We start from the raw sequence: 57671 nt of genomic DNA on the forward strand, positions 1-57671 counted from the left end.
GCCCGACTCAAGCGCCACCGCGGCGTGGCCACCCGCTACGACAAGCTGGCCGTCCGGTTCCAGGCCGTCCTGACCATCACCATCATCTGCGAATGGCTCTGACCGGGCTTATGAAACACGCCTTAGGGCAGAGCTTGAACGTATCCGCACCGGTAAACGCTGTGTTTTCGCGATGCGGGACGTGTGCGCCGACTTCGAGGCCGAGCTGGTCGAGTTCAACGGCGAGAACAACCACGTCCACCTGCTCGTTAACCACCCGCCCAAGGTGGCCGTGGCCCGGCTGGTCAACTCCCTCGAGGGCGTCTCCTCAGGCCGGTTGCGGCAGGAATTCCCCGACCTCGTGCGGCACTATTACCAGGCCAACAAACGGTGGTCGGGCTCGTACCTCGCAGGCTCCGTTGTCCTTCGCGGATTTTCCGGTGGCGGTCGACGCGGCGGTCCCCCGTGGCGCGGCGGCGGTCGTCGGACCGAGGATGGCCGGAGCCGCCACACCGGCGGCCGCGCAGAGCACGAAGGTTCTCCGCTTCATGCAGGCAATATTGACATGCATGCCGGCTCGACAGGGGCCGGCGGGCCGGCGGGCCGATGACCGTTTCTCAGAGACGCACGTCGAGCAAGAGAGGCGCCTCCACCTCGCCGTCGAGCACCTCGGCGAGAACGGCCTTGTGTTCGGCGTCGATCGGGAAGGGCGAATCCCGGAAGGCCTTCGCGGCCGCCTCGTAGTCGGCACACTCCACGACGTAGACGAAGACCGGTCCGTCCGCTGTCGAGAGCAGGAGACCCTGTTCGTGGGTGACGCCTTCGTTCACGAAGGTCTCCCGGATCTCGTCGGCCCGGCGCATGCCCTCGGCGAGCCAGGCCTTGAGCCGGTCGACCTTCTCCGGCCGCACCCGCGACACCTTGATCTTGATCATCGACATCCTCTCCACCGCGTGCGGGACCGCCACGGCCGACGAAGTTCCCGAGCGGAGCGGCCTGACCTGGTCAGGCTAGGTCACCACCGGCTTTCGGCTTACGGAGTGTGACGCGGGACATCCCACCCCCACGTCCAACGGATGGGAGGTCTGGGGTCGGCCACGGTTGCTACTCGTTCCCGGCCAGCCGATGCGACAACCAGCGGTTAGCTGGATGGAGCGCGATGGCAGCGAGGTACTCGTCCAACTGGCGAGACAATCGCGGCGGCGCGTCGGCACCGGTCGCCGGCGGGCCGTCGTCAGGCGTCGTGTCGGCTCTCGCTGAACGCCTCAGCTCGCCGCGTCTGATCGATTCGGCAACCACGCGACTCACACTAGGCCAACCTCACCGAGCGCGTATGAGATGGCAACGTGCCCTGGCTCGGCAGGTCGTCGCTGTCGACGGGACTGTGGGACCCACGTCCCGGGCGGTGTGATGGACGGCCGGGCAGTTTCGCAGGTGGGCCGGCTGGCGGGCCGGCCCGCCAGGGGGCTCATGCGGCAACACCCTTGGCCGCCGAACAGGCCGCCGCCGCGCAGCGAGCCTGGACTGACGTTTCGAGCAGGTAAGGCCAAGTACCGGGGCGGGAAGGCACCCGCTCAGCACCGGCCGGCGAAGAATGAAATCGTGACCCGGACCGGCGGCTTGCCACGCTCGGTGATGTCCAGCGGAACGCACCGGTGGCCGACCACGTAGAAGCCGCCGACGTACGCGGTGTCAAAGTCTTGGCAGCCGTGGAATGTGACCGACTGAGCGGGCTCGTAGGCCCAACTCTGCCCGTACTTGAGCCCGACCTTGTGCTTGATCGAATTAGGTACGGCAACCGTCACCACGGCGCCAGCCTTGATCAGAGCCCCAACCTTGTAGCTGTCGCGCTCACCGCCGTTGAAGCCCGCCGGGTCGGCCGTGGCCCAGCTCCGCAGGCCCGGCCAGGAAACGGAGCCGACGATGAGATCGTCATCGGTCGGCAGACCACTGGACTGCATGTGTGCCTCGTTGCTGGCGCAGGCGATCGATCGAGGTGTGGCGAGTGTTCCGGCCGCCTTCGCGGTGCTGTCGGGTCCATCGCTCGTGGGTCCGGCACTCTCAGACGGAGTGCCGTTGGGTGCAGTGCTCCCGGGTCCGGTGGTCGACGGGACTGGTGCCGGGGGCTTGCTGCTGCAGCCGCCCAGCAGCAAGCCAGCGGTCAACGCTGCCGACCAACGAATGCCCGGTGCAAGCGCCATGCGCCTGTCCTCTCTTCATTCCTCCGTCCGAAGCCATGGTTCCACAAGACCAATGCTGTTGACCGGCAGCAACGGTCATGACTGAACGTGATCAAGATGTTGCTGCCGCTGTCGGTGGCCGTCATTTTCGGTAACGGCGGCATCAGCGAACTTGGCCGGCCCGGGCCGCGGCGACTGGTTCAACTCGCGGCGTTCGCCATGGCGCTGCTGCCCACAGTCGTCGCTGCGATGAGCACAATCTGACGATCGGCCGGGGCCGTGTCTGGCCCTGGCAGCCGTCCGACCCGCCTGCGATTGCTCTCAGCCTCGATCCATCGACGCGGTTACAGCTAGAATGCTGGCTGATCATTCCGGTCTCAGCTGGTGCGGCGGGTGCACGGGAGCCGCCGATCGCAACTATTTGGCGCCTGGTGTCGCGGTTCTTATCAACAACCCCTGCAGCACGAGAGTGTCGCCGATGTCGACCGCCTTCGATCACATCCTTTGCCGTCAGTCGCCGTGCAGCGGCGGGCGGGCGGCTACCCCGGTTGGTCCTCGGGCCCGGCGCTGGGGTCTCGCTCCATTTGCCTACTGAAACCATCGTTGGGGACAACGATTGGCTGAGCAGGGGCGCGCAAGCTTCCCGTTCGCAGGTCAGGCGCATCCAGCCTGAAATCTTGGCTGAGAACCGACACGTCGCCACGAATCGAGTAGAACGGAAGCTCAGGTGCGGCGTTCTCGTCGCCTCGGTTGCTGTGCGGGTCAGGGCCGGGTCCGCAACTCCCCGACCCTGACCCCACCGTCCGGCGTGGACAGCAGGCGTCGCCGTGGCGAAGGCGTGCGCGTGGCACGTCGCCCACGCCGACTCACCATCACGAGCCGCCCGCATGCACTCAGCTCCATGTGCCCCACACCGAACTTCGTGCGCTCACGGCTCACCCCGAAGGGCCGCGAACGTCGGACCAGGTTAGGCACCGCCCGACGGGCCGGACAAGGCACGCCGCGGCGATCGCAGGGGTGATTACTGTCAACATCGAAAAGCGGCATGTCGACGTAACACGGCCGACGCCGTGGGCGCTGTTCCGGTTCGGGACGGGCCGTACTGCCCGCATCGGCGGCCGCGCGTTCAGAAGTGCCGGAGCAGGTCGGGGAAGGCGGCCAGACGCAGGACCCCGGAGTCGGTCGGATCCAACTCCTCGTCCTCCAGCACCCAGGTGTTCTCGTTCGGAATGAAGACCGCCTGCATCCCGGCAGCGCGGGCGGGGAGGATGTCCGAGCGCGGCGAGTTGCCGATCATCCACGCGTCGGACGGGTCGAAGCCGTGCTCACCGACGAGCCACCGATACGTGTCGACGTCCTTCTCCCGCACGATGTGCGCGGCCCGGAAGTGGTGCAGCAACCCGGAGCCGTCGAGCTTGCGCTGCTGCTCCTCGCGGTCACCCTTGGTCAGCAGCAGCAGGTCGTGCCGACCGGCCAACTCGTCCAGGGCGTCGGCCACCCCGGGCATCAGCTCGATCCGGCGCTCCACCAGCGCCATGGCCAACTCTTCGATCTCCCGCTGCTCGGTGTCGGTGGCCGGCCGCTCGCGCAACCGCTCCAGGCACTCCGCCAGGCTGCGCAGGAAGACCTTGCTGCCGTAGCCGTGTGCCACCGTGTTGGCCCGCTCGATGTCGTCGAGGATGGCCCGGATCTGGACCCGGTCGAGGGTGGGATGGTCGAGCCAGGCGAAGAAGTCGTCGATCACCCGCTCGAAGACGAGGTTGTTCTCCCAAAGCGTGTCGTCGGCGTCGAAGACCAGCACCTGCGCCCGGCGGCGATCGTTCCCGTCCCACGTCATCGGGTTCCCTCCCGTCCAGGCCGGTCCTCGGCCCGATGCCCCGACCACGCCGGCCACCCGGCGGGTCGGCCCGTTCCGGGCGGGGACTCTAGTCCACCGGCCCGCACCGGCCCAGCGAGTAACCGCGCGGCTATTCAGGGCCGGGCGAAGAGCCGTTGGGCGATCAGCGTCTCCCGCTCCTCCTGCGTGCCCGGTCGCAGCCGCCCGCCCCGGGTCAGCATCACCAGACCGTGCAGGACGCTCCAGCCGACCTCGGCGAGGGTGTCCTGGTCCCGGCCGGCGGTCAGCGGGGCGAGCGCCGCTCGCAGCTCGGCGAAGGCGGCGCGCGGGGCGGCCGGAACCGCGGCGGCGCCGAGCGTCAGGTCGGGGGTGTGGGCCAGCATGGCGTCGTAGACCTCGGGATTGGCGTACGCGAAGTCGAGGTAGGCGCTCACCACGGCGGCCCAGGCCCGGCAGGGATCGGAGACGGCCTGGCGGGCCTCGGTGAGCCGGGTGGTGAGGTCGGCGAAGCCCCGCAGGGCGACCGCCGCGATGATCGAGTCAGGGTTGGGGAAACGCCGGTAGAGGTCACCGACGTCGACGCCGGCCCGCTCCGCGAGGCGGCGAGGGGTCACCGCGGCCCACCCCTCGATCTCCGCGAGCCGCGAAGCGGTCTCGACAATCAGCGCATCCCCGCCGTCGTCTGGTCCGGACACTCCGCCGAGCGTAGTGACTACCACGGAGCGCATCGGAGATGTGACGGATAGTCGACGAAGGGGTGGGCCGGTGAGAGCAGTGGCCCACCCCAGCCGCTCCCTAGATCCCCAGCGCGTTGAAGAGGTAGAGCCAGATCTCACTGCGCGTCGGGAAAGCCGGGATCGCGTGCCGCAGCCGGCGGACCGGGACCTCGCCGACGATCGCGATAGTGGCGGCGTGAAGGAACTCGGCCACCGCGGTGCCGGTGATGGTGACGCCGACCAGCACGTCACGCTCCTCGTCGATGAGGAACCGGCTCGTGCCGCCGACCCCGCCGGCGTACGCCCCGCCCGCGTTCCCGTCGGTCGGCACGTCGACGACGCGTACCCGCAGCCCGGCCGCCTCGGCGGTCGCGGTGGTGTGCCCCACCGCGGCGACCTGCGGCTCGGTGAAGATCACGCGGGGCGAGCCGAGACCGTCGGCCAGGTGGGTGGCGACCATGTCCCGGCCCAGGATGTCGTCGGCCGCGATCGCCGCCTGGTACTTCGCCATGTGCGTGAACAGCGCGCGCCCGTTCAGGTCGCCCACCACGTACAGCCAGTTCACGCCCGGGATCCGCATCCGCTCGTCGACCGTGACGTAGCCGCGGGACTCCACACCGACGCTCGCCAGGCCGAGGTCGTCGGCCTGCGGCTCGCGCCCCACCGCGACCAGCACCTCGTCGGCGGTCACCGTGCTGCCGTCGTCCAACGTGACGGTCACCCGCGTGTCGTCGGCACGGCGGACGGCAGTCGCCCGTCGTCCGTCGCGCAGTTCCACGCCCTGCTCGGCGAGGGACCTGCCGACCTCGGCGCGGACGAAGTCCTCCTCCCGGGGCAGCAGCCCTCGCCCGCCCACCACCAGGGTGACGCGGGCGCCGAGCGAGCTGTAGGCCTGGCTCATCTCCGCGCCGACCACGCCGCCGCCGATCACGATCAGCGACTCCGGAATCGTGCCGGACGTCGTCGCCTCCCGGTTGGTCCACGGCTTCGCCTCGGCGAGACCGTCGATCGGCGGAAGGGCGGGGCGGGTGCCCCCGGCGAGGACGACGGCGAGGCGCGCCTCCAGGATCTCGTCGCCGACCGCGACCTGCTTCTCCCCCGCCAGCCGACCCCAGCCGCGGATCAGCTGGACGCCACGGTCGGTCAGCCACGGCAGCTGCCCGCTGTCGTCCAGGTCGCCGATGAGCTCGTCCCGGCGGCGCAGCACCGCCGGCACGTCCAGCGAGCCCACCGCGGCGGCGGCTCCCGGTACCCGGCGCGCCTCGGCGAGCAGCGCGCCCGGGCGGATCAGCGCCTTGGACGGTATGCAGGCGTAGTAGGAGCACTCGCCGCCGACCTTGTCGGCCTCCACGATCGCCACGTCCAGGCCGGCCTCGGCCAACCGGCCGGCCGCCACCTCGCCGCCGGGCCCGGCGCCGATCACCACCACGTCGAAACTGAGCATGCCCGGATCCTCGTCCACCCGGCCGGCCGGTCGCCCCCGGGGGTCTCCCTGGTCCCACGGGACCAGGGTCGCGGGCGGCACGACATCCGTGCCCGCCGGACCCTCGCCGGCCGGCGCGGCCGGTGCGGGACCAGGGATCGGGCCAGGGTCGTACCCGGGTACGGATGACGCTCGGGACGGTGAGAGTGGTCGGCGGAACCCGAACCGCAGAGAAAGTTGGAACACACATGCCCGCCCTGCTCCGCATCTACCTGATCCGTGGCCTCATCGCGATCGGCTGGGCCGCCGGCTTCGCCGCCGTGCATGACTCGCTCTCGACCCCCACGGTCATCCTGCTGATCGCCTACCCGCTCATCGACGTGGTCGCCTCGCTGCTCGACGCACGCGAGGATCCGGGCACCCCGGCCCGCAAGCTCCAGGTCTTCAACATCGCGCTCAGCGCTCTGGCCGCCCTCGGTCTCGGGCTCAGCGCGGTCGGCGGTATCGGCGCGGTGCTCTTCACGTTCGGCGCCTGGGCCATCGTCTCAGGCGTGGCGCAGGTCAGCGTCGCGCTGCGTCGGCGCACGCCGGAGCTGGGCCGGCAGTGGCCGATGCTCATCGCCGGCGTCCTCTCCGTGATCGCCGGCGCGACCTACCTCCCGGCGGCCGTCGGCATGGGCCCGAGCCTCGACATGCTGATCCTCTACACCGCCGCGGGCGGCACGTTCTTCGTCCTGCAGGCGATCAGTCTCGCCTGGCGGCGACGCCGTACGCGCAGCCTCGCGGCCTGAGCGCGCGAACCGGCACCATCGAGGCGTCAGCGACGCACGGTGAGGATCAGGTCGGCGACCAGCGCCGTCCAGCCCGTCTGGTGCCAGGCGCCGAGCCCCGCGCCGTTGTCGCCGTGGAAGTACTCCGGGAAGCAGAGCAGGTCCCGCCAGTCCGGATGCGTCTGGAAGAGCTGCGCCGCCCCGTAGATCGGTCGCCGCCCCCAGCCGTCCCGGGTGAAGAGCGAGATCAGCCGGGTGGAGAGGTCGTCGGCGATCTCGTCGAGCGTCCGCTTCTCCCCGGAGCCGGTCGGGTACTCGATCCGGAGGTCGTCACCGTAGAAGGCCGCGTAGTCGCGCAGCGCGCTGACCAGCAGGAAGTTGGTCGGCATCCAGATCGGGCCGCGCCAGTTCGAGTTGCCGCCGAAGAGTCCGCTGGTGGACTCGGCCGGCTCGTAGCCGACCCGGAACTCCTGGCCACCGAGGGTGACCGAGAACGGCTCCGCCAGGTGCGCCCGGGAGAGGGTGCGCAGACCGTACTCGGAGAGGAACTCGTCGCCGTCCAGCATCCGCGCGAGCAGCGGAACGATCTGCTCCGGGCCGACCATGGAGAGCAGCCGCTGCTGCCGCCCGTCCGGTCCCAGCCGACGGGCGCCGATCACCCCGGCGTACTCGGGCCGGTTGGTGAGCAGCCAGCGCAGCCGGTCACCGAGCTCCGGAAGGTGGTGCAGCGTACGGGCGGTCAGCCGGGTGACGGCGGCCAGCGGCAGCAGCCCGACGACGGAGCGGACCTTCAACGGCACCTTGGTGCCGTCGGCGAGCCGCAGCACGTCGTAGAAGAAGGCATCCTCGTCGTCCCAGAGCCCCTGCTCGTACGCGGCGGCGGCGATGTAGGCGAAGTGCTCGAAGAACTTCGTGGCGGTCTCCACCCAGGTCCGGTCGTGCTCGGCCAGGATGATCGCGATGTCGAGCAGGTTGAGCGCGTACATCGCCATCCAGGCCGTGCCGTCGGACTGTTCGAGCACCCCGGCCACCGGCAGCGCGGCGGAGCGATCGAAGGGTCCGACGTTGTCCAACCCGAGGAAGCCGCCCTCGAAGACGTTGTCGCCGCCGACGTCCTTGCGGTTGACCCACCAGGTGAAGTTCAGCAGCAGCTTCTGCATAACCCGGGCCAGGAACTCGTGGTCCCGGCCGCCGTCGATCTCGAACACCTTCAGCGCCGCCCAGGCGTGCACCGGCGGGTTCACGTCGCCGAACGCCCACTCGTACGCCGGGATCTGCCCGTTGGGGTGCAGGTACCACTCCCGGAGCAGGAGCAGCAGCTGGGACTTCGCGAAGCCCGGGTCGACCCGGGCGAGGCTGACGCAGTGGAAGGCCAGGTCCCACGCCGCGTACCAGGGGTACTCCCACGGATCCGGCATGGAGATCACGTCGAAGCTGTTCATGTGCCACCACTGGCTGTTGCGCCCGTGCCGGCGCCCGGCCGGCGGTGCCGACGACGCCGGGTCGCCCTCCAGCCACCGCTTGACGTCGAAGTGGTAGAACTGCTTGCTCCAGAGCAGGCCGGCGATGGCCTGCCGCGCCACCAGCGCCTCGTCGGCGGTCGCCGCGGCCGGGATCACGCCGGCGAAGAAGTGGTTGGCCTCGGCCCGCCGCGCCCAGAGCACCGCGTCGAAGCCCGCGCCGAGGTCGGCCGCCGGGGGTGGATCGCCGACCGGCGGCGGGGCGGTGCGGGTGAGTCGCAGCCGGATCTGCCGCTGCCCGCCCGCCGGTACGTCGAGCTCGTAGTGCAGCGCCCCCTTGGTGCCCTCCCGCGCCGGGTTGACGGTCTCCGCCCCGTCGACCACGTGGTCGTTGATGCCGTCCTTCGGGTAGCGGGAGCGGCCCGGCAGCCCCCAGAGCCGCTCGGAGTTGGTCTCGTTGTCGCAGAGCAGCGGGGTCGGCGCGCCGTCGCCCTCCAGCAGCAGCTGGCCGAGCACCCGGTGCTCGCCGACCAGCCGTGCCCCCTCCCCGGTGAGCCTCGGCACCCGGTCGGCGCCGGGCAGCCCCCAGGCCCAGGTGTTACGGAACCAGAGGGTGGGCAGCACGTGCAGGCTGGCCGCCCGGTCCCCCCGGTTCGCCACGGTGACCACGACGCACATGTCCGTGGGCGAGGCCTTCGCGTAGTCGACGGTCACCGCCCAGTACCGGTCGTCGTCGAAGACCCCGGTGTCGACCAGCTCGTACTCGGTGTCGTCCCGGCCGCGCAGCGCGTTGACGGCGACCAGCTCGTCGTAGGGGAAGGCGGCCTGCGGGTAGTGGTAGCGCCACCGCATGAAGGAGTGCGTCGGCGTGGAGTCCTCGTACCACCAGTACTCCTTGACGTCCTCGCCGTGGTTGCCGCCGTCACCGCCGAGCCCGAACATCCGCTCCTTGAGGATCGGGTCCGCACCGTTCCAGAGCGCCAGCGCGAAGCAGAAGGTCTGCCGGTCGTCGCAGACGCCGGCCATGCCGTCCTCGTTCCAGCGATACGCTCGGGACCGCGCGTGGTCGTGCGGGAAGTAGTCCCAGGCCGTACCGTGCTCGCTGTAGTCCTCCCGCACCGTCCCCCAGGCCCGTTCGGACAGATAGGGGCCCCATGCGCGCCAGTCCTGCTCGCCGGCGTCGGCTCTGGCGAGCCGGGTCCGCTCGGCGTCGGAGGGCGGCGCGTCGGAGGGCGAACGGTCAGAGATCACCTGCACATCTTCGACGCCGCCCGGGAACTTGACCACAGGAGCCATTTTCGTCGTGGCGTGTGGCACGCCGCTGCCGGTGGAGGAAAGTTGATCGACATTCGTTTCGGCCCCCAGATCTGCACCGACCTGACCAGCGGCGCGAGCCGGGAGTGGCTGGTGCCCGACGGCGTCGGCGGGTACGCCATGGGCACGGTCAGCGGCCTGCGGACCCGCCGCTACCACGGCCTGCTGGTGGTGGCCGGCGAGCGGCCCGCGACCCGGCGGGTGGGGCTGGTCAGCCTCGACCCGGCGGTGCTGCTCCCCTCCGGCGCGCGGGTACGCCTCGGCGCGCACGAGTGGGCCTCCGGCACGGTGGACCCGCGCGGCTTCGAGCTGCTGGAGCGCTTCGAGCTGGTCGACGGGGTGCCACGGTGGCGGTGGCGGATCGGCGACGTGGTGATCGAGCGGGAGCTGGCCATGCTGCGCGGGCGCTCCTGCGTGGCCGTGGTGCACCGGCTCGTCTCCGGCGGCCCGGCACGGCTGGAGCTCGCCGCCGCCTGCACCTGGCGCGACGCGCACGGCGAGCGCCGGGCCGACGGCCCCGCGCTGCGGGTCGAGCCGGTGGCGGGCGGGGCGGTGGTGGAGGGCGCGTTCCGGCTCGCCGGCCCGAACTGGACGCCCGCCGGGCAGTGGTGGTTCGGGGTGCACCACCGGGAGGAGGCGGCGCGCGGGCTCTCCGCGACGGAGGACCTCTGGTACGCGGGCGGCTTCTCCGGCGCGCTGGACCGGCCCGGCGACACGGTGTCGGTGCTGGCCTGGGCCGCGCCGCTGGAGTTCGATCCGATGCCGGCGACCGAGGTGATCGAGGTGGCGCGCCGGCGCAACCGGCAGGTGGTGGCGCAGGCGTCACCCACCGACGACGTCGAGGCGACGCTCGTGCTCGCCGCCGACGCGTTCGTGGTGCGCACCGACGCGTCGGCCGCGGACGTGGTGGCCGGTTACCCGTGGTTCGGCGCCTGGTCGCGGGACACGATGATCTCGTACGAGGGGCTCTTCCTCCGCACCGGCCGCGCGGAGCTGGGCCGGGCGCTGCTGCGCTCGTACGCGGCGACCCTCTCGGAGGGGATGCTCGCGAACACCGCCGACACGGGCCGGGTGGAGCACAACACCGTCGACGCCACGCTCTGGTTCCTGCACGCGGTCGACCGGCACGTGACGGTCACCGGGGACACCGACCTCGCCGCCGAGCTGCTGCCGGCGCTGCGCGGGGTCGTCGACGCGCACCTGGCCGGCACGCGGTACGGCATCGTCGTCGACCCGGCCGACGGCCTGCTCACCCAGGGCACCACCGACACAGCGCTGACCTGGATGGACGCCCGCGTCTACGGGGTGCCGGTGACGCCCCGCACGGGTAAGCCGGTGGAGGTCAACGCCCTCTGGGCCAACGGGCTGGCCGGGCTCGCCGAGCTGACCGAGGCGACCGGTGGGGACGCCGGGGAGCTGCGGCGGCTGCACGCGCAGGCGGTCACCTCCTTCCGTAAGCGCTATCCCGCGCCGGGCGGCTGGCTGCACGACGTGGTGGACGCGCCCGCGCCGGCGTACCCGCTGGGCGGGGCGACGTACCACGACGACGACTCGCTGCGCCCCAATCAGCTGCTGGCCTGGTCCCTGCCGTACGGGCCACTGGAGCCGGACGAGCCGGCGCTGCGACGGATCGCGGCCGCGCTGCTCACCCCGCTCGGTCCGCGTAGCCTCGCCCCGGACGCGCCGGAGTTCACCGGGCGGCACCGGGGTGGGCCGGCCGAGCGGGACGGCGCCTACCACCAGGGCACCGTCTGGCCGTGGCTGCTGGGGCCGTACGTGGACGCCGCCCGCCGGGCTGGGATTCCCGTCGATGACAACTTCGTCGGCCTGGAAGCCCATCTGGGCGAGTACGGGCTCGGCTCGGTGAGCGAGACGGCCGACGGGCTGCCACCGCACGCGGCGACGGGCTGCCCGTTCCAGGCCTGGTCGGTGGCCGAGCTGCTGCGGGTACGACGCCCAGGTCGATAGCGCTTTACACGAGCGCAACGAGTGTGTCTCCGCTGGTTATCCCAGTACCGGCAGGATGGGAGTCGATCCCACACGCGACGGAGACACCGGAATCGGTGTCGGTCGGCGCGTGCCCGGAGACAACTCAAGGGGGCCGCGTGTCAGCTGACGCCGAAGTGATCGACATCCTGCCCGCCCGGCACCAGCGGGTGCTCATGCTCTCCTGGGAGTACCCGCCCGTCCTCGTCGGTGGCCTCGGCCGACACGTACACGCCCTCTCCGTCGCCCTCGCCGCCGCCGGCCACGACGTCACCGTCGTCACCCGCCACGCCGACGGCGCCCCACTCGAGGAGTACGCCGACGGCGTCCGCATCATCCGCGCCGCCGAAGACCCCGTCACCTTCCCCCTCGCCACCAACAGCCTCCTCGCCTGGACCATGGCCTTCAACCACACCCTCACCCGCGCCGCCCTACGCGCCACCGAAGCCGGCGACTACGACGTCATCCACGCCCACGACTGGCTCGTCGCCCACACCGCGGTCACCCTCGCCGAGCACCTGGCCCTGCCCCTGGTCACCACCATCCACGCCACCGAAGCCGGCCGACACCAGGGCTGGCTCCCCGAGGAGATGAACCGCACCATCCACGGCGTCGAACACTGGCTCAGCAACTCCTCGACCCGGGTGATCGCCTGCTCCGGGTACATGCGCGACCAGGTCGCCACCCTCTTCGACGTGCCGACCGGGCAGATCGACGTGGTGCCCAACGGGGTCGACGACCGCGCCTGGCGGGCCCGGCCGCGGGCGGTCGCCTCGGCCCGGGCCCGGTTCGCCGCCGACGGTCCCCTGGTCGGGTACGCCGGCCGGCTGGTCTACGAGAAGGGCGTGCAGCACCTGGTGCACGCCGTGCCGTACCTGCGGGAGCGGCACCCGGGGCTACGGGTGGTGATCGCCGGCGACGGGCCGTACCGCGACGAACTGGAGGAGGAGACCCGTCGCCTGGCGCTCGGGTCCACCGTCCGGTTCACCGGCTTCCTGGACACCACCCAGCTACCCGCCATGCTGGGCGCGACCGACGCGACAGTCGTGCCGAGCCTCTACGAGCCGTTCGGCATGGTGGCCCTGGAGGCGGCGGCCGCCGGGGCGCCGCTCGCGGTCGCCGCCACCGGCGGGCTCGCCGAGATCGTCGAGCCGGGCGTCACCGGGGTGACCTTCCCGCACAGCGACCCGGACGCGCTCGCCGGGGCGGTCGACCGTCTCCTCGGCGACGAGGTCTTCGCCCGGCGGGTCGCGCGGGAGGCCCGGAGCATGGTCGGCCGCCGCTACAGCTGGGCCGCCATCGCCGCCCGCACCGTCGGCAGCTACCTGGGCGCACGCCGCGAACACCCGCCGCTCCAGGCCCGGCACGCCACCGCCCGGATGGGCATCCCCCGACCCCGCATCACCATCCCCGAGGGCAACCTGCTCGCATCGGGCGGAGCGGCCTGCTGATCGGAGCGTACGACTGATAGGCCGGCTCCGATCCGCTCGCTACCGTGTACGCCGGACAGCCGTGGGAAGGAGCGTGCAGCAGGTGCTGATCGGCGGTCGGTACCGGCTGCTCGGCGAGGTCGGCCGCGGGGGCATGGGCCGGGTGTGGCGCGCCCACGACGAGATGCTGCACCGCGACGTGGCGGTCAAGCAGATCGTCCCGCCGTCCTGGTTGGCCGACGACGAGCGGGCCGAGCTGCGCTCCCGGACGTTGCGGGAGGCGCGGACCGCCGCCCGGCTCGCCGATCCCCACGTGGTCCGGCTCCACGACGTGATCGCGGGCGCCGAGCGGTGGATGCTCGGCTGGATCACCGACGACCGGGACTGGGCCGCCGCCGGGGGCGACTGGGCGACGATCCGGGCGAGCTTCCGCCCGCCACGCTGACCGAGACGGCGATCGAGGAAAGCCGCCGTCGGTGGCTAAGGTGTAACCGGGGGTGACCGAGGGGGACGCGGTTGTGCGGCAGCTGCTGATCGCGGGCCGGTACCGGCTGGTCGACCTGGTCGGCACCGGCGGAATGGGCCGGGTCTGGCAGGCCCGCGACGAGATGCTGCACCGCGACGTGGCGGTCAAGGAGATCGTGCCGCCGGCCTGGCTGGCCGAGGCCGAACGTGAGGACCTGCGGCGACGTACGCTGCGCGAGGCGCGTACCGCCGCCCGGCTCAACCACCCGAACGTGGTCCGGATCTACGACGTCGTGCACGACCGGGAGAGCCCCTGGATCGTGATGGAGTACGTGCAGTCCCGTTCGGTGGAGCAGATGCTCGCCGCCGACGGTCCCCTGAGCCCGGCGATCACGGCCCGGATCGGGCTGGCGGTGCTGGCCGCGCTGCGCGCCGCGCACTCCGCCGGGGTGCTGCACCGCGACGTCAAGCCGCACAACGTGCTGGTCGCCGCCGACGGCCGCGTGGTGCTCACCGACTTCGGGCTGGCCACCTTCACCGGCGGGGACGCCGCCATGACCGGCCCCGGCATGATCCTCGGCTCGCCGCACTTCGTGGCGCCCGAACGCGCCCGCGACGGCGTGTCCGACCCGCGCACCGACCTCTGGTCGCTCGGCGCCACGCTCTACGCGGCCGTGGAGGGCCATCCGCCGTACGCGCGGGACAGCGCGATGGCGACGCTGACCGCGCTGGCCACCGAACCGCCGGACCCGATGCGCCGGGCCGGGCCGCTGCGTCCCGTCCTCACCGGCCTGTTGCAGCGGGACCCGTGGCGACGGCTGACCGCCGCCGAGGCCGAGCCGCTGCTGCGGGCCGCCGCGAACGCTCCGGCCGGGCCGGTCGAATCGCCCCGACCCGTCGCGCCGGCGACGCAGGAGCCGCCACGGCCCGTCGCGGCGACGACGCAGGAGCCGCCACGGCCGGCGCCGGACGCCGCGCCGGCACCACCGGTGAGGCGCGAACCGGTGCGGCGGGCCGGACGCGGGCGACGTGCCGCGCTCGGCCTGGCGGCGGTGGCCGTACTGCTCTCCACGGTCGGCGCCGCCGTGGCCCTGACCGACCGGGCGAGGCGACCGGCGGAGCCCTCGGGAGGCGGCGCCGCCGCCAGCCCCACCGCCCCGGCGGCCGCTTTCGCCTGCGCGTCCGCCCCGCCTCCCGCGGCCCGCCCCGTGGTGTCGATGCCGCCGCCACCCGGCGCGCGCTTCCGCCTGGTGCCCGGCTGGACCTGGCACACCGATCCGGGCGGGTTCCGGATCGCCGCGCCGGTCAACTGGCTCAACTGGACCGAGGACGCGGTCACCTGCTTCCGTGAGCCCGGCGGCACCCGGGTCCTCAGCATCGAATGGAGCGCCGCCCGCGCCGACCCGGCCCACTGGTGGCGGACCGAGGAGCGGCGGCTCACCGGAGGCGGGTCACTACCGGGTTACCGCCGGGTCGACATCTCCCCGATGGACATCTTCGCGGGCGGGGCGATCTGGGAGTGCGTCTGGCTCAACGCCGCCGGCGAGCGGATGCACACCGCGCGGCTCTTCGCGAACACCTCGGCGGAGCGCGCGTACACCGTCTCATGGTTGACAAAAGAATTCGACTGGCAGGTCAACGCGACATACTTCGCGATGATCCGGCAGAGCTTCGCACCCCTCACCTGATGGTTCCTCTGTGGACGTACGGGGGGCTGCCGTGCCGCCCGGGCCGTTGACTAAAGTGATCTCGCTCTGGCGCTCAAGAACCCTGGGGAGGGTGAGCCGACATGATGGGTCCCTCACATGCGCTTTCCGGCGCGACGGTGTGGCTGGCCGGCTCCTGGGCGCTGGACCAGTTCGCCGACTACCACCAGTCGCCGCTCGCGCTCGCCGTCGGCACCGCCGTGTGCGCGGGCGGCGCGCTCTTTCCGGACCTCGACCTCTCCGGCAAGGTGACCACCAACCAGGGTGGCGCCACGGTGGCGCGCACCTTCGGCGTGGTCAGCCTCTTCTTCGCCGAGGTGATGGAGAAGATCTCCCTCGGCGTCTACTACGCGACGAAGCTCAGCAGGGATCCGAAGCGCAGCAACGGTCACCGGACGCTGACCCACACCATTCCGTTCACCGTGCTGGTCGGCTGGGGCACCACCGCCCTCTGCGCCGCGTACGGCAAGTGGGCCGTGATCGCGGTCCTCTTCTTCACCATCGGTCTGGCCCTGCGCGGCCTCTTCGACCGGTGGGCGGAGCGGGCCGGTTGGGTGATCGTCACCCTGGTGTCGCTCGCGGCGGCCTGGTTCACCTACGCCAACCTGCCGGGCGGCCGGGGTTACCCGCTGATCGGCGTGGCTCTGGGCGTGGGCTGCTTCGTGCACATCCTCGGTGACATGATCACCCGCGCCGGCGTACCGATCCTCTGGCCGATCCCGATCAAGCGTCGGATGTGGACCATGATCGGTCTGCCCAACAAGATCGCGCTGCGCACCGGCAGCAAGGCCGAGACGGTCGTGCTCCGGGTGGTGATGACCGTCGTCGCTCTGCTCGCCGCGACCGGGCTGGTGGCACGCCCGGTGCTGCAGCGGTTCGACATCGAGATTTGACCGGTCCCGGCTCCTCACCGCCCGGCGCCGTGACCGCAGGTCAACGCCGGGCGGTGGAGTCCGCTCCGGCCGACGGCTGGCACGGCGGCGACCGGGTCACCCCGGAGGTCGTCGCCGACGACGAGGGCGTTCCCGCCTTCTGGCAGGCGCTCGGCCTGCCCGGCCTCGCCGACGTGCACGTGCACTTCCTGCCGCCGCGGATGCTGCGCCGGGTCTGGGCGTACTTCGACGCGGCCGGGCCGCTGGTCGGCGCCGAATGGCCGATCCGCTATCGGTGGAGCGACGCCGAACGGGTCGCGCACCTGCGCCGACTCGGGGTACGGGCGTTCAGCGCGCTGGCGTACGCGCACCGGCCCGGCATGGCCGCCGACCTGAACCGGTGGACCCTCGACTTCGCCCGGACCACGCCCGACTGCCTGCCCTCGGCGACCTTCTTCCCCGAACCGGACGCCGCCCGCTACGTCGGCGAGGCGTTGGCGGCCGGCGCGCGGGTGTTCAAGGTGCACCTCCAGGTCGGCGGGTTCGCGCCCACCGACCCCGCGCTCGACGACGTCTGGGGGCTGCTCGCCGAGGCCGGCGTACCGGTGGTGGTGCACGCGGGGCACGCCCCGGTGGGCACCGCGCACACCGGGCCGGCGCCGTTCGCCGCCCTGCTCGCGCGGCACCCGACGCTGACCGCGGTGGTGGCGCATCTCGGCGCACCCGACTACCGGGCCTTCCTCGACCTCGCCACCGAGTACGAACGGGTCCGGCTGGACACCACGATGGCGTTCACCCCGTTCTTCGACAGGTTCGTGTCGTTCCCGCCCGAGGAGCTGCCCCGACTGCGGGAGCTGGGGCTCGCCGGCAAGGTGCTGCTCGGCAGCGACTTCCCGAACATCCCGTACCCGTACGCCGAGCAGCTTGCCGGGCTGGCCCGGCTCGACCTCGGCGACGACTGGCTGCGCGCCGTCTGCTGGGGAAACGCCGCCGCCCTCTTCGACCTGGACTGAGCCGCCGGCTGTCACAACCGATTGGCGCCCTGCTCTGAGAGAATGACCTCCATGACTGCCGCGCGGGGGATATTCCTCATCGTGATTCTGGGCGCGATCACGATGGTCGGCGCAGTTCTGGCGAACTGGATCCCTCGTCCGACTTCGCTGCGGACCCGTTGGGTGCTGGCCGGCCTGGCCGCAGTGGTGCTGGTGAGCGCGCTCCTCGGTCTGGTGGCGGAGGAGAGGCAGCAGGCGCTCGACCGGCGGCCGTTGGCGGACTGGGTGTCGGACGTGAACGACCGCTGCGCGGCCGCTCAACCGCGGGCGGTCGCCGCCGTCGAGCGCGAAAACGCGGCGCAGTCCCAACAGGAACGACTCTCCGCCATGCAGGATCTGGAAACCGCTCATTCCGGCCTGTACAAGGAGGTCAGTGGCCTCGAACCGCCGTCGGACCCGGACGACAGGGACGAGGCGAACGAGTGGCTCGACGCGTACGGAGTCCGGCTCGACCGGTTGATGAGCTTCGTGGAGAAGCTGCGGGATCTCCCAGAGCGGCCCGGTCTGGGAGAATTGCCCGCCGCAACCAGCCTCGATCAGGCGGCACAGTTGTACGTCGAGGCGACCACGACGGCGGGGCGCGTAAACGGGAATCTCGGCATCTCATGTCCTTGACCCCGTGACCGGGTGTCAGGGGCTGGTGAGGATGACTAGTTGCCGGGTCGCCCGGGTCATCGCGACGTAACGGTCGACGGCGCCCTCGATGCCCGCCCCGAACCGCTCCGGGTCGACGAGGACCACCAGGTCGAACTCGAGCCCCTTCGCCAGCTGCGGGGTCAGCGATCTGACCCGCGGCGTGCCCGGGAACGTGGGATCGCCGATGACGCAGGCGATGCCGTCGCCGTGCGCGGCGAGCCAGGTGTCGAGGATCGAGCCGAGCTCGGCGGTGGAGCCGTGTACGACGGGGACGTCGCTGCTGCGGATGGAGGTCGGCACGTTGGCGTCCGGCAGCACGGCCCGGATGACCGGCTCGGCCTCCGCCATGACCTCTCGCGGCGTCCGGTAGTTGACGCTCAACGAGGCGAGGTTGATCCGGTCGAACCCGACGCGGTCGAGCCGTTCCCGCCAGGACTCGGTGAACCCGTGCCGGGCCTGGGCGCGGTCCCCCACGATGGTGAAGCTTCGCGACGGGCAGCGCAGCAGCAGCATCTGCCACTCCGCGTCGGTCAGCTCCTGCGCCTCGTCCACGACGATGTGCGCGAACGGGCCGGCGAGCCGGTCCGGTTCGGTGCCGGGCAGCACGCTCTCGTCGATCAGCGCATCCTGGAGATCCAGTTGGCGCAGGCTCGACAGCACCCCTTCGCCGTCGTCGTAGGCGTGGGCCTCGATCAGCTCGTCGACGACCAGCGCCCGGCGCTCCCGTTCGACGGCGACGGCGGCCTCCTGCCGGCGCTGACGCCCGGACGCCTCGGCATCGCCGAGCCGCTGCCGGGCCGCGTCGAGCAGCGGCAGGTCGGAGAGCGTCCAGGCCTGGGCGTCCGCGCGCTGAAGTTTGCGGACCTCGTCGCTGGTGAGCCAGGGGGCGCATCTGCGCAGGTAGGCGGGGACGGACCAGAGGTCGCCGACGAGTTCGGCCGGGTCGAGCAGCGGCCAGGCGCGGTTGAACGCCGTTCGCAGTTCACGGTCGCGCTGCAGCGACCGGCGGACCACGTCCGGCGGCTCGTCGCCGTCGTACCTGTCCAGCAGGATCGTGAGCAGCTCCGCCCAGATCTCGTCGCGCGCCTCGTTGTGCGGGGTGCCGGGTCCGGGAGCCTCGAACGCCTCGGCCCAGTCGGCGGGGCTCAGCCGGAGGTCGGCGTCGGCGGTCGTAACCGTCGTTCCCTTCGTCGGCGGCTCCTCGTAGAACCTGACGGCCGCCTCGATCGCCTTCACCAGGTCGGCGGAGGACTTGAGCCGGGCCACCTCCGGGTCGGTCTCCGCGGTCGCCGCGGCGCCCTCGGGAACGAGGTCGCGAAGGGTGCAGGTCTGCACGTCCTCCTCTCCGAGGCTGGGCAGGACGTCGGCGACGTAGGACAGGTAGGGCTGGTGCGGGCCGACGAAGAGGACGCCACCCCGGCGGTGGCCGAGCCGGGGATCGGAGTAGCGGAGGTACGCGGTGCGGTGCAGGGCCACCACTGTCTTCCCCGTACCCGGGCCGCCGTCGACCACGAGCGCGCCGCTCGATCCGGCGCGGATGATGGCGTCCTGGTCGGCCTGGATCGTGCCGAGCACGTCCCGCATCCGGTTCGACCGGCTGCCGCCCAGGCTGGCGATGAAGGCGGACTGGTCGTCGAGTGCGGCGGCGTGCCCCTCGAACCCGTCCGGGGTGAAGACCTCGTCCCAGTAGTCGGTGATCCGGCCGCGGGCCCAGCGATACCTGCGGCGACTCGCGAGCCCCATCGGGTTGGCGTGGGTGGCGCCGAAGAACGGTTCGGCCGCGGGTGAACGCCAGTCGAGCAGCAGCCGACGCCCCGAGCTGTCCGTGAGGCCGTGTCGTCCGATGTAGACCGGCTCGGGATCGTCGGCGCTGACCATGCGCCCGAGGCACAGGTCCACGCCGAAGCGGCGCAGGGCGCGCAGGCGAGCGGCCAGCCGGCGGACCTCCTGGTCCCGGTCGAGCGCCTGCCGACCCTTGCCGCCGGGCGCCCTGCGGGCGGTGTCGAGGCGCTCGGACAGGTCGGCGGAGACCTGGGCGATGCTCTCGGCCAGGGCCGCGAAGTGCTGTTCGTCGCGGGCGATCAACGTCGGGTCGTCCTTGGCCGAGAGGCGGCCGGGAAGGTCGAATACGCCGGCGGTCTGCGAATTCAATTCGTCGCTCCCGATCTGGTTCGCTTGTCGTCCGATTGAACGCGGCAAGATCTCCGCACTGCGTTTTTCCGCAGGTCCTGGTATCGGTGAGCGATTCTGCGGCACGACCCGGGTCTTGCCGCAAGCCCCGGGGTGCGCTATAAGTTAGAAGTGGCGGGGGGCAGTCCCCCCTTTTTTCTTGCCTCCCCAATGTGTTCGTCTCCCACTGCGGATGAAACCTCCTCGCGTCGGGGATGGCTCGACCTGGGGGACGTTGAGGCGTCGGGGACGGTGGGTCCGCCCGACCGCGAGGAACCCGAGCCGATCGCGCGCTCGCGCTCCGGTCGGATGATCGCCCCGGCGGGTCCGGGCCTCGACCCGCAGCCGGCGCCCACCTGGAACGCGCCGAACAGACTTCCGCCGGGCCACCAGCCACCCTCTCGGCCCGAGCCGCGGCCGGCTGCTATCTTAGGGGCCCTAAGTTGTTGCTTAGTGAGGGAAGGTCGGATGCCACGGCAGGGTTTGACCAGCGACCGCGTCTCGGCCGCCGCGGCCGAGTTGGCCGACACGGTCGGCTTGCCCCGACTGACCGTCGCGGCGGTCGCGCGACACTTCGGGGTGACGGACGCCGCCTTGTACACGCATGTGCGCAGCCGCGACGCGCTGGTCGAGCAGGTCGCGGTGCGGGCTGCCGCCGCGTTCGCGGATCGGCTCGCGCTGGCCGTGGCCGGCCGATCCGGCCGGGAGGCCCTGGCCGGCTTCGGCGCGGCCTGGCGCGCCTTCGCCCGCGCCCACCCCGGGCAGTACGCCGCCACACAATTGCCGCTGCCGTCCGCGATCGGTACGAATTCGGCGGGCCATCTCCGCCTCATCGAACTGAGCTACGCGATGCTTCGCGGTTACGGGCTCGACGAGCCGGAGTTGACCGACGCCATCCGTTTCGTTCGCAGCACCATCCACGGTTTCGTGAGCCTCGAGAACACCGAGGGATTCGGGCATCCGCGCGACGTCGACGTCTCCTGGAGCAGCATCACCGACGCGATGCACAACACCTTGAGCAACTGGCCAAGCAGGAACAGGGAGCGGCAGTGACAACCCCCGAGAGCCACGATCAACACGTCCGGTCGGCGGACGGCACCCGCCTGGTGGTCCGGCGTACGGGCGCCGGTGATCCGGTCGTCCTGGTGCACGGGTCGGGCGGCGGACTGCACTCCTGGGCCACGGTCGCCGACCGGCTCGCCGAGGAGCACGAGGTGTGGCTGCCGGCCCGGCGCGGATACGGGCCGAGCGAGGTTCCCGCCGGAATCAAGTCCTTCGAGGACGATGTAGCCGACCTGACGGCCGTGATCCAGACGGCGGGCGGAGCCTCGGATCGGCCGGTACACCTCGTCGGAGCCTCCTACGGAGCGACCGTCGCGCTGCACACCGCCGTGGCGTCGCCGGGCCGGCTGCGTTCACTCGCCCTCTTCGAGCCTCCGCTCTTCGCGGCCGGGCCGAGGATCGCGCCCTTGCGCGACCGGTACCGGGTGGCCTTCGCGCACAACGACCAGCCGGCGATGGCCGCGACGCTCAACGAGGTGACCCAGGTCCCCGCCGAGGTCGTCGCGGCACTCGCCGCAGCGATGGGTGACCGGACCCCCGACCCGGTCGAGGCGAAGCGCTCCGCGCTGGGCTGGCTGCACGATCTCGAGGCGCTCGCCGAGGACGACCCGGAGATCGGACGCTGGTCCGCGGTGGGCGTACCGACCCTGCTGCTGCAGGGCGCCGACACCTGGGAGCCGATGCCCACCACGATGGACGCCCTCGCAGCGGCGCTTCCGCGCGTACGCCGAATCATCTGGCAGGGACAGTCGCACTTCGTGACCCATACCGCGCCCGACCTCGTGGCGGACGCCCTGCGGCAGTTCTTCGCCGAGATTCCGGCGTAACCGGACACCGGACACCGGCCGGCGGGCGGAGCCGCGGCGTCCACCGGCCGACTCCGGACCCCCTTCGGCCCGACCACCCCGGGCCGGGGCCATGATCGACTCGAAATCCCTGAGGTCGGGCCATCCGGACGTCCGGGACGGCCCGACCTCAATGAAGTCGAGTTGATCGAGCAAGCGCCCCGCACGCGGAGGGTCTGGCCGAGGATCCGGCGCATCCGGGCAGGCCACGGCTGGAAAACAACTATTGACGGCGCCGTGAACGTGTCCTACGGTTCCGTCGAAACGGTTAGTCGAAACGCTTCGACAGCCGCGTGGGAGCGTGACCAAAGGAGGTGCGCGGTGGCAACGATGCATGACGTCGCGCGCCTCGCCCGGGTCTCGGTCAGCACCGTGTCGTACGTGTTAACCGGAGCGCGCCCCATCTCCCAGGCCACCCGCGACAAGGTGCTCGCGGCCATGACCGAACTCGGCTACCAGCCCAACGCCATGGCCCGCGGCCTGGCCAGCCGGCGCAGCCGGATCGTCGGCCTGCTGATGCCGATGGACGAGCGCGGGCTCGGCGCCACCGAGACGGCCTTCGTCACCGGCGCGGCCGCCGCCGCCAGCGTCGCCGGCTACCACCTGGTCCTCTCCCCCGTCGGCGACCTCGACGACCTGCGGCGGCTGGCCAGCCAGCGGATGCTCGACGGTGCAGTGCTGATGGAGGTGCAGGTCGAGGACGAGCGGGTGGGCGCGCTCCAGGAGGCCGGCGTGCCGCTGGTGCTGATCGGCCGTACCGGCGACACCACCGGCCTCTCGTACGTGGACATCGACTTCGACCAGACCGTCCGGGAGGCGGTCGCGCACCTGGTCAGCCTCGGGCACGACCGCATCGTCTACGTGAACCACTCGGCGGCGGCCATCGCGGCCGGCTACGGTCCCGCCGTACGCACCCGCGACGCCTTCGTGGCGGCGATGACCGGCCACGGGCTGGAGCCGGTGATGATCACGGCGGAGGACAGCGCGGCCGGCGGACGCGCCGCCCTGACCGCGGCCCTCGCGCAGGCGCCCGACCTCACCGCCGTGCTGGTCATGAACGAGAATGCGATCTTCGGGATCCTCGGCGAACTGACCAACCGGGGCCTCGCGGTCCCGCGCGACGTCTCGGTGGTCTCGATGGTGACCTCACCCCAGGTCGCCGAGCTGGCCACCCCGGCGCTCACCGCGATGACCTCCCCCGGCTCGGCGCTGGGACGGATCGCGGTGGAGGCACTGCTGCGCCACGTGACCGGCACCGGCGACGACAACCACCAGCAGCTGCTGCCGTGCGCGTTGGAGGTCCGGGGCTCGACCTGCCCGGCCCCGGCGACGCTCGCCGTGAGCGTCAGCGACGGCAGCGATCCGACCGGCTCCGGCCCACCGGGGACCTGACACACGTCGGCCCGCCGCCGCGCTGCAACGCGACGACGGGCCAGGTAAGTACCGGCACGATACTCACCAGGAGGATAGCAATGAGGCAATTCCGTAGGGTGATCGCCGCAGTGGCGCTGGCCGCTACGGCCGCCACGACGCTCGCCGCTTGCGGCAGCGACGAGGGCGGTGACGGGGGCGACGCCAAGACCCTCAAGCTCTGGCATTACGAGAGCGAGAACAGCGCGATGGGGATCGCCTGGGACCGCGCCATCCAGATCTTCAAGGACGAGCACCCGGGCGTCGAGGTGCAGTTCGAGCGCAAGGCGTTCGAGCAGATCCAGCAGAACGCCGGCATGATCATCAACTCGTCCGAGGGTCCGGACCTGATGGAGTACAACAAGGGCAACGCCACCGCCGGCCTGCTCTCCTCCCAGGGCCTGCTCACCGACCTGAGCGAGGAGGCGACCAAGCGCGGCTGGGACAAGGAGCTCAGCCCCAGCCTGCAGACCACCGCCCGCTACAGCGACAAGGGCGTGATGGGCTCGGGCAACTGGTACGGCGTGCCGAACTACGGCGAGTACGTGATGGTCTACTTCAACAAGGACCTCTTCGACAAGTACGGCATCAAGGTGCCGACCACGTACGACGAGATGACCGCGGCGATGGACACCTTCGTCGGCAAGGGCGTCACCCCGCTGGCCGAGGCGGGCGCCGAGTACCCGGCCGGCCAGCTCTTCTACCAGCTGGCGCTCGCCAAGGCCGACCGGAAGTTCGTCGACGACTACCAGCTCTACAAGAACCCGGTGGACTTCAAGGCCGACCCGCTGAAGTACGGCGCGGAGACCTTCGCCGAGTGGGTGAACAAGGGCTACGTCGCCAAGGACTCCGCCAGCCTCAAGGCCGAGGACATGGGCACCGCGTTCATCTCCGGCAAGGCCCCGATGATCGTCTCGGGCAGCTGGTGGTACGGCCGGTTCAAGGACGAGATCAAGTTCAACTGGGACTCCTTCCTCTTCCCCGGTAACAAGTTCCACGCCGGCTCGTCCGGCAACCTCTGGGTGGTTCCGACCAACAGCAAGGCCAAGAGCCTCGCCTACGACTTCGTCGACATCACCCTGCGGCCGGAGATCCAGGAGCTGATCGGCAACAACGGCGGTGTGCCGGTCGCGGCCGACGCTTCGAAGATCACCGACCCGAAGAACAAGAAGCTGATCGAGAACTTCAACGTGATCAGCCAGCAGGACGGTCTGGCCTTCTACCCGGACTGGCCGGTGCCCGGCTACTACGACGTGCTGGTCTCCGGCTTCCAGGGCCTGATCAACGGCTCCAAGAAGCCCGACCAGGTGCTCGACACGATCGCCAAGCCGTACGCCGAGGGCGTCAAGGAGATCACCGGCAAGTGACACGGCGAGGGGTGGGCGCGCCCGGCGCGCCCACCCCGCCGGGAAGGATCTCCCATGGCACTCTCCGAGACCGTGGCCGGCCCCGAACGGCCCGCCACCTCCACCGAACCCACCCCGACCGGCCGGAAGCGCCGTAGCGGCAACGCCGGATACTGGCTCTACCTGCTGCCCGGCGCGGTGCTCTTCATCCTGGTCATCGGCGCGCCGCTGGTCGGCACCGTCTACCTCTCGCTGACCAAGTGGTCCGGCGTCGGCGACCCCACCTTCATCGGCCTGGAGAACTACCGCAACCTGTTCCAGGACGAGATCTTCTGGACGTCGTTCAAGAACACGCTCGCGATGATCGTCGCGATGGTCGTGGTGCCGACCCTGCTCGGGCTGGTGCTCGCCGCCGCGCTCTTCGACGTCATCGGACGCAAGTTCAAGCCACGCACCGCCGCGGCGCTGCGCGCCGCCTTCTACCTGCCGCAGGTGCTGCCGGTCGTGGTGGCCGGCATCGTCTGGGGCTGGATCCTGCGCCCCGACGGCGCGTTCAACAGCCTGCTCGACGCGGTCGGCCTCGGCGCCCTGCGGCACGACTGGCTCGGCGACCCGAACACCGCCATGCCCAGCGTGATGGCAGTGATGATCTGGGTGCAGATCGGCTACCCGGTCGTCGTCTTCATGGCGGCGCTGCAACGGGTCGACCCCGAGCTGTACGAGGCCGCCGAGGTCGACGGCGCCAACTGGTTCCGCCGGTTCCGGGCCATCACCCTGGCGCAGATCCGGCCGGAGACCTTCGTGGTGGCGCTGACCTGCACCATCGCGGCGCTGAAGGTGTTCGGCCCGGTCTTCGCGCTGACCCGGGGCGGGCCGGAGAACACGACAAACGTGCCGTCGTACTTCGCCTACTACACCTTCTTCAAGAAGCTCCAGGTCGGCTACGGCTCCGCGATCTCCACAGTGCTCACCCTGATCATCATCGTGGTGGCCGTGGTCTTCATCTGGCTGCAGTACCGCAACGAGCGCCAGGACCGGGGGGTCTGACATGACCGTCACGCTCACACCGGCCGAGAACGCGGTGACCCCGCGCCGGCCGCAGCCGGCCCGCGACCGGCACCACCGCGGCGCGAGCCGCTGGATCGTCCTCGTCCTGGTCACCCTCGGCGCGCTCGCCATGCTGGTGCCGTTCGTGTTCATGCTGCTCAACGCGTTCAAGTCGCCCGGCGACTACTCGACGGGCGGCCCGCTGAGCTGGCCGACGGAGTTCTACACCAAGGGTCTGCGCAACTACTGGACCCAGGTCGACTTCCCGCTGAAGCTGTGGAACTCGGCGCTCATCGCCGGCTCCGTCGCGGTGCTCGGCGTGATCGTGTCGCTGCTCAACGCGTACGCCCTGGGCATCGGCCGGGTCCGCGGCCGACTCTGGATCGTGGGGCTCTTCCTGCTGGCCAACATGCTGCCGCAGGAGTCGCTGATCTACCCGCTCTACTACGTCGCGAAGCAGATCGGCCTCTACAACACCCAGCTCTCGGTGATCATCATCTTCACCGTCATCCAGAGCGCGTTCGGCACCTACCTGCTCGCCTCGGTGCTCGGCACCTTCCCCCGCTCGCTGCTCGAGGCGGCGGCCCTGGACGGCGCGGGCAAGTGGAAGATCCTCTGGCGGGTGGTCTTCCCCAACCTGCGCCCGACCCTCGCGGTGCTGCTCATCTTCTTCTTCATCTGGACCTGGAACGAGTTCCTGATCCCGCTGGTCATGCTCATCGACAACTCCACGCAGACCATTCCGGTCGCGTTGGCGTCGTTGCAGGGCGACCGGCTCATGGACGCCCCGACCACCAACGCGGGTGCGCTGATCAGCCTGGTGCCGGCGATCCTCTTCTTCCTCATCTTCCAGCGCACCCTCTCGCGCGGCATCACGGCAGGAGCCGAGAAGTGAAGTTCACCGACGGGTACTGGCAACTGCGACCGGGGGTCACCGTGCTGCGCCCCGGCGCGGTGGAGTCGGTCGAGCCGGAGGAGCGCGGTCTCACCGTCTTCGCCCCCACCGGCCGGATCACCGGCCGCGGCGACACCCTGAACCGCCCGCTCGTCACCGTACGGCTCTTCTCCCCCGCCGACGGGGTCATCGGCGTCACCATCGCCCACCACCTCGGCGGGTCACCGAAGCTGCCCAGGTTCGAGCTGGCCGCCGGCGACGACCACCCGGTGAAGGTCGACGTCACCGGCCTCAACGCCACGCTGACCAGCGGCGACCTGACCGCCCGGATCGCGCTGGTCGACGGCTGGCGGGTCGACTTCCTGCACGGAGACCGGCTGCTGACCTCCTCCACCGAGCGCAGCATCGGCGTCGTCACCGACGCCGACGGGCGGGAGTACGTGCACGAGCGGCTCGGGCTCGACGTGGGCGAGAACCTCTACGGGCTGGGCGAGCGGTTCGGCACGTTCGTGAAGAACGGCCAGGTCGTCGACGTCTGGAACGCCGACGGCGGCACCGCCAGCGAGCAGGCGTACAAGAACGTGCCGTTCTACCTCAGCAACCGCGGCTACGGCGTCTTCGTCGACCACCCGGAGCACGTCTCGTTCGAGATCGGCTCGGAGGTGGTGTCGCAGACGCAGTTCAGCGTCGAGGGTCAGACGCTCACCTACTACCTGATCGACGGCCCCACCCCGAAGGACGTGCTGCGCCGGTACACGGCGCTGACCGGTCGTCCGGCGCGGGTACCGGCCTGGTCGTACGGGCTGTGGCTGTCGACGTCGTTCACCACCTCGTACGACGAGAAGACCGTCACCGAGTTCATCGACGGGATGGCCGAGCGGGACCTGCCGCTCTCGGTCTTCCACTTCGACTGCTTCTGGATGCGGCAGTTCCACTGGGTCGACTTCGTCTGGGACCCGGCGACCTTCCCGGACCCGGAGGGCATGCTGCGCCGGCTGCACGAGCGCGACCTGAAGGTCTGCGTCTGGATCAACCCGTACATCGCGCAGCGCTCGTACCTCTTCGAGGAGGGTCGCCGCCACGGCTACCTGGTCCGCCGGCCGGACGGGTCGATCTGGCAGTGGGACAAGTGGCAGGCCGGCATGGCGCTGGTGGACTTCACCAACCCGGACGCGGTCGCCTGGTTCACCGGCAAGCTCAAGGCGCTGCTCGACATGGGCGTCGACAGCTTCAAGACCGACTTCGGCGAGCGCATCCCCACCGACGTGGTCTGGCACGACGGCTCCGACCCGCAGCGGATGCACAACTACTACACCCACCTCTACAACAAGGCGGTCTTCGAACTGCTGGAGGCCGAGCGCGGGGAGGGCGAGGCGGTGCTCTTCGCCCGGTCGGCCACCGCCGGCGGGCAGCAGTTCCCGGTGCACTGGGGCGGCGACTGCGAGTCCACCTTCGTGGCGATGGCCGAGTCCCTGCGCGGCGGGCTGTCGCTGGCCGCGTCCGGCTTCGGCTACTGGAGCCACGACATCGGCGGCTTCGAGGGCACCCCGGATCCGGCGGTGTTCAAGCGGTGGATCGCGTTCGGCCTGCTCTCCTCGCACTCCCGGCTGCACGGTTCCGGCTCGTACCGGGTGCCGTGGGCCTTCGACGAGGAGGCCGTGGACGTGCTGCGGCACTTCACGCGGCTCAAGATGCGCCTGATGCCGTACCTCGCCACGGTCGCCGAGGAGGCGCATCGCGACGGGGTGCCGATGATGCGCCCGATGGTGCTGGAGTTCCCCGACGACCCGACCGCGGCGTACCTGGACCGGCAGTACATGCTCGGTCCCGACGTCCTGGTGGCGCCGGTGATGAGCGCCGACGGGGAGGTCACCTTCTACGTGCCGGCCGGGACCTGGACGCACCTGGTGACCGGCGAGCAGCTCACCGGACCGGCCTGGTTCACTGAACGGCACGCGTTCGACAGCCTGCCCGTGCTGGCCCGTCCCGGTGCGGTGATCCCGTTCGGGGACCGCGCGGACCGGCCGGACTACGAGTGGGCCGACGGCGTGCGGCTTCGTCTCTTCGCACCCACCGAGGGGCAGCGGACCCGGGTGCGGGTGCCGTCGCCCGGCAACGGGCCGGGCGCCGAGTTCGAGGTGCGATACGCGGACGGCGCGGCCGGTGCCGAACTGGTCGCCGGGGCATCGACGGGATACCACTGCGAGATCCAGGGAGTGCAGCGATGACGGGCTACGTCTTTCCGGAGAGCTTCGTCTGGGGGTCGGCCACGGCCTCGTACCAGATCGAGGGGGCGGCCGACGAGGACGGCCGGGGCAGGTCCATCTGGGACACCTACAGCCACACCCCGGGCCGGACGCTGAACGGCGACACCGGTGACGTGGCGGCCGACCACTACCACCGCTGGCAGGAGGACCTCGGGCACATCGCCGACCTCGGCCTGGGCGCGTACCGCTTCTCGATCTCCTGGCCGCGGGTGCGGCCGGGCGGCTCCGGCAAGTTCAACCAGGCCGGCATCGACTTCTACTCCCGGCTCGTCGACGGGCTGCTGGAGCGGGGCGTCCGCCCGGTGGCGACCATGTACCACTGGGACCTGCCGCAGGAGCTGGAGGACGCCGGGGGCTGGGCGTCGCGGGAGACGGCGCTGCGCTTCGAGGAGTACGCGGCCGGCATCGTCAAGGCGCTGGGCGACCGGGTGCACACCTGGACCACGTTGAACGAGCCGTGGTGCTCGGCGTACCTGGGCTACGCCTCCGGCGTGCACGCGCCCGGTCGTACCGAGCCGGCGGCGGCGCTGGCCGCGGTGCACCACCTGAACCTCGCGCACGGCCTGGCCGGGCGGGTGGTGCGGGAGGTCGCCCCGGCGGCGGACCTCTCCGTGACGTTGAACCTGCACGTCGTGCGCGGCGCCTCCGACTCGGAGGCCGACCGGGACGCGGTACGTCGGATCGACGCGCTGGCGAACCGGGCCTTCCTCGGCCCGATGCTGGACGGGGCGTACCCGGCCGACCTGCTGACCGACACGGCGGCCGTCACCGACTGGTCGTTCGTCCGCGACGGCGACGAGAAGCTCATCGCAGTGCCGCTGGACGTGCTCGGGGTCAACTACTACTCCAGCACCCTGGTCCGGGCCTGGGACGGGGTGTCGCCCCGCTCCGACGCGGACGGGCACGGCGCGTCGGAGGCCACGCCGTGGGTGGCCGCCGACGACGTCGACTTCCTGCCGCAGCCCGGCCCGTACACCGCGATGGGTTGGAACATCGACCCGCCGGCCTTCACCGAGCTGCTGCTGCGGCTGCACCGGGAGTACCCGGCCCAGCCGCTGATGATCACCGAGAACGGCGCCGCCTTCGACGACGTCGTGTCGGCCGACGGCACCATCTCCGACGACCGGCGCATCGACTACCTGCACCGGCACATCGCCGCGGTGGCCGACGCCCGGGCGCAGGGCGCGGACGTGCGGGGCTACTTCGTCTGGTCGCTGCTGGACAACTTCGAGTGGGGCTACGGCTACGACCGCCGGTTCGGGATCATCCGGGTCGACTACGACACCCAGGTCCGGACCTGGAAGCAGAGCGCGCACTGGTACAAGCGGCTCGCCGCCGGCGGCAGCCTGGAGCCGGCGACGTCCTGACCACGACGCGGGATGCCGTGCGGCGCGCACGGCATCCCGCGCCGACCCCCGCCAAGCTTGAATCGCCGTTGGTCGAAGAAGACCAGGCAGGGGTACGTTTCCCGGTGAGCCGGCGTCATCTGGGGGAACTGTGAGCGTGCTGGACGGGATTCTTGAGGGTGTCCGTGCCGACCTGGCGACCCGGCAGAGCGCCGTCTCGCTGGCCGAGCTGAAGGCACGGGTCGCCGACACGCCGCCGGCCCTGGCGGCACTCCCCCGGTTCCGCGCACCCGGCGTCTCGATCATCGCGGAGGTCAAGCGGAGCAGCCCCAGCAAGGGCGCGCTCGCCGACATCCCGGACCCGGCAGCCCTCGCCCAGCAGTACGCCGCGGGCGGCGCGGCGGCGATCAGCGTACTGACCGAGCAGCGCCGCTTCGCCGGCTCCCTCGCCGACCTGGACTCCGTCCGCCGGGCCGTGGACGTCCCGATCCTGCGCAAGGACTTCATCGTCACGCCGTACCAGGTGTGGGAGACCCGGGCCCACGGCGCGGACCTGGTCCTGCTCATGGTGGTCTCGCTCGACGGCGGGCTCCTCGCCGACCTGCTCGGTCTGGCCCGCGAGCTCGGACTGACCGCACTGGTGGAGGCGCACACCGCCGAGGAACTCGCCCGGGCCGCCGAGGCGGGCGCGGACCTGATCGGCATCAACGCACGCGACCTGACCACGCTGGAAGTGGACCGGACGGTCTTCGAGCGGCTGGCCCCGGCCATCCCGGCCACGGCGGTCGCGGTGGCCGAGTCCGGTGTCGCCGGGCCGGAGGACGTCGCGCAGTACCGGCGGTGGGGCGCCGACGTCGTACTGGTGGGGGAGGCGCTGGTGCGTTCGGGCGACCCCCGAGCCGCCGTGCGGGACTTCATGGCGGCGGCCGGCGACTGACCTCGACCGTCCACATGAGACAACGGTCACCGGATTGAACCAGCCGCCGGCCCGGAGCGTGGTCAACAAGTGATGATCTCGCACTTGCGCCCCGCCGAGGAGACGATCAGAAGACACCGCGAGTCGGGGGTGTGGCGCGACGGCGGCCCGCTCGGTGACCTACGCCGATGGCGCGACGACACCCCCGACGCGGTCGCGCTCATCCCGTACCGCGACGGCGCGCCGGCCCGGCGGCTCACCTACGCCGAGTACGCCCACCACGTCGAGCGGTTCGCGGGAGCGCTGTACGAACTCGGGGTGCGGCCCGGCGACGTGGTGGCGATCCAGCTGCCGAACCTCTGGCAGATCAACGCACTGATGCTGGCCTGCGCCCGGCTCGGTGCGACGATCGCGCCGGTGCTCACCACCATCCGCGCCCGTGAACTGGAACGCATCCTGGCCCGCGTCGGCGCCGTCGTCTGCGTGACCGTCGACAGCTGGGCCGGGTACGACCACGCCACCGCCCTGGCGGAGCTGGCGCCCCGGCTGCCCGCCCTGCGGCATCGGGTGGTGCTCGGAGAGTCGGTCCGGGACGGCGAGGTCGACTTCGTCCGCCACTTCCAGGAGACCCCGTGGGAGCGCCGGCACCCGGTGGCGCTGGACGAGGCGACCGAGGACCCCTACCGGGCCGCGCTGGTGCTCTTCACCTCCGGCACGTCGGGCGAGCCGAAGGGCATCCTGCACAGCTTCAACACCATCTACGCCGGCATCTCCGCCATCATCGCCGAGGAGCGGATCGGTCCGGATGACGTGCTCTTCATCCCGCACGCGTTCGCCTTCGTCGGGGGCGTGTTGTACGGCGTCACCATGCCGTTGCTCGCGGGAGCCGCCTCGGTGGTGCTGGACGCCTGGAGCAGGGAGGTGGCGCTGCCGCTGCTCGCCGAGACGGGCACCACCGCCATGTTCGCGGCGCCGACGTACTTCTTCGACCTGATCGCCGCGGCGCGCGAAGGCTCCCGGACGCTGCCCGCGCTGCGCCTCGCGGTCACCGGAGCAACCACCATCCCGGGTCGACTCGTCACCGAGACGCCGGGCGCGCTCGGCGTGCCGATGCGGACGCTCTGGGGAATGACCGAGGTGACGGCCCAGACCTGGACCCGCGCCGACCAGCCGGCGGACTGGGGCACCCGCAGCGACGGCCGGCCCGGTCCGGGCCTGGAGGTCGACCTGCGCTCCGTGGAGGAGATCACCCGCGAGCAGCCCGCCCGGCTCTTCGTCCGCGGCGCCGGCGTCTGCCTGGCGACGATGGGCCGCGACAGCGGGGAGCTACGGGTGCTGGCGGAGCAGGACGACGGCTGGTACGACACGGGCGACCTCGCCATCGCCGACGGGGCCGGCGGAATCCGGATCATGGGCCGGGTCGCCGACCGGATCTCCAGTCGGGGCCGAGCCATGATCCCCGTCAACGACGTCGAGACCGAGCTGCTCAACCACCCCGCCGTCGGCGACGTGGCCGTGGTCGGTTACCGGGCCGACGACGGATACGAGGACCCCTGCGCCGTGCTCGTCGCCCGGAGCACCCCGCCACCCACCCTGACCGAGCTACGCGAACACCTCGCCCAGCGCGGCATGACGCAGTGGTACCAGCCGACCCGGCTGGAGCTGGTCGACACGTTGCCCCGGAACTCGGCCGGCAAGGTCCGCAAGGAGCTGCTCCGGCGCTGGCTGAACGGCGAGGCGGAGCTCCCCACCGGCTGACCGCCGTCGTCCGGGCCGGGCGACCGGCGGCGGTGACCTCCACGCTGCCGGACCGCCCCGTCGACGTACACCTGCCCGCCCGCGTCCGCTGCCGCTGGGGCTCGTTCCGCTCGGGCGACCCGTACGAATCAGGCGTTAGGAGGGGAGGCGGGCGAACTGCTCCTCGTCGACCGGGGCGGGCTGCGGCCGCCGGGCCCGCTGGGCCAGGCCGCGTACCGCCCCGGCCGTCGCGGCGTACGCCGCCACCGGCCCGACGACGGCGAGCGCGGCGACCAGACCGGCCAGGACGGCCCCGCCCGGCGAGACGTCGGTGACCAGGGCTACCGCCGCCGCGCAGAGCGCGGCGGCGAGCATCGCGCCGCCACCGCCGATCAGGGCGCCCACGAACCGTCCCCTTCGTCGCCCCGTCGCCTCGGCGACCAAGACGGCGGGCGCCACCAGCAGCGGCACCGCAACGAAGCCGATCAGCGCGGCGACCACCACGAAGACGGGCCCGGCGAGCGGCCCGCCCGGATCGCCGTTCGTGATCACGGCGTAGCCGAGCAGGCCGAGGTAGCCCACCAGCCCTTCCGACGTGAAGACGAGCCAGGCGACCACGGCTCCGGCGACATGTCGAGCAATCGTTCCCACCGCGCACCCCCGTGCCGCTGACACGTCCGGTCGGCCGGCGGAGAGACGCTATCGCAACGGGCCGTGACCGTGGGGGCACGTATTCGCGAAGTCAGACGCCGACGCGCTGCGGCGGGACGGTCAGACCGTAGAGCGCCATCAGCTCGGGCGTGTCCACCCGGCTGCCGTCGGCCACCCGGTCACAGGCGATGTCGACGATCTGGTCCTTGTGCGCCAGCAGGTACGGCCGCGCGCCGACATCGGCGCTGGCCAGGGTCGCAATGCCGGCCCAGTGCCGGCGGCCGAAGAGCATCGGGTAGCCGCGCAGCCCGTCGTAGGTGGCGCAGACCAGCACGTCCGGGTACGGCAGGGCGGCGACCCGGCGCACTGCGGCCGAGGTCAGGCCCGGCATGTCGACGGGTACGACGACCACCGCCTCGACCAGCTCGTCGTCGATCGCGGCCAGCCCGGCGCGGATGGAGGAGCCCACGCCGGTCCCCCACGCCCGGTTGACCACCACGGTCGCCCCGGTCAGGTCGGCCGTCTCGCGCACCTGGTCGGCGGCGGCGCCGAGCACCACCACGAGCCGCTCGCAGCCCGCCTCGGTCATCGTGTCGATCATCCTGTTGACCAGGGGCTTCTCCCCCTGGTGCAGCAGCGCCTCCGGTCCGCCGATCCGGCGGCCGCCGCCCGCGGCGATGATCATTCCTGCGATCCGCTTCAGCTGCGCCCCCTCGAGCATGGGACCAGCCGGTCCCGTCCTACGGAGACTGCAACGAGCACGGCCGACCACGGGTGGCGGGGCAAATGAGAAAAATGGTGCAGCCGTTATGCACCGGAGCAGGCGATCGGGCGGCGGGCCGCCAGGACGACAGCGTCCCACCGGCCCGGACCGCCCCTCGTCAGGCGGCCGGCGACGGATCGGTGTCCGCCTGCCACCGCCAGTTCTGCCGGGCGTACCGCACGCGCAGGCCCGCGCGCTCCAGATTCGCCAGCGACTGGTTCTTCGTACCCTCCGCCGGCTGCCCCGTCTCCGCGATCAGCCACCGGCAGCCGGCCGCCCGAGCCGCCTCCGCACGGGCCGCGATCAGGGCCGACTGCACCCCCAGGTTCCGGTGGCTCGGCAGGGTCGACCCGGCGTTCAGCGCGCCGACCGGGCCCCGCACGAAGAGGTTCGCCCCGCCCACCAGGTCGGCGCCGTCCCAGACGCCGTACGGATGGAACTGGGGATGGTCGACGCTCGCGGCCAGCATCTCGGCGAGCCCCTCGATCGGCATGCCGAAGCCCCGCAGTACGACCTGCGCCCACTCGACGGCGTCGCTCTCGCCCACCGGCGCGACCCGCAGCCGGGTGCCGGCACCGGGCCGGACCTGCTCGATCGGGGCAGCGAGCTTCACCCAGGACGTCGCCGGCTCGAGCCCGTGCGCGAGGCGGATCTCGTCCCACTCCGCCGGCAGGACCGACGGCGCGACCTGGATCACCGCCCCCGCGGTGCCCTGGGCGCGGTAGAACGCGACGATCCGGTCCACCAGCTCCCGGGTGACCGGCTCGGTGAAGCCGAACCCGAGCGCCTTGCTCCAGTAAGAGACGGGGTCGTTGCGCATGGACAGGACCACGCCGCCACCGATCCGCTCGACGGCGATCCCGAGCCGCTCCTGGGCGGCCGCCGGCGTCCCCGCCTCGTACGCGTACATGAAGTCCGCCTCGGCCGCCTCGGCCATCGCGGTGGTCAACTCTTCGTTCGTCATGCTCACCTGAACAAGATGGGGGTACGGGGGCGGATAGTTCGGAACGGACGCGGTGGCCTCGGTCACGCCGCGGCGGCCGACCGCTCCAGGGGTCGACGGGCGTGGAAGAGGCGGCAACGCTGCGCCCGCCCGCTCTCGAGGTGGTGGATCCACACCGCCCTCGGCGGGCAGTGGAAGGGGTCGTCGGCCGGGTTGACCAGTTCGATCTCCCAGATGGTGAGGTCCCGCCCCGCCACCACGTTCGCGAGGTGGTGATGCACACCCGCGCCGAGGTCCCGTTCCAGCACACCGAGGACGCGTCGGCGACCGAACGACCGGTCGCCACGCGGCCAGTGCCCCTCCAGCGTCGGCGACCAGTACGCCGCGAAGGTGCCCAGGTCCCCTCGGCGGGCGGCCGACAGCGTCTCCTCGGCCCGCCGCCACCGCGCCGAGGTCAGCGACGCCGAGTCGTCATGGGCGGCCTCCGCCGTCGCCAGCACGGCCCGGGCCAACCGGTCCCGGGCCTCGGCGAGCCGGCTGCGCACCGTGCCGATCGGCACCCCGCAGGCGTCGGCGATGTCCTGGTAGGTCGTGACACCGGTGAAGTACCGCAGCACGAGCACCAGCCGCAGCGGTGGCGACAACTGCTCCAGCGCATGCCAGACCCAGTCCCGCAGCGCGTGCCGCTCCAGCGCCTCCGCCGGATCGGGTTCCGGCGAGCGCAGCGCCGCCGCGAGCGGGTCGTCGAGCGGCAGGTCGTGGCGGGCCCGTCGCGCCCGGCAGACGTTCCGGACCACCGCCCGAAGCCAGGGGCCGACCGCCTCCGGATCCCGGACGTCGCCGACGCGGCGCAGCGCCACCACCGTCGCGTCCTGCACGGCGTCCTCGGCGTCGGGACCGTAGCCGAGCAGGGTGATCGCGACCGCGAGCATGGCGGACCGGTGCCGGGCGAGCAGCAACCCCAGGGCGCTCACCTCACCGACCTGCGCGGCGCGCACAAGATCGGCGTCGGTGGGGCCGCCGCCGCGAGGAATCGCTACCATTCGCCGCAATCTACCCGCCCCGCCGGACCGGCGGCCGCTCGATACCTCGCCGGCGGGCGGCCTGCGCCGCTTCGGCGGACGGCCGAGGCCGCTCCGGCCGGCCGTCGGATGCGTCTGGAGCGGCCGGCCGGGGAGGTCAGGCGGCGTCGGCGTAGCAGTCGACGACGGAGAGATCCAGCGGGAACCGGACCGGAGTGTCGCCGAACAACAACCTCGACGCCCGCTCGCCGGAGCGGGTCACCGCCGCGGCGACCTCGTCTGCCTGTTCGGCGGGGGCGTGCACGATCACCTCGTCGTGCTGGAAGAAGACCAACTCCGCCCCGGTGCCCGCGAGGTCGGCCCGCAGCGTCGCCAGCAGCGTCGACGCCCACTCGGCGGCGGTGGCCTGGATGACGAAGTTGCGGGTGAAGCGTCCCCGGGATCGGGCCGCGCGGGCCCGGGAGCCGCGCGGATCGTCGTCGTCCGGATCGGGCGCACCCTCCCCCGCCTCCGAGAACCCGACCGAGCCGGGTGGGCAGGTCCGCCCCAGCCAGGAGCGCACCAGGCCGCCGGCCTCGCCGGTGCGGGCCGCCGCCTCGACGTAGCCGAACGCCGTCGGGTAGCTGCGCCGGAGCACCGCCAACGCGGGCACCGCCGCTCCCCCGGTCTGGCCGTACATCGCGCCGAGCAGCGCCACCTTGGCCCGGGCCCGATCGCCGCCGAACGCGTCCTGGGCGAGAGCCGCGTAGAGGTCGCCGGCGCCGCCTGCCGCCGCGAGCCGGCCGTCGCCGGAGACCGCGGCGAGCACCCGGGGTTCGAGCTGACCGGCGTCGGCGACCACGAGCCGCCAGCCCGGGTCGGCCACCACCGCCCGCCGGATCACCTTGGGGATCTGCAGCGCCCCGCCGCCGCGCGTCGCCCACCGGCCGGAGACCACCCCGCCGGGGACGTACTCCGGCTGGAACCGGCCGTCGCGCACCCACTGCTCGCGCCACGACCAGCCGTGCGCCGTCCAGATCCGGTAGAGCTCCTTGTACTCCAGGACGAGCGGCACCGCCGGGTGGTCGACCTCGCGCAGCACCCAGGCCCGGGTGTTGGGCAGCTCCACCCCGGCGCGGGCGAAGGCGCGCAACAGCTCCGCCGGGGAGTCGGCGTGCACCTGGCGTACGCCGAACGCGTCGGCGATCCGGGCGGCCAGCTCGGCCAGCCGGCGCGGCGGCCCGCCGACCGGGGAGGGCTCACCGAGCAGCTCGGCGAGGATCTCGTCGTGCACCTCGGCGCGCCAGGGCAGCCCGGCGACCCCCATCTCCACGGCGATCAGCGCGCCTGCCGACTCGGCGGCCACCAGCAGCCGGAACCGGCCGGGGTGTTCGGTGGCGGCGATCCGGGCGAGCTGGTCGGCGTAGACCCGCACCAGCGCGTCGATGCCCGGCCCCGGCTGGCCGGCGGGCGTGTCGAAGAGCGCGACCTGCCCGAGGCCGGGCGGCGCGGCCGGACGCGGCGGCGGATCGGCGGGCACGGGCGCGCCCGTGAGCCGGGCCCACGCGGCGGCCGGCGAGCGGGGCTCGCCCCAGCGGCCGGCGTGGCCGAGCAGCAGCGCCTCGGTCAGCTCGACGTCGTGACAGCGCTCCACCCGCACCCCGGCGCGCAGCAGGCCGGGGTAGACGGCCGCGCCGGACGCCCAGACCCAGCGCGGGTGCTCGGCCCGCTCGCGCGCGGCCACCGCTGCGGCGAGGTCGGCCACCGCCTCGGGTGGGCCGGCGGGCCGCCCGCCGTCGTCGAGCGCCTGCAGCACCCCACCGCCGCCGCTCTCGCCACCCACCACCGCCACCAGCACGAACGCGATTCTGCCTCGCCGGTCTGACACCCCCGTCGTGCACACCCCCGTCGTGGACGGCCTCGTTCACGGAAAGAGTGGCTATCCCCCGTGTAACAGCCACTCTTTCCGTGAACGTGCTCCCCCGCCGGGCGCGGACCCCGGCGGGCGGTGGGGTTACTTGACGGCGCCGGAGGTGAGGCCGGACTGGATCTGGCGCTGGAAGATCGCGTACACGATGATCATCGGCAGGATCGCGATGGTGAGGGCGGCGAAGAGGCCGGACCAGTCGGCCTCGTAGCCGGCGTTCACGGAGATGTCGGCGATGCCCTGGGTGAGCACCCACTTGTCCTTCGCGTTGGAGAGCAGCACCAACGGCAACTGGTACTGCGCCCACTGACCGATGACGTTGAAGATCGTGAGGCTGATCAGACCCGGCTTCGCCATCGGCAGCATCACCTGGAAGAAGAGCCGGGTGTGCGAACAGCCGTCGATCATCCCCGCCTCGGCCACCGACGAGGGCAGCGTCTTGAAGAACGCGGCCAGGAAGAAGATCGTGAACGGCAGCGAGTACGCGATGTAGACCAGCACCAGCCCGGTGTGGGTGTTCAGCAGGCCGAGGTTCTTCACCACGAAGAAGAGCGGCACCAGGGCCAGGAACACCGGGAAGGCCAGACCGGAGACGAAGAGGTAATAGATCACCCGGTTGCCCCAGAACTTGTACCGGGCCAGCACGTACGCCGCCATCGAGCCGAAGAGCATCGTGCCGAAGGTGCCGAGCCCGACCACGATCACGCTGTTCAGGAAGTACCGGCCGACGTTCGCCTTGGTCCAGGCCCGGGCGTAGTTCTCCCAGCGCAGCTCCCCCGGCAGGGTCCACGGGCTGCTGAAGATCTCGGTGGTGTTCTTGAACGAGGCCAGGAACGTCCAGAGGATCGGCACGATCACGATCACCGCCCAGACGGCGAGCGCTATGTGACCGAGACCGGCGAAGAGCCCCACCTCGGAACGTCGGCCCTTCCCACGCCGCCCGGCGCCTTTCCGGGCCCCGGTCTGGGGCAGCGCCGCCGGTGTCGGCGGCAGCGTCGACTGCGGGTTCATCAGTACTCCACGCTTTCCCGCTTGCTGAGCCGCAGCGTCAGCGCCGCAAACGTGATGGTCAGGAAGAACAACGCCACGCCCATCGCCGAGGCGTAGCCGTACTTCGAGTAGACGAAGGCGTTGCGGTAGATCTCCATGGCCAGGACCGTGGTGGCCCCGTCCGGGCCGCCGCCGTCCACCGAGAGCACCGCCACGATGGCGAACGCGTCGAACGCGGCGATGCCGAGGTAGACCCAGGCGACCTGGAGGGTGTCCCAGAGCAGCGGCAGGGTGACCCGGAAGAAGAGCGTCACCCGGGTCGCGCCGTCCATCTCGGCGGCCTCGTAGATCTCGGTCGGGATGGAGGCCATCCCGGCGGAGAAGAGCACCACGTAGAAGCCGACCGCCTGCCAGACCAGCACCGCGAGGATGGACCAGAGGGCCAGGTTCGGCTTGATGAGGAAGAGCACCGGATCCAGGCCGAGCTTCATCAGCACGCCGTTGATCAGGCCGGACTCGTTGGGCCGGTAGACCATCTGGAACAGCACCGCGATGATCGCCACCGCGAGGACCTGGGGGAAGAAGAACACCACCCGGTAGAACTTCGACCCCCAGACCCCCTGGCGTTGCCCGCCGACGCTCCGCCCGCCCACGTTGAGCAGGAAGGCGAAGAAGAGGGCGATGGCGATGGTGATCAGCGGCAGGGCAAGCAGCAGTACGGCGTGGTGCTGGATCGCCTTCCAGAAGTTGCCGTCGTCCAGCAGCCTCCGGTAGTTCTCGAAGCCCACCCACTGTGGAGCCGACAGGCCCCGCCAGTTGGTCATCGAGATCTGGAACGCCTGCGCGTACGGCGCGATGACGAAGACCACGTACAGCGTGACCGGGACGAACAGGAACCCGATCACGAACGGATACTTGCCGTGCCGCATGACCCTACGCTCCGATCAGCGCTTGAACTTGGTGACGGAGGTGTCCTTCTTGATCGCGTCGGCGCGCTTCTGGATCCGCTCAGCGAACGCGTCCGCGTTGATCCGGCCGAACATCAGCTCGTTGGTGGCGGTCCGCGCCTCCGTGTCGAGCTCCTTGTACCAGTTGTCGAAGAGCATGTTGAACACGTTCGCCCCGGCCGCCTTCAGCGCGGCCTGCGAGCTGGCCACGCCCGGCGGGAACTGGTAGCCGTCGCTGCCGGCCGGCACCACCGTGGCCGCACCGACGGTCTCGGTGAAGCCCCGGGCACCCTCCTGCGAGAGCATCTGGCGCATGTACTCCATCCCGCCGCGCGGGTTCTTGCTCTTCGACGAGACGAAGTATCCCTCGCCTCCGGCCGCCCGGATAGCCGTCGCCGGCAGCTTGTCGGACGCGGTGAGGCTCGGCACCGGCATGAGCTGGTAGGTGAAGCCGGCGGGCGTGTCCTTCTTCTGCTCGTTCTCCAGCCAGTCGCCGGACGGGTAGAAGGCGAGCTTGCCCTGGTTCTGGCGCAGCTGCACGTCGGTGTGCTTGAGCCCCTCGAAGCTCTTGTCCGAGTACTTCGCACCGATCTCGGCCCACGCGGCGGCGGCCTGCTTGACGGCGTCCTGCTGCCAGGCGCCGTCCTCCAGGTTGTCGATGTTCTTCAGCACGTCGGGGCCGCCGATCTTCGCGGCCTGGGTGAGGATCACGTTCCACTGGTAGTAGGCCGCGTTCGCTCCGGCGTACCCGTACGGGGTGATGCCCTTGGCCTTGATCTGCTCGCAGAGCGCCGTGAACTGCTCCCAGGTGGTGGGCGCGGTCCAGCCGTTGTCCTTGAAGAGCTTCCCGGAGTACCAGATGCCGTAGACCGTCGAGACGTAGTACAGGACGTACGGCTTGCGCTGCCCGTCGGCGGTGTCGAACATGCCCTGCTCGACGATGCCCGGGATGACCGTGTCCCGGACCTTCTTGCTCGGGTCGTGGACCGACGGCGCGTCCCAGAGCTCGGTCAGGTCCTGCAGCTGGCCGTCGTTGACCAGCGCACCGAAGTCGAGGAACTTCTCGCCGGAGTTGTTGACGAACTCCGGCGGGTTGCCGCCGGCGAACCGGGGCTGGAGGACGGTGGAGACCGCCTGGGTCGCCTGGTGTTTGACCTCGGACTTGGGGAACGCCTTCTTGTACAGCGGCTCGTGCACGTCGGTGGCGTACTTCTCGCCGTAGCCGCCGTTGAAGATGATCACCTCGATCGGCGCGTCCTCCTTGATGCCGAGCGGGTTGGTGGCGCTCTTGGTGCCACCGGAGACCTGCTCGGTCTCCTCGCCGCCGCTGGTGGCGCAGGCGCCGAGCAGGCCGGCGGCTGGGACGGCCAGGCCGACGGCGGCGGCACGACGGAGCACCGTGCGACGGTCGAGCGCTGTCGGGTGCTCGGGGGTAATCGACATCGTCGTCTCTCCTTGTGGGATTCGAGTCAGGCGGTGCGCCGGAGACGCCCGGCGTACCGCGACTCGAGGGCGAGGTTGTGCTCGTCCCCGCCGGGGACGTTGGCGGAGAGGTAGATAGGGGGTGCCTCTCCGGCCTGGTGGAACCGTCGTACGACCTCCGCGGTCAGCAGCTGCGCCAGCAGCGCGGTGGTGACCGAGGAGACCGCACAGACCGCGCCGCCGCCCTCGAGCGGCAGCAGTGCGTCGCCGTACGGTGCGCCGTTGTCCAGCACCACGTCGGCGAGGTCGGCCAGCCGCCGGCCGGACGGGTGCCGGGGGGCGACTCGCGCGGTGTGCTCTACCGAGGTGACCGCGATCAGCGGATGACCGCGGTCGGTGACCAGCGTCGCGAGCTCGACGACCGAGCCGTTGATGCCGGACTGGGACGCCACCACGAACACGTCCCGCGGTTCGGGTGCCGCGAGCGCGTAGATCCGGTGGGCGATGGAGGGGTCGCGTTCCAGCTTCGGGTCGGCGAGCACGTCGCGTGAGTCGTCGCCGTGCAGCACCAGGTCGTGCACCGAGAGCCGGTTGGTGGGCACCAGCCCGCCGGCCCGGGCCACGAGTTCGGCGGCGAACGCCTCCGAGTGGCCGGCGCCGAAGGCCTGGAGCACGCCGCCGGCGCGCAGGCTGGTGGCGATGAGGTCGGCGGCCCGGTCGAGCCCGTCGGACTGGGTGTCGACCAGCCGGTCGAGGACCGGGCGGACGGCGTCCGCGTACGTCTGTGCGCTGATCACGACGCGGCTCCTCTCGCCTTGTGGCCGTCGACCGCCTGGGCGGTACGCCGGAAGGCCGCGTGGGCCCGGTCGTGGGTCCGCTGCGCCACGGCGATGTAGAGCAGGTCGAGCACGACCAGCTGGGGGTGGCGGGCGCTGAGCGCGTCCGGCCGGAAGGTGGTGGCCTGGCTGGCGGTGATCAGGACGATGTCGGCCAGCTCGGCCAGCGGCGAGCGGGGGAAGCCGGTCAGCGCCACGGTGGTGGCGCCTCGGCTGCCCGCCTCGGCGAGCATCTCGATGGTCTCCCGGGTCTGCCCGGTGTGCGAGATGCCGAGCGCCACGTCGGCGGGGCGCAGCAGCGCGGCGCTGGCCAGGCCCTCGTGCACGTCGTTCCAGGCCCACGCCGCGACGCCGATGCGATGCAGGCTGAACTGCATCTCCTCGCCGACCAGGGCGCTGCCGCTGGCGCCGAAGATGTTCACCCGGGAGGCGCCGGCGATGGCGACCGCGGCCCGCTCCACCTCGGCGAGGTCGAGCAGCGCGGCGGTGTCGTGCATGGCCCGGGTGTCCGCGGCGATGACCTGGTCGAGCACCCGGGTGAGCGGGTCGCCGGGCTGGATCTCCCGGCCGATGTCGACGGTCCAACCGGCCGAGCGCGCCCGGCCGGTCTCCGCGGCGATGCCCAGGCGCAGGTCGGCGTAGCCCTCGAAGCCCATGGCGCGGCAGAACCGGGTGACGGTCGCCGGTGAGGTGCCGCTCCGCTCGGCCAGCTCCACGATGGTGGACCGGGCGGCGGCCTCCGGATCGCTCAGCACGTGCTCGGCGACCCGGCGCAGCGCCCCGGTCAACTCGGCGAGGCCGGTGCGGACCCGGGCGAGCACGCCGTCGCTGGCGGCGGCGCGTACGCCCCGTCGGTCGAACGCGTCGGCGTCGACCACCGCGGTCCCCGCGGAGGTGTCCACCTCGTGATCAACCATGGGACGCCTTTCGAAAAGACTGTTAACTGATAGTGGTAAAAGTTCTTACTGAAGGCCCCTCCATGTCAAGACTGTGGGCGAAGTTTTCAAACTGTTACCTCCTGCGCCGGTCAGGGGCACCCTCCGGCGCTTGCCCCCGCCCGCTTCGACGACCAGCATGAATGCCACATCGATCAAGGGGTGGGTGCGGATGTCCGGAACCGTGGTGGTGGGCCTCGACGTCGGAGGTACGTCCACTCGGGCCACCGCCCTCCACCTGGACGGACGACAGCTCGGCACCGGTCGGGCCGGCGGCGGCAACCCCACCAGCCACGGCGCCGAACGGGCGGCCGCCGAAGTGCTGGCCGCACTGCGCGGCGCGCTCACGAACGTCGATCCGGCCCGGGTACGCGCCGGCGCCATCGGGCTCGCCGGCGCCGGCCGGCTGCTCGCCGACACGGCCGGGCGGGCGGCCTTCGACCGGGCCTGGCACGAGGCCGGGCTGCGCTGCCCGTACGCGGTGCACGGCGACGCGCTGGTGGCGTACGCCTCGGGCACCGCCGAGCCCGACGGAACCGTGCTCATCGCCGGCACCGGCGCGATCGCCGCCGAGGTACGCGACCTGCGGCTGGACCGCGTCGCGGACGGGCACGGCTGGCTGCTCGGCGACGCCGGCTCCGGTTTCTGGCTGGGCCGGGAGGCGGTCCGCGGGCTGCTCGCCGACCTGGATCGCGGCCACCCGCCGGACGCGCTGGGCCGGCAGGTGCTCACCGAACTGCTCGGCTCGACCGAGGTGGCGGCCCGCCCCCGCGACACCGTCGACACGCTCATCCAGGTGGTGACCCGCCGTCCCCCGGTGGAGCTGGCCCGGCTGGCGCCGGCCGTGGTCGCCGCCGCGGCCGTGGGCGAGCCGGCGGCGGCCGAGCTGATCGCCACGGCCGCCACCCACCTGATCGGCAGCGTGGAGCGGATCCGGCCGACCGGCATCCGCACCCCGCTCGTGCTGGGCGGGGGGCTGCTGACCGGGGACACGCCGCTCGCCGCCGCCGTACGGGCCGAGGCCGCCCGGCGCTGGCCGCACGCGCCACTGCGCCCCGCCGGCGACGGGGCTGCCGCCGCGGCCTGGCTCACCGCCCGGGACCTGCCCGAGGTCGCCGACCCGGCCGCGCTGCACGCTCTGATGATCGCCCCGACCCCCTGACCTTCCGCCGGGCGCCCGCGCCGGCAGGGAGGATCGGATTCGGTCAGCTCGCGTCCACATTGTCGGCCGACGCCGCTCGACGGCGGGCGAGAGGACGCCCGCTCGTGGTGCGAGCGGGCCCCGCACTCACTTGAGCTGGCCGGCGGTCAGGCCGGACTGCACCTGACGCTGGAAGATCACGTACACCACCAGCACCGGCAGGGTGGCGATGGTGAGGCCGGCGAAGAGCCCGCTGTAGTCGCCCTGGTAGCCCTGGCTGACTGCCAGCGCGGTGAGCCCTTGGGCCAGCACCCACTTCGAGTCGTCGCCCTGCATGAGCACCTGGGGCAGGATGAACTGGTTCCACTGGCTCAGGAAGTTGAAGATCGCGATGCTGATCATTCCCGGTCGAGCCATCGGCAACATCACCCGGAAGAAGAGCCGGAAGTGGCCACACCCGTCGATCAGCGCCGCCTCCGCGACCGTGGTCGGCAGAGTCCGGAAGAACGCGGTCAGGAAGAAGACCGTGAACGGCAGCGAGTAGGCCGCGTACACCAGGATGAGACCCGTCCAGGTGCCGAAGAGACCGGCGTTGCGCACCACGAAGAAGAGCGGCACGAGGGCCAGGAAGACGGGGAACATCATCCCGCCGACGAAGAGGTAGTAGGCGATCTGCCGGCCCCGGAACTCGTACCGGGCGAAGACGTACGCCGCCGCGGCACCCAGCAGCATGGTCAGGGTGAGCGAGCCGGCCACCACGATGGCGCTGTTCAGGAAGTAGCGGCCGATGTGCGCCTCGGTCCACGCCCGGGCCCAGTTCTCGAAGCGCAGCGCCCCGGGCAGCCCCCACGGGTCGGCCAGGATCTCGACGTCGCTCTTGAACGAGCTGATGAACATCCAGAGCAGCGGCAGTACGGTGAGCAGACCCCACAGCAGCAGGAAGCCGTGCGAGAAGACGTTCGCCGCGCCGGACTCGCCGCGCAACGCCCGGTCCCGCGGCACCCGCCGCTCGTCGGCGGCGGCGCCCTCGGAGGCGGGCTTGTCGAGAATGGTCACGAGTACTCGATCCGATCACGCCGGGCGGCCCGCAGGGCCAGTACCGCCACCGACAGGGTCAGGAAGAACAGCACCACGCCGATCGCCGAGGCGTACCCGAACTTGCTCTCGCTGCCGAAGGCCGTCTCGTACATCCGCAGGCCGATGACGTCGGAGGAGAAGTTGGGGCCGCCGTTGGTCATCTGCTGGATCAGGATGAACCCGTCCAGCGCCGCGATCGCCAGGTAGATCCAGGCGACCTGCACGGTGTCCCAGAGCAGCGGGATGGTCACCCGGCGCAGGGTCGTCCACCGGGACGCGCCGTCGAGCAGCACGGCCTCGTAGATGTCGCGGGGAATCGCCGACATGGCCGCGCCGAAGAGGACCACGTAGAAGCCCACGTTGGCCCAGACCATCACCGCCAGCACGCACCAGAAGGCCGTACGGGGGTCGCCGAGCCAGGTCGGCGCGGGCAGGCCGACGGCGCGGAGGGTGCCGTTGAGCAGGCCGCTGTTCGGGTGGTAGACCTCCTTCCAGAGCAGGGCGATGATGACCACCGAGAGCACCTGCGGGAAGAAGTAGACCATCCGGTAGACCGCCGTACCGCGTACGCCGGTCACGCCGGCCCGGCCCTTGCGGCCGCCCATGTTGAGCATGGTGGCGAAGAAGAGACCGAGCCCGATCGTCAGCACCGGCACCACGGCGAGCAGCCACGCGTTGTTCTTGAGCGCGTTCCACACCCGCCCGTCGTGCAGCAGCGCCTCGAAGTTGGCCAGGCCGACCGGGTCGGCCTCGGCGGAGTAGCCGAGCCAGTCGGTGGTCGAGATCTGGAAGGCCTGCAGGTACGGCGACACGACGAAGACGAGGTACAGCAGCAGCGGCGGCACCAGGAACGTCACGATCAGCGGGTACTTGCCATGTCTCACGAGTTGGACCTACTCCCGGAAGCGGTGACCGGTGGGGACCGTCGGTCCCCACCGGTCGGACGTCACGCGGCCCGCTTGTACTTCTTGATCGAGCTGTCCTGGGCGATCGAGTCGGCGCCCCGCTGGCACTGGTCGAGGAACTCCGCCGGCCCGATCCGGCCGCTGAAGAACTCGCCGCACGCCGCGTCGACGAGCTCCCGCTCCAACTTGCGGTAGTAGTTGTTGTAGACCCAGTTGAAGCCGTTGCTGCCGGAGGCGTCGAGCGCCTTGACCACGGTGTCGAGACCGAACGGCAGCTCGATGCCCTCGGTGGAGCCGGCCACGATGGTGAGGCTGGCGACCTTGCGGGTGAAGTCCTGCGCGCCCTTCTTGGAGAGCATGACCCGGAAGTACTCCAGGCCGCCGGGCAGGTTCTTCGCCTTGGCCGGCACCATGAACGGCTCGCCGGCGGTGCCGCGGATCGCCTCGTACGGCAGCTTGTCGCTGCTGCCGAGGCTCGGCGTCGGCTGGACGGTCATGTTGAAGCCCTCGGGGGTCACCTTCTTCTGCTCGCTCTCCAGCCACGAGCCGCAGGAGATGAAGGCGGCCTTGCCCTGGCACCACGCGGTCTGCGACTGCACGTGGTCCAGGCCGGGCGAGCCGTCCAGGATGTACTTGTCCTTGACGATCTGGTGCCAGGCGTCGGCCGCCGCCTTCATCGCGTCCGACTTCCAGGCGTTCGGCTCCAGGTTGTCGATCGCGGTGGCGACGGAGGGACCGCCGAACTTGATCGCGGTGGCGATCAGCGGCCAGCTCATGTAGCGGGGGTGCTTGCCGGCGTACGTCCAGGGGGCGATGCCCGCCGCCTTGATCTGCCGGCAGAGCGCGATGTGCTCGTCCCAGGTCTTCGCGTACTGCCAGCCGCGGTCGCCGAAGAGCTTGGTGGAGTGCCAGATGCCGTACGCGGTGTAGGTGTAGTTCAGCACCAGGAACCTGCCGTCGTACGACCCGACCTCGACCGCGCCCGGCAGCAGCGTGTCCTTGACCGTCTTGCCGGGGATGTCGAGGCTCGGCGCGTTGAGCACGTCGCCCAGGTCGGCGATGGCGTTCTGGGAGACCAGGCCGTTGAAGTCGATCTGGCCGGCGCCGGAGTTGTTCACCACGTCGGGCGGGGTGCCGTCGACGAAGCGCGGCTGGAGAGTCTTGTTGATCTCCTGCGTCGCCGAGTGCTTGATCTCCGCCTTCGGGTACTTCTCCTTGTACATCGCCTCGTGGGACTTGGCGTACTCCTCGCCGAAGCCGCCGTTGAAGATCACGACCTCGAGCGGGGCGTCCTCCTTGACGCCGAGCGGGTTCTGGTCACTCTTCGTGCCCTTGTACGTCTCCGCGTCGCTGTCGCCGCCACCGCCACCGGTGGCGCAGCCGGCGAGCAGACCGGCGGCGGGAGTGGCCAGCAGGCCGGCGGCGGCGGTCCGCCGCAGGATGTCACGCCTGTTCATGCTCTCTCCTCGGTTCGGGCCGGGCGGCCGTCGGTGGGTGGGGGTGGGCGGCCGCCGTACGAGGGCGGGGGGACTGTTGATTGTCTTCAGTTCACAGATTGTTGCTGAAGAATTTCTACGACAGCCGGGCGCGTACTGCAATACCTGGGCACCGAACCGTTATCCAGGCGCACGATGCGGGCGGCCCTCGCCCCGCCGACGCGCCGCGCGCCCACCGCGGCGAACCCATGACGAGCCTCGCTCACCCCCGGATCCGGCCGGCCCTGCCACGCCGTAGCAGCACCACCGCGATGACGACGGCCGCGACCACACCGGGGCCGCAGTGGACCAGCAGCACCCCGGCCAGGCTGGGTCCACCCCAGTCGTGCCGGTAGGTGGCGGGATCACCCATGTCGATCACGAAAGGCTCGGCGATCGCCCGCACCACCAGGTAGAGGCCGAGAACCAGACCGAGAACCGAGGCTGTCTTCCGCACGTCCCACTCCGATCACCAGTGTCGATGTCACTCCCGGAGTCATGCTGCGCCCCACCGTCGGCCCGCACATCGGACCACGGGTTGACTCGCCACGTCATACGACAGCACCAGCACCGCCCCCGGCCCACGCCGGACGCCTACAGCTCGGGACAGCGGTGCCCCCGCCGCAGAGTTCACCGGCGGGGACCCCGAGGCGCGGTCAATCAGTCGAGGCAGAACTCGTTGCCCTCCGGGTCGGCCAGCACGATGTGACCGGCGCCGAGCGGGGGCGCGGGCTCGTGGCGCTCGAGCCGGGTCGCGCCGTGGGAGACGAGCCGCTCGGCCGCCGCCTCCAGGGCCGCCATCCGCGCCTCGCCCTCGAGCCCCGGGGCGGCTCGCACGTCGAGGTGCACGCGGTTCTTGGCCTGTTTGCGCTCCGGCACCCGCTGGAAGAACAGCCGCGGCGCGACGCCCTCGGGGTCGACCAACGCCGACGCGTCGTTGCGGCGCTCCGGTGGCACACCCATCGCCTCCAGCGCCTGCTCCCACGACTCGAAGCCCGCGGGCGGCTCCTGCACCCGGTAGCCGAGGGCCTCGGCCCAGAACGCCGCCAGCGCGGCCGGGTCGGCGCAGTCGAACGTGATCTGAATGTCGCGGGCCATCTCAGCTCGCCTCCTGCCGGGTCGGTCGGTGGGTGTGCAGATACAGGTCGCGGAGCAGGCACACCTCGGCGAGGTGGTGGATCACCTCGCGGTTGACGTGCAGCACCAGCTCCGCCAGGGGCCGCTCGGCGTACGGTCCCTCCGCCGTTCCGCACGGGCGGTCGAGGCCGGTCTCGCCGAGCGATTCGACCCCGGTGCGCCAGGTGGCGTACTCGGTGTCGAGCTGGGCCAGCGCCGTGGACGCGGTCGCGGCGTACTCGAACGACTGGTAGTCGGTGGGCGCGCGACCGAAGTGCGCGGCGTTGCGCACCGCGAGTACGCCGACGATCACGTGCCCGAGCCGCCAGGCGATCGTCGTGAACGGTGCCGGGTCGGGCTGCGGCATCGCGAAGTCGATGGTCGTCGCGCCGGACCCGACCGGCACCGGCCCGACGCCTGCGCGGCGCGGGCGCACGCTCCAGCAGCTCGGCACCGGCTCCCACAGGTACTCGTCGTCGGTGAGTCCGTCGAGGCGCTCTCTCAGCTGGTTGGTCCAGTGCCAGGCGAGCTGGTCCCGGACCCTGGAATTCCAGGTCTGGTCGGTCATGGTTGCAGCCTCCGCCAGATTGCGGACAGGAACGTTCCGTGATCCGTGGAACGATGACCGCGTGACCGTTGAGGCAACGACCGAGCGGGTGCTGCGGTTGCTGGCGCTGCTGCAGCGGCGCCCCTCCTGGACCTCCGCCGAACTCGCCGCCGAGCTGAGGGTCACCGACCGGTCCGTGCGCCGCGACGTGGAGCGGTTACGCGCGCTCGGCTACCCCGTGCACGCGACGTCCGGTGTCGGCGGCGGCTACCAGCTCGGCGCGGGCACTCGGCTGCCGCCGCTCCTCCTCGACGACGAGGAGGCGATCGCGACCGCCGTCTCCCTGCGGCTGGCGTCGGGCGAAACCGTCGCCGGGGCGGGCGAGGCGGCGCTGCGGGCGCTCACGAAGCTCGACCAGGTGATGCCGTCCCGGCTGCGGGCGGAGGTGCGGGCGGTCCACGGCGCCACCGAGACCCTCGTCGGCCCCGGAGTCGAGATCGACGCGGAGCTGCTGGTGACGCTCGCGCGGGCCTGCCGCGACGCCGTGCGGGTGCGGTTCCGCTACGCCGGACGCGACGGCGACGAACGCGAGCGCACTGTCGAACCGGTGCGGATGGTCACCACCGGCCGCCGCTGGTACCTGATGGCCTGGGACGTCGACCGCGACGACTGGCGCACCTTCCGGCTGGACCGGATGCGCGAGGCGGTGGCCACGACCTGGCGCTTCCGGCCACGGGAGCATCCGGACCCGGTCGCCTACGTGCAGCGGTCGGTGACCGGTTCGCCGTACCGGCATCTCGCCCGGGTTCGGGTGCACGCGCCGCCCGAGCGGGTGCGGGAGTTGGTGCCGCCGCAGGTGGGGCGCGTCGAGGACGACCGCGACGGGTGGTGCCTGCTCGTCGTCGGCGGGGAGAACCTGAACTGGCTCGCCGCGCACATCGCCCAACTGGGCTTCGAGGCCGAGGTGCTGGAGCCTCCGGAGCTGCGGGAGGCCGCCGCGCTGCTCGCCCGCCGCCTCGCGGGGATGGCCGGGGCCGGTTGACGGGCCGGTCCTCGCGCCACCCCGTGCTCGCGGATCGCGCCCCCACCGGGGCGGCCGCGTAGGGGCCGATGGCGGCGCGCCGGCCGGTACGATTCGGGCCGTGCCCGAGCCGCCCGTCCCACCGTCGCCCGGGCCCGCCCTCCCGCCCCGGTCCACCCTGGTCGGCACCGAGACGGTGCCGCTGCCGCTGGCCTTCGGAACTCCGCCGGCCGACCCCGGCGCGATCGTCGACGGCATCGCGGCGTGGATCGGCTCCGCACCGTTGCGTGGACTGGTGGAGCGGTTCGGCGGCCGGTGGCCGACCGGCGACCTCGCCGCTGTCCTCGCCGGCCTGGACGACTTCTCCGCCGCGCACTGGGACTTCCGGGGCGGCCGGGAGCGGCCCGACGCCCGCGAGCCGGCCCTCGATCCGTCGACCGCGCGGCTCGTGTGGGACGTGGCGACCGCGCTCGGCCTGGTGCGGGCCGCCCGACCTGCCCTGCCCCGGTACGCCCACCTGCTCGTGCTCGGCGGTCTGGCGCACGCCTGCCTGCGGCGGGTGGCGTACGCGGCGCACCTGCTCCGCCACGGCGTCGGGGTGGCCGGCGAGGTGGCCGTGCTGGGCAGCTTCCGTCCACTCTCCGAAGCGGAGCGGAGCATCCTCGCCGACGCCGACGTGGTCGGAGCCGACACCGAGGTCGACGCGCTCGACGCGGCCGTGCGTCTCGCGTTCGGAGTCACCCGGCCCGCCGAGGAAGACGGCGTGGACGCGGGGCACCCGCACCACTCCTGGTCGTCACGGACGTACCACCCGGCCGGCGCCCCACCCGTGCGGGTACTGGCCGCCCCGTCCAGCGAACCGCAGCGTCGCCGCGCGCACACCGCCGACACCCAACGCTTCTGGGCCGGCCACGCCCGGCTCTCCTCCGGCGACCAACTGCTGCTGGTCACCCACCCGAACTACGTGCCGTTCCAGCACTGCGACGCGCTGCGCACCCTCGCGGTGCCGTACGGCGCCGGGATCGACACGGTCGGCGTCGACCCCGCCCTGCCCGACCCGGCCCGGCTGCCCGAACCCACGCTCACGCCCGGGCGCTACCTCCAGGAGATCCGCTCGGCCATCCGCTCGATGCGCGCCCTGCACGCCGCCCTCTGACCGGCCCGAGGATCCGCGCTCCGCGAGCCGGGGGACGCCACCCGGGACGGTGGCCGGATTGCGCGTCCGGCCCACGGTGGCCGATTGCGCGTCCGGCCCACGGTGGCCGATTGCTCGTCCGGCCTACGGTGGACAGCCCTCGGAGCTGGCGAGGTGGGCGCGGATGCAGATCATCGAGCACAGCATCATCGGTACCCGCTCGGCGGTGGTGCGTCTCCGGCGCCCCGGCAGCGAGTTGCAGTTCGTACTCTTCCCCATGCTGCACGTGGCGAGCCCGCACTTCTACGCGGCGGTGACCGAGCGGCTGCGGCGCTGTGACGTGCTCGTCGTCGAGGGCGTCAGCGGACGATCGGTCCTCGGCTGGGCGATCACGCTCTCGTACCGGGTCATGCCCGCCAACAAGCGCTCCGGGCTGGTGGTCGACAACATCCCGTACCGGTCGCTCGGCGTCGAGCTGATCAACCCGGACCTGACGGCCGCCGAGTTCGCCCAGGACTGGCGGGCCATGCCGCTGCGCTACCGGCTCCTGCTCTGGTGTGCCGTTCCGTTCGTGGCGGTCGCCCAGTTCGTCGGCGGCCGGAAGATGCTGCTCTCCCCGGAGGTCGAGATGAACGACCTGCCGAGCGCCCGGGACGAGCTGTACGCCGACGACGACTTCACCGAGCAGCTCGAGCGCACGCTCGGCGGCACCCGGGACGAGCGACTGCTCGCCGCCCTCTCCGAACTGGTCCGTACCCGCGCCGGCGAGCGGATCGACGTGGCGATCGTCTATGGCGCCGGACACGCTCCGGCGATCCTGCGTGGACTCTTCGAGCGGCACGGTTACCGCCCGAGGACGGGCGAGTGGCTCACCGTACTGGAGGCGTGACCGCGCGGCTCAGCACCACCGCGCGGTGTCGCACACCGTCACCGCGATCTCGCCTACTGTCACCGCGTGTTGCCGCCTACCGTCACCGCGCGGTGTCGCGTACCGCCTCGGCGAAGACCTCGGAACGGTGCTCGAAGTTGCGGAACCGGCCGTAGCTCGGCGCGGCGGGCGAGAGCAGCACGACGCCGCCCACCGGGGTCACCTCCCGGGCCAGCCGGACGGCGTCCGCCAGCTCGTCGACCGTCTCGGTGCGCACCTTCGGCAACCCGGCGAGCGCCTCGACGATCCGGGGACCGCTGTCCGGAATCCCGATCACGGTGATCTCGCGCTCGGCCAGGTGCTCGCGCAGCGGGCTGAAGTCGAGTCCCCGGTCGGCGCCGCCGACGATCACCGTGAGCGGTCGCCCCTCGTACGCGTCGATCGCGTGCATCGCGGCGTACGGGCTGGTGGCGAGGGTGTCGTCGACGAAGGTGAGCCCGGAGCTGTCGACGATCTCGGTGAGCCGGTGGGCCAACCCCTGGAACTCGGCCACCGCCACGGCGAGCGTGTCCTTACGGGCGACGACGTCCACCCCGAGCGCATCGAGCACCGCGAGCGCGACGCAGAGGTTGCCCTCGTTGTGCCGACCGACCAGCGGCAGCACAGCGCGCGGGAAGAGCGGCTGGTCCCGGAGGTGGAACCAGGGCGCGCCGTCCGGACCGGCGGCCACGTGCACGGTGTCGGACCGGCCGGCGCGGATGGCCGCCCGGTCACCCAGCTCGACGGCGAGGCGCGGGTCGTTGCCGTTGACCACCACGGTCCGCGGCCCGTACGCGATCAGGTTGAGCTTGTCCCGGTAGTACTCGGCCTCGCCGCCGTGCGCGTCGAGGTGCTCGGGGAAGAGCGCGGTGACCACCGCCACCCGGGGCGAGTCCGTCAGGTCGCTGCACTGGTAGCTGGAGAGCTCCAGCACGTAGAGGTCGGCCTCGGGCAGGTCCAGGGTGGGCACGCCGATGTTGCCGCCGAAGACGTTCGGCCGGTCCACCGCATTCAGCAGGTGGCTGATCAGGCTCGACGTGGTGCTCTTGCCCTTGCTGCCGGTGACCCCGACCGTCCGGTCGCCGTGGTCGGCCATCCAGAGCGCGGTGCCCTGGGTGACCGTCACGCCCTGGCGGCGCAGCTCGACCAGCCACGGGTGGGTCTGCGGCACGCCCGGTGAGCGGACCACGACGTCGGCGGCGGCGAGCCGGGCGAAGCCCTCCTCGCCGGTGACGAGCGGCGCGGCCTCGGCCAGCGGCCCGTCCCAGGGCAGGGAGAGGAAGTTGGCGCTGTCGTCGACGGCGACCAGCGCGGCCGGGCCGTGCGCGGCGATCGCGGTCACCGCCGCCCGGCCCTCCCGGCCGGTCCCCCAGACGGCTACGGAACGTCCGCGCAGGTCAGACAGGCGCACAGGTGATCTCCTCCGGGGTGTCGGCGGTACCGGACGGGCCGGGTGTCGCGGCACGGGTCCGGCACAGCCGGGCACGGCCGGACGAACCAGGGCCTAGTATGGCGTGTGCGCTACGAGCAACTGCGGCGGATGGACGCCTTCGCATTCCCGTCCTACTCGATCGACCTCTCCACCGGCGAGGTGCTGTTCGACTACGCTCTGACAGGTCCGGCCGGCGAGCAACGCTTCACCGAGGTGGTCACGCTCCCGCTGCCGGAGGCGCCGCCGTCCGACGAGACGGTCGCCGCGCTCGGCCGGGTGCTCGAACTCCTGCACGTCGTCGCCGGAGTCAGCTACTACAAGACGGCCGCCCCCGGCCGGCTGGTGCTGCCGGCGCCGCTCGGGCCGGCCGCCGTCGAGCTGGTCACGGCCGTCTACACCAAGGGCCTCGGGGAGTACGCGTACCGCAACCAGTTGCGACATGTGCTCCAGCTCACGCCGGAGGTCCCGGACGGGTCGGTCAAGCCCGCGGCGCCGCTGGACAACTCCGACCGGCGGCCGTTGTCGGCGGTCGGCGGCGGCAAGGACTCGATCGTCAGTCTGGAGGCGCTGCGCCGGGCCGGCTTCGACCCGGTGCCGTTCTCGGTCAACCCGAACCACGTGATCGTCTCGGTGAACGAGGCGTCGGGGCTCGCCCCGCTGGCCGCCCGCCGCCGCATCGACCCGGTGCTCTTCGAGCTGAACGCCGCCGGGGCCCGCAACGGGCACATCCCGGTCACCGCGATCAACTCGCTGATCGCCGTCGCGACGTCGGTGCTGCACGGGCTGGGGCCGGTGGTGATGTCCAACGAGCGCTCCGCGTCCGATCCGAACCTGATCTGGATCGGTCACGAGATCAACCACCAGTGGTCCAAGGGGGTCGAGGCCGAGGGGCTGCTGCGCGCCGCGCTCACCGAGCACGCCGGGCTCGCCGAGCCCTACTTCTCCCTGCTACGGCCACTGTCGGAGCTGCACATCGCCCGGCTCTTCGCCGGGATCGACCGCTACGACGATGTGGTGACCAGCTGCAACGCGGCGTTCAAGCTGCGCGACCCGAGCGACCGTTGGTGCCGGGACTGCCCGAAGTGCCGGTTCGTCTTCCTGGCCCTCGCCCCGTTCATGCCTCGGGAGCGGATCACCCACATCTTCGGCGGCGATCTGCTCGCCGACGAGGCGCAGATCCCCGGCTACCGCGAGCTGCTCGGGGTGGACGGGCACAAGCCGTTCGAGTGCGTCGGCGAGGTGGAGGAGTCGGTGGTGGCGTTGGGCCTGCTCGCCGAGCAGGAGCAGTGGCGCGACGCCCCGGTGGTACGCGCCCTGGTGGACGCCGTACCCGACACGGCCTGGTCGGTGGTCGCCACCTCGGACGTCTTCACCCCCGGCGGCGGCCCCAACCACATCCCCCCCGCCTACGCCAAGGCCCTGACCACCCTCTCCTGACCCCGGCCCCTTCCGCGTCCCTCCCGCCCACTCCCGCGTTGATCATGAGGTTGGCGATCGCTTTCGCCCCCTTTGTCGCCGCCAACCTCATGATCGACAGCACCAGGCGGTGCCGTTAGGGGGTGCGGACGGCGTCCAGGGCCAGCAGGGCGACGTGCAGGCTGAGACAGGCGTCGACCGAGTCCAGGTCGACGTCGAGGATGCGCCCGATGCGGGCCAGCCGCTCGTAGAAGGCCGGCCGGGACAGGTGCGCCGCGGCGGCCGCCGCCGACTTGTTGCGGCCCTGTTCGAGGTATGCGCGCAGCGTGTCGAGCAACTGCTCCCGAGGGTGCTGGGCGTCGTAGCCGAGCAGCGGGCCGAGCTCCCGCTCGACGAAGGTCTGCACCCGCGGCTCGTCGCGGAGCAGGTGCAGCAGCCCGGCGAGTCCGACCTGCGGCAGCCGGAAGATGGAGAGGTCACGGCGGTCCCGCCGGGCCGCGTCGGCGATCTGCCGTGCCTCGATCAGCGAGCGTCGAGCCTCCCGGAGACTGCCCACGCACGAGCCGGCCGCGATGATCACCGGGTAGGCCGGCGCGGGGACCGGACTCCGCCCGGCCTGGCGGGGCAGGTCGGCCCGGGACGGCCCGTCGATCCGGGACCCCGCCTCCGACCTCACCCCGTCGACGCGGCCCGCCCCGTCGGGACGAGCCGCCCCCTCCACGCGCGCCCCGGTCGACCCGTCGAGGCGGGCCCGGCGCAGCGCGGCCGCGAAAGCGGCCAGCGCCTTCTCCTCCGACGCGGCGTCCGGCAGGGCGACCAGCGCGCCGACCGCGTGGTCGTCGACCGCGCTGGAGAGGGCGGCGAGCCGCGCCTCACGCAGCGCGTGCTCCACCGCCTCGGCGAGATCACGCAACCGGGCCGGCGCGGTCGGCGGGCCCGGCTCACCTGCCGGCGTGCTCTCCCCGGCTGCGCCGTCGACCCGGAACCGGATCATGACTCCGACGAGATGTCTCCGCTCCAGCGGCACGCCGAGCGCCTTGGCCCGCAGCGCCACCTCGTCGACCGGCCAGGAGTGGTCGAGCAGCGCCGTGAGCAGCGTGCGGTGCATCTGCCGCTCCAGCCCTTCGGCGTCCCGGCGGATCAACCGGCCCAACGCCAGCGTGGAGGCCGCCCGCTCGACCAGGATGGTGAGCCGGGTCGGTGGGACGAACTGCGGCGACGGGCGCCCCAGCAGGGCCTCCGGGGTGGCGGCGCTGCGCCGCGGGCGGACGGTCGCCAGGTCGCCGCCGGCCGGCCAACGCAGCAGCAGGCGACCCCAGTCCTGCCCCCGGGCCCCGACCTCGGTGACCAGCCAGCCGCTGTCCGCGTCGTACGCGGTCCGCCCGGCCGGCCGGATCCGGCGGGAGTGCTGCTCCCAGCCGTCGAGCAGCAGCTCGGCGCTCTCCCCCGCCGGGTCGTACGCGAGCACCTGCCGGGACAGGTTCTCCAGCACCACCGGACAGCCGGAGAGCTCCGCCGCCTGCCGGACCACCTCGCCCGGCCCGGCTCCCTCGACCGACAGCTCGGTGAACCGCTGATGGATCTCCTCAGTGGCGCGCAGCTCGGTGAGCTGGGCGTCCACGATCAGCCCGTGCACCGCCTCGGTGATCCGGACGAACGGGGTGGCCCGCCGCAGCTCGGCCAGGGGCAGTCCACGCCGTTCGGCGGCGGCGGCCATCACCCGGGGCACCCCGTCGAGGTACCGGCGGCCCAGCTCGACGACGAGGCCGGAGACGCCCACGTCGGCCAGGTCGCCGATGAACGCGCGCAGGCCCGCGTCGTCGGCGGGCAGCCCGATCCCGGTGGTGAGCACCAGCTCGCCGCCGCCGAGCAGCGAGGCGATGTCCGGCACCTCGGCCACGTGCACCCAGCGCACCGGCCGGTCGAGTCCGGCCTCCCCCGCCACCAGGCGTGGGGCGCCGTGGCGGACCGGGTCGAGGGCGAGAACCTCACGGACGGTAGGGAACACGGGCGTCACGCTACCGTCCGTGACGCCGAGGACGGTAACCACCGCTGCCGTTCCCGCCCGGGTCGGAGCCGGCCGGGCGGGAAATCGGGCAGCCCACGGGGCAGCGGCACCGGTACGATCGTCGCGTCCCGGACGATCTTGGTTCGGGTACCGTGCCGCGTGGCGGCGACAGCGTGTAGCTCAATGAGGAGAGCGCCGGGCTCGGGACCC

General features: G+C 71.8%; 48 protein-coding genes, 1 tRNA gene and 3 pseudogenes (1 of these 52 running past the window's edge). 27 read left to right on the plus strand and 25 right to left on the minus strand.

Annotated elements, in window-relative coordinates:
• Both D7044_RS05870 and tnpA read left to right on the plus strand, forming a co-directional pair.
• Positions 1 to 102 (plus strand): annotated as a pseudogene (locus tag D7044_RS05870) (IS5 family transposase); the annotation flags it as partial.
• A gap of 55 nt (positions 103 to 157) precedes the next feature.
• Positions 158 to 397, plus strand: a pseudogene (gene tnpA, locus D7044_RS33490) (IS200/IS605 family transposase); the annotation flags it as partial.
• Between the two features lie 199 nt (positions 398 to 596).
• On the opposite strand, the gene D7044_RS05880 reads toward tnpA, so the two are convergent.
• Together D7044_RS05880 and D7044_RS05885 are read right to left on the minus strand one after the other, a co-directional pair.
• On the minus strand, positions 597 to 914 hold the full coding sequence (locus tag D7044_RS05880) for a DUF6176 family protein (protein WP_120683442.1): 318 nt from the start codon (positions 912 to 914) through the stop codon (positions 597 to 599).
• 639 nt (positions 915 to 1553) lie between these two features.
• Positions 1554 to 1940: a hypothetical protein gene (locus D7044_RS05885; RefSeq protein ID WP_120683441.1), complete on the minus strand. Its 387-nt coding sequence runs from the start codon at positions 1938 to 1940 to the stop codon at positions 1554 to 1556.
• A gap of 327 nt (positions 1941 to 2267) precedes the next feature.
• Between D7044_RS05885 and D7044_RS32245 the strand changes: the two genes are divergently transcribed.
• On the plus strand, positions 2268 to 2423 hold the full coding sequence (locus tag D7044_RS32245; RefSeq protein ID WP_158609408.1) for a hypothetical protein: 156 nt from the start codon (positions 2268 to 2270) through the stop codon (positions 2421 to 2423).
• An 862-nt stretch (positions 2424 to 3285) separates the two neighbouring features.
• Here the strand turns inward: D7044_RS32245 and D7044_RS05890 are convergent.
• From D7044_RS05890 to D7044_RS05900, 3 genes are all read right to left on the minus strand, one after another.
• Positions 3286 to 3996, minus strand: coding sequence for an HAD family hydrolase (locus tag D7044_RS05890; protein ID WP_120688246.1), 711 nt, complete (start codon positions 3994 to 3996; stop codon positions 3286 to 3288).
• Between the two features lie 134 nt (positions 3997 to 4130).
• Positions 4131 to 4691, minus strand: a complete 561-nt coding sequence (locus D7044_RS05895; RefSeq protein ID WP_233564887.1) for a TetR/AcrR family transcriptional regulator — start codon at positions 4689 to 4691, stop codon at positions 4131 to 4133.
• 100 nt (positions 4692 to 4791) lie between these two features.
• Positions 4792 to 6156, minus strand: coding sequence for a dihydrolipoyl dehydrogenase family protein (locus D7044_RS05900; protein ID WP_120688462.1), 1365 nt, complete (start codon positions 6154 to 6156; stop codon positions 4792 to 4794).
• Positions 6157 to 6383: 227 nt separating this feature from the next.
• Between D7044_RS05900 and D7044_RS05905 the strand changes: the two genes are divergently transcribed.
• Positions 6384 to 6926, plus strand: a complete 543-nt coding sequence (locus D7044_RS05905) for a DUF308 domain-containing protein (protein ID WP_120688248.1) — start codon at positions 6384 to 6386, stop codon at positions 6924 to 6926.
• Between the two features lie 26 nt (positions 6927 to 6952).
• Here the strand turns inward: D7044_RS05905 and D7044_RS05910 are convergent, their stop codons facing one another.
• On the minus strand, positions 6953 to 9661 hold the full coding sequence (locus D7044_RS05910; protein ID WP_120688249.1) for an MGH1-like glycoside hydrolase domain-containing protein: 2709 nt from the start codon (positions 9659 to 9661) through the stop codon (positions 6953 to 6955).
• Positions 9662 to 9703: 42 nt separating this feature from the next.
• Here D7044_RS05910 and D7044_RS05915 point away from each other — a divergent pair, with 42 nt between their 5' ends.
• The 7 genes and pseudogenes from D7044_RS05915 (at position 9704) to D7044_RS05945 (ending at position 17805) form a co-directional block, all read left to right on the plus strand.
• A complete protein-coding gene (locus D7044_RS05915) occupies positions 9704 to 11647 on the plus strand; it encodes an amylo-alpha-1,6-glucosidase (protein ID WP_120688250.1) in 1944 nt (647 codons plus the stop codon).
• A 137-nt stretch (positions 11648 to 11784) separates the two neighbouring features.
• Positions 11785 to 13116: a glycosyltransferase family 4 protein gene (locus D7044_RS05920; RefSeq protein ID WP_199716509.1), complete on the plus strand. Its 1332-nt coding sequence runs from the start codon at positions 11785 to 11787 to the stop codon at positions 13114 to 13116.
• Between the two features lie 133 nt (positions 13117 to 13249).
• Positions 13250 to 13432: pseudogene (locus D7044_RS33495) on the plus strand (serine/threonine-protein kinase); the annotation flags it as partial.
• A gap of 160 nt (positions 13433 to 13592) precedes the next feature.
• A complete protein-coding gene (locus D7044_RS05930; protein ID WP_411710964.1) occupies positions 13593 to 15248 on the plus strand; it encodes a serine/threonine-protein kinase in 1656 nt (551 codons plus the stop codon).
• 101 nt (positions 15249 to 15349) lie between these two features.
• Complete coding sequence (locus D7044_RS05935) at positions 15350 to 16159, plus strand: metal-dependent hydrolase (RefSeq protein WP_120688251.1); 810 nt, start codon at positions 15350 to 15352, stop codon at positions 16157 to 16159.
• Between the two features lie 53 nt (positions 16160 to 16212).
• A complete protein-coding gene (locus D7044_RS05940) occupies positions 16213 to 17151 on the plus strand; it encodes an amidohydrolase family protein (RefSeq protein ID WP_120688252.1) in 939 nt (312 codons plus the stop codon).
• Between the two features lie 51 nt (positions 17152 to 17202).
• Positions 17203 to 17805: a hypothetical protein gene (locus D7044_RS05945; RefSeq protein WP_147434594.1), complete on the plus strand. Its 603-nt coding sequence runs from the start codon at positions 17203 to 17205 to the stop codon at positions 17803 to 17805.
• Between the two features lie 15 nt (positions 17806 to 17820).
• On the opposite strand, the gene helR is transcribed toward D7044_RS05945, so the two are convergent.
• A complete protein-coding gene (gene helR, locus D7044_RS05950; protein ID WP_120688254.1) occupies positions 17821 to 19977 on the minus strand; it encodes an RNA polymerase recycling motor ATPase HelR in 2157 nt (718 codons plus the stop codon).
• Between the two features lie 486 nt (positions 19978 to 20463).
• Here helR and D7044_RS05955 point away from each other — a divergent pair, with 486 nt between their 5' ends.
• The 10 genes from D7044_RS05955 to D7044_RS06000 all read left to right on the plus strand — a co-directional run bounded on the left by D7044_RS05955 (position 20464) and on the right by D7044_RS06000 (position 32887).
• A complete protein-coding gene (locus D7044_RS05955) occupies positions 20464 to 21048 on the plus strand; it encodes a TetR/AcrR family transcriptional regulator (protein ID WP_120688255.1) in 585 nt (194 codons plus the stop codon).
• A complete protein-coding gene (locus D7044_RS05960) occupies positions 21045 to 21884 on the plus strand; it encodes an alpha/beta fold hydrolase (protein WP_158609959.1) in 840 nt (279 codons plus the stop codon). The genes D7044_RS05955 and D7044_RS05960 overlap by 4 nt, the downstream gene beginning before the upstream one ends.
• A gap of 348 nt (positions 21885 to 22232) precedes the next feature.
• Positions 22233 to 23294 (plus strand): LacI family DNA-binding transcriptional regulator, encoded by a 1062-nt coding sequence (locus tag D7044_RS05965; protein WP_233563562.1) that lies wholly within the window; start codon positions 22233 to 22235, stop codon positions 23292 to 23294.
• Between the two features lie 80 nt (positions 23295 to 23374).
• Entirely contained in the window at positions 23375 to 24679 is a 1305-nt protein-coding gene (locus tag D7044_RS05970; RefSeq protein WP_120688256.1) for an ABC transporter substrate-binding protein, read from the plus strand.
• Between the two features lie 54 nt (positions 24680 to 24733).
• Entirely contained in the window at positions 24734 to 25705 is a 972-nt protein-coding gene (locus D7044_RS05975; protein WP_120683415.1) for a carbohydrate ABC transporter permease, read from the plus strand.
• A gap of 1 nt (position 25706) precedes the next feature.
• Positions 25707 to 26600 carry a carbohydrate ABC transporter permease gene (locus tag D7044_RS05980; protein WP_120683413.1) on the plus strand — a complete coding sequence of 298 codons (894 nt, stop codon included), beginning with the start codon at positions 25707 to 25709 and terminating at the stop codon, positions 26598 to 26600.
• On the plus strand, positions 26597 to 28828 hold the full coding sequence (gene yicI, locus D7044_RS05985; RefSeq protein WP_120683411.1) for an alpha-xylosidase: 2232 nt from the start codon (positions 26597 to 26599) through the stop codon (positions 28826 to 28828). Before D7044_RS05980 ends, yicI begins: the two co-directional genes overlap by 4 nt.
• Entirely contained in the window at positions 28825 to 30234 is a 1410-nt protein-coding gene (locus D7044_RS05990; protein WP_120688257.1) for a GH1 family beta-glucosidase, read from the plus strand. The genes yicI and D7044_RS05990 overlap by 4 nt, the downstream gene beginning before the upstream one ends.
• Before the next feature lie 136 nt (positions 30235 to 30370).
• Positions 30371 to 31150, plus strand: a complete 780-nt coding sequence (trpC, locus tag D7044_RS05995) for an indole-3-glycerol phosphate synthase TrpC (RefSeq protein WP_233564902.1) — start codon at positions 30371 to 30373, stop codon at positions 31148 to 31150.
• A gap of 72 nt (positions 31151 to 31222) precedes the next feature.
• Positions 31223 to 32887, plus strand: a complete 1665-nt coding sequence (locus D7044_RS06000; protein ID WP_120688259.1) for an AMP-binding protein — start codon at positions 31223 to 31225, stop codon at positions 32885 to 32887.
• Between the two features lie 135 nt (positions 32888 to 33022).
• On the opposite strand, the gene D7044_RS32250 is transcribed toward D7044_RS06000, so the two are convergent.
• The 10 genes from D7044_RS32250 to D7044_RS06045 form a co-directional block, all read right to left on the minus strand.
• A complete protein-coding gene (locus tag D7044_RS32250; protein WP_158609960.1) occupies positions 33023 to 33517 on the minus strand; it encodes a hypothetical protein in 495 nt (164 codons plus the stop codon).
• Between the two features lie 91 nt (positions 33518 to 33608).
• Entirely contained in the window at positions 33609 to 34202 is a 594-nt protein-coding gene (locus D7044_RS06005; protein WP_120683480.1) for a nucleotidyltransferase family protein, read from the minus strand.
• Positions 34203 to 34398: 196 nt separating this feature from the next.
• Positions 34399 to 35244, minus strand: coding sequence for a GNAT family N-acetyltransferase (locus D7044_RS06010; RefSeq protein ID WP_325050884.1), 846 nt, complete (start codon positions 35242 to 35244; stop codon positions 34399 to 34401).
• A 62-nt stretch (positions 35245 to 35306) separates the two neighbouring features.
• Positions 35307 to 36266, minus strand: coding sequence for an RNA polymerase sigma factor (locus D7044_RS06015; protein WP_120688260.1), 960 nt, complete (start codon positions 36264 to 36266; stop codon positions 35307 to 35309).
• A gap of 136 nt (positions 36267 to 36402) precedes the next feature.
• Entirely contained in the window at positions 36403 to 38112 is a 1710-nt protein-coding gene (locus D7044_RS06020) for a bifunctional 3'-5' exonuclease/DNA polymerase (RefSeq protein ID WP_120688261.1), read from the minus strand.
• Between the two features lie 126 nt (positions 38113 to 38238).
• A complete protein-coding gene (locus D7044_RS06025) occupies positions 38239 to 39162 on the minus strand; it encodes a carbohydrate ABC transporter permease (RefSeq protein ID WP_120683397.1) in 924 nt (307 codons plus the stop codon).
• Positions 39162 to 40070 carry a carbohydrate ABC transporter permease gene (locus D7044_RS06030; RefSeq protein WP_120683394.1) on the minus strand — a complete coding sequence of 303 codons (909 nt, stop codon included), beginning with the start codon at positions 40068 to 40070 and terminating at the stop codon, positions 39162 to 39164. The genes D7044_RS06025 and D7044_RS06030 overlap by 1 nt, the downstream gene beginning before the upstream one ends.
• Before the next feature lie 15 nt (positions 40071 to 40085).
• Entirely contained in the window at positions 40086 to 41531 is a 1446-nt protein-coding gene (gene ngcE, locus D7044_RS06035; protein ID WP_120688262.1) for an N-acetylglucosamine/diacetylchitobiose ABC transporter substrate-binding protein, read from the minus strand.
• Positions 41532 to 41557: 26 nt separating this feature from the next.
• Positions 41558 to 42307 (minus strand): sugar isomerase domain-containing protein, encoded by a 750-nt coding sequence (locus tag D7044_RS06040; protein ID WP_120688263.1) that lies wholly within the window; start codon positions 42305 to 42307, stop codon positions 41558 to 41560.
• The gene (locus D7044_RS06045; protein ID WP_120683388.1) at positions 42304 to 43263 is read right to left on the minus strand and encodes a MurR/RpiR family transcriptional regulator; all 960 of its coding nucleotides are present in this window, start codon (positions 43261 to 43263) and stop codon (positions 42304 to 42306) included. The genes D7044_RS06040 and D7044_RS06045 overlap by 4 nt, the downstream gene beginning before the upstream one ends.
• Positions 43264 to 43453: 190 nt before the next feature.
• On the opposite strand from D7044_RS06045, the gene D7044_RS06050 reads away from it, so the two are divergent.
• Positions 43454 to 44443 (plus strand): N-acetylglucosamine kinase, encoded by a 990-nt coding sequence (locus D7044_RS06050; protein ID WP_120688264.1) that lies wholly within the window; start codon positions 43454 to 43456, stop codon positions 44441 to 44443.
• Between the two features lie 126 nt (positions 44444 to 44569).
• Here D7044_RS06050 and D7044_RS06055 read toward each other — a convergent pair whose 3' ends face one another.
• From D7044_RS06055 to D7044_RS06080, 6 genes are all read right to left on the minus strand, one after another.
• Positions 44570 to 45478, minus strand: a complete 909-nt coding sequence (locus tag D7044_RS06055) for a carbohydrate ABC transporter permease (RefSeq protein WP_120683384.1) — start codon at positions 45476 to 45478, stop codon at positions 44570 to 44572.
• Complete coding sequence (locus D7044_RS06060; protein ID WP_120683382.1) at positions 45475 to 46383, minus strand: carbohydrate ABC transporter permease; 909 nt, start codon at positions 46381 to 46383, stop codon at positions 45475 to 45477. The genes D7044_RS06055 and D7044_RS06060 overlap by 4 nt, the downstream gene beginning before the upstream one ends.
• Positions 46384 to 46445: 62 nt before the next feature.
• Positions 46446 to 47861, minus strand: a complete 1416-nt coding sequence (gene ngcE / locus D7044_RS06065) for an N-acetylglucosamine/diacetylchitobiose ABC transporter substrate-binding protein (RefSeq protein ID WP_120683380.1) — start codon at positions 47859 to 47861, stop codon at positions 46446 to 46448.
• A gap of 241 nt (positions 47862 to 48102) precedes the next feature.
• Positions 48103 to 48336, minus strand: coding sequence for a hypothetical protein (locus D7044_RS06070; protein WP_120683378.1), 234 nt, complete (start codon positions 48334 to 48336; stop codon positions 48103 to 48105).
• A gap of 203 nt (positions 48337 to 48539) precedes the next feature.
• Positions 48540 to 48977, minus strand: a complete 438-nt coding sequence (locus tag D7044_RS06075; protein WP_120683376.1) for a VOC family protein — start codon at positions 48975 to 48977, stop codon at positions 48540 to 48542.
• A 1-nt stretch (position 48978) separates the two neighbouring features.
• Entirely contained in the window at positions 48979 to 49563 is a 585-nt protein-coding gene (locus tag D7044_RS06080; RefSeq protein WP_120683374.1) for a DinB family protein, read from the minus strand.
• 61 nt (positions 49564 to 49624) lie between these two features.
• Between D7044_RS06080 and D7044_RS06085 the strand changes: the two genes are divergently transcribed.
• The 3 genes from D7044_RS06085 to D7044_RS06095 all read left to right on the plus strand — a co-directional run bounded on the left by D7044_RS06085 (position 49625) and on the right by D7044_RS06095 (position 52587).
• Positions 49625 to 50584, plus strand: a complete 960-nt coding sequence (locus D7044_RS06085) for a helix-turn-helix transcriptional regulator (RefSeq protein WP_120688265.1) — start codon at positions 49625 to 49627, stop codon at positions 50582 to 50584.
• Positions 50585 to 50684: 100 nt separating this feature from the next.
• Positions 50685 to 51719, plus strand: coding sequence for a hypothetical protein (locus D7044_RS06090; protein ID WP_233564889.1), 1035 nt, complete (start codon positions 50685 to 50687; stop codon positions 51717 to 51719).
• 163 nt (positions 51720 to 51882) lie between these two features.
• Positions 51883 to 52587 carry a hypothetical protein gene (locus tag D7044_RS06095; RefSeq protein ID WP_120688266.1) on the plus strand — a complete coding sequence of 235 codons (705 nt, stop codon included), beginning with the start codon at positions 51883 to 51885 and terminating at the stop codon, positions 52585 to 52587.
• 82 nt (positions 52588 to 52669) lie between these two features.
• On the opposite strand, the gene murD is transcribed toward D7044_RS06095, so the two are convergent.
• Positions 52670 to 54016 (minus strand): UDP-N-acetylmuramoyl-L-alanine--D-glutamate ligase, encoded by a 1347-nt coding sequence (gene murD / locus D7044_RS06100; RefSeq protein ID WP_120688267.1) that lies wholly within the window; start codon positions 54014 to 54016, stop codon positions 52670 to 52672.
• Positions 54017 to 54121: 105 nt separating this feature from the next.
• Here murD and D7044_RS06105 point away from each other — a divergent pair, with 105 nt between their 5' ends.
• Entirely contained in the window at positions 54122 to 55474 is a 1353-nt protein-coding gene (locus tag D7044_RS06105) for a hypothetical protein (protein ID WP_120688268.1), read from the plus strand.
• A gap of 115 nt (positions 55475 to 55589) precedes the next feature.
• Here the strand turns inward: D7044_RS06105 and D7044_RS06110 are convergent, their stop codons facing one another.
• Complete coding sequence (locus tag D7044_RS06110; protein WP_120688269.1) at positions 55590 to 57461, minus strand: PucR family transcriptional regulator; 1872 nt, start codon at positions 57459 to 57461, stop codon at positions 55590 to 55592.
• 169 nt (positions 57462 to 57630) lie between these two features.
• Here D7044_RS06110 and D7044_RS06115 point away from each other — a divergent pair.
• Positions 57631 to 57671 (plus strand) — tRNA-Pro (locus D7044_RS06115); it runs 32 nt beyond the window's last position.

The organism is Micromonospora musae, from assembly GCF_003626635.1.
Classification (GTDB): domain Bacteria; phylum Actinomycetota; class Actinomycetes; order Mycobacteriales; family Micromonosporaceae; genus Micromonospora; species Micromonospora musae.

Coding starts and splice junctions, on each gene's coding strand:
- D7044_RS05980 (WP_120683413.1), top strand. CDS start 25,707: ATGACCGTCACGCTCACACCGGCCGAGAACGCGGTGACCCCGCGCCGG.
- D7044_RS06095 (WP_120688266.1), top strand. CDS start 51,883: ATGCAGATCATCGAGCACAGCATCATCGGTACCCGCTCGGCGGTGGTG.
- ngcE (WP_120688262.1), bottom strand. CDS start 41,531: ATGTCGATTACCCCCGAGCACCCGACAGCGCTCGACCGTCGCACGGTG.
- D7044_RS06030 (WP_120683394.1), bottom strand. CDS start 40,070: ATGCGGCACGGCAAGTATCCGTTCGTGATCGGGTTCCTGTTCGTCCCG.
- D7044_RS05910 (WP_120688249.1), bottom strand. CDS start 9,661: ATGGCTCCTGTGGTCAAGTTCCCGGGCGGCGTCGAAGATGTGCAGGTG.
- D7044_RS05955 (WP_120688255.1), top strand. CDS start 20,464: ATGCCACGGCAGGGTTTGACCAGCGACCGCGTCTCGGCCGCCGCGGCC.
- D7044_RS05900 (WP_120688462.1), bottom strand. CDS start 6,156: ATGCTCAGTTTCGACGTGGTGGTGATCGGCGCCGGGCCCGGCGGCGAG.
- D7044_RS05990 (WP_120688257.1), top strand. CDS start 28,825: ATGACGGGCTACGTCTTTCCGGAGAGCTTCGTCTGGGGGTCGGCCACG.
- ngcE (WP_120683380.1), bottom strand. CDS start 47,861: ATGAACAGGCGTGACATCCTGCGGCGGACCGCCGCCGCCGGCCTGCTG.
- D7044_RS06080 (WP_120683374.1), bottom strand. CDS start 49,563: ATGACCGACCAGACCTGGAATTCCAGGGTCCGGGACCAGCTCGCCTGG.
- D7044_RS06005 (WP_120683480.1), bottom strand. CDS start 34,202: ATGATCATCGCCGCGGGCGGCGGCCGCCGGATCGGCGGACCGGAGGCG.
- D7044_RS05885 (WP_120683441.1), bottom strand. CDS start 1,940: ATGCAGTCCAGTGGTCTGCCGACCGATGACGATCTCATCGTCGGCTCC.
- D7044_RS06050 (WP_120688264.1), top strand. CDS start 43,454: ATGTCCGGAACCGTGGTGGTGGGCCTCGACGTCGGAGGTACGTCCACT.
- D7044_RS05945 (WP_147434594.1), top strand. CDS start 17,203: ATGACTGCCGCGCGGGGGATATTCCTCATCGTGATTCTGGGCGCGATC.
- D7044_RS06045 (WP_120683388.1), bottom strand. CDS start 43,263: ATGGTTGATCACGAGGTGGACACCTCCGCGGGGACCGCGGTGGTCGAC.
- D7044_RS05970 (WP_120688256.1), top strand. CDS start 23,375: ATGAGGCAATTCCGTAGGGTGATCGCCGCAGTGGCGCTGGCCGCTACG.
- D7044_RS05965 (WP_233563562.1), top strand. CDS start 22,233: ATGCATGACGTCGCGCGCCTCGCCCGGGTCTCGGTCAGCACCGTGTCG.
- D7044_RS05905 (WP_120688248.1), top strand. CDS start 6,384: ATGCCCGCCCTGCTCCGCATCTACCTGATCCGTGGCCTCATCGCGATC.
- D7044_RS06075 (WP_120683376.1), bottom strand. CDS start 48,977: ATGGCCCGCGACATTCAGATCACGTTCGACTGCGCCGACCCGGCCGCG.
- D7044_RS06025 (WP_120683397.1), bottom strand. CDS start 39,162: ATGAACCCGCAGTCGACGCTGCCGCCGACACCGGCGGCGCTGCCCCAG.
- D7044_RS05890 (WP_120688246.1), bottom strand. CDS start 3,996: ATGACGTGGGACGGGAACGATCGCCGCCGGGCGCAGGTGCTGGTCTTC.
- D7044_RS05880 (WP_120683442.1), bottom strand. CDS start 914: ATGATCAAGATCAAGGTGTCGCGGGTGCGGCCGGAGAAGGTCGACCGG.
- D7044_RS05975 (WP_120683415.1), top strand. CDS start 24,734: ATGGCACTCTCCGAGACCGTGGCCGGCCCCGAACGGCCCGCCACCTCC.
- D7044_RS06010 (WP_325050884.1), bottom strand. CDS start 35,244: ATGACGAACGAAGAGTTGACCACCGCGATGGCCGAGGCGGCCGAGGCG.
- D7044_RS06015 (WP_120688260.1), bottom strand. CDS start 36,266: ATGGTAGCGATTCCTCGCGGCGGCGGCCCCACCGACGCCGATCTTGTG.
- D7044_RS05935 (WP_120688251.1), top strand. CDS start 15,350: ATGATGGGTCCCTCACATGCGCTTTCCGGCGCGACGGTGTGGCTGGCC.
- D7044_RS06000 (WP_120688259.1), top strand. CDS start 31,223: ATGATCTCGCACTTGCGCCCCGCCGAGGAGACGATCAGAAGACACCGC.